46 protein-coding genes, 2 pseudogenes and 1 riboswitch (1 of these 49 running past the window's edge) are annotated in these 57,671 nt (G+C 56.6%); of the genes and pseudogenes, 16 read left to right on the forward strand and 32 right to left on the reverse strand.

The window, feature by feature from the left end; translation table 11 throughout:
- The 4 genes and pseudogenes from KR51_RS11470 to KR51_RS11485 all read right to left on the reverse strand — a co-directional run.
- Positions 1–277, reverse strand: a pseudogene (locus KR51_RS11470) (IS21-like element ISAcma26 family transposase); the annotation flags it as partial.
- Between the two features lie 699 nt (positions 278–976).
- Positions 977–1,969 carry an L-histidine N(alpha)-methyltransferase gene (gene egtD / locus KR51_RS11475; protein WP_022607904.1) on the reverse strand — a complete coding sequence of 331 codons (993 nt, stop codon included), beginning with the start codon at positions 1,967–1,969 and terminating at the stop codon, positions 977–979.
- 231 nt (positions 1,970–2,200) lie between these two features.
- Positions 2,201–3,211, reverse strand: coding sequence for a tyrosine-type recombinase/integrase (locus tag KR51_RS11480; RefSeq protein WP_022607906.1), 1,011 nt, complete (start codon positions 3,209–3,211; stop codon positions 2,201–2,203).
- Positions 3,212–3,294: 83 nt separating this feature from the next.
- Positions 3,295–4,287: a hypothetical protein gene (locus KR51_RS11485; protein ID WP_040656048.1), complete on the reverse strand. Its 993-nt coding sequence runs from the start codon at positions 4,285–4,287 to the stop codon at positions 3,295–3,297.
- Between the two features lie 629 nt (positions 4,288–4,916).
- On the opposite strand from KR51_RS11485, the gene KR51_RS11495 reads away from it, so the two are divergent.
- Positions 4,917–7,253: a ribonuclease R family protein gene (locus KR51_RS11495; RefSeq protein WP_022607910.1), complete on the forward strand. Its 2,337-nt coding sequence runs from the start codon at positions 4,917–4,919 to the stop codon at positions 7,251–7,253.
- A gap of 25 nt (positions 7,254–7,278) precedes the next feature.
- Here the strand turns inward: KR51_RS11495 and KR51_RS11500 are convergent, their stop codons facing one another.
- The 3 genes and pseudogenes from KR51_RS11500 to KR51_RS20990 form a co-directional block, all read right to left on the reverse strand.
- On the reverse strand, positions 7,279–9,522 hold the full coding sequence (locus tag KR51_RS11500) for a putative PEP-binding protein (RefSeq protein ID WP_022607912.1): 2,244 nt from the start codon (positions 9,520–9,522) through the stop codon (positions 7,279–7,281).
- A gap of 123 nt (positions 9,523–9,645) precedes the next feature.
- Positions 9,646–11,085, reverse strand: a pseudogene (locus KR51_RS11505) (protein adenylyltransferase SelO).
- Positions 11,082–11,216: a hypothetical protein gene (locus KR51_RS20990; RefSeq protein ID WP_022607917.1), complete on the reverse strand. Its 135-nt coding sequence runs from the start codon at positions 11,214–11,216 to the stop codon at positions 11,082–11,084. Before KR51_RS20990 ends, KR51_RS11505 begins: the two are co-directional and overlap by 4 nt.
- Positions 11,217–11,297: 81 nt before the next feature.
- Here KR51_RS20990 and KR51_RS11510 point away from each other — a divergent pair, with 81 nt between their 5' ends.
- The 3 genes from KR51_RS11510 (at position 11,298) to KR51_RS11520 (ending at position 15,346) form a co-directional block, all read left to right on the forward strand.
- Entirely contained in the window at positions 11,298–12,263 is a 966-nt protein-coding gene (locus KR51_RS11510) for a sulfurtransferase (RefSeq protein ID WP_022607919.1), read from the forward strand.
- A 576-nt stretch (positions 12,264–12,839) separates the two neighbouring features.
- Complete coding sequence (locus KR51_RS11515) at positions 12,840–14,546, forward strand: GH3 auxin-responsive promoter family protein (protein ID WP_022607921.1); 1,707 nt, start codon at positions 12,840–12,842, stop codon at positions 14,544–14,546.
- Positions 14,547–14,614: 68 nt separating this feature from the next.
- Entirely contained in the window at positions 14,615–15,346 is a 732-nt protein-coding gene (locus KR51_RS11520) for an aspartyl/asparaginyl beta-hydroxylase domain-containing protein (RefSeq protein WP_022607923.1), read from the forward strand.
- A gap of 445 nt (positions 15,347–15,791) precedes the next feature.
- On the opposite strand, the gene KR51_RS11525 is transcribed toward KR51_RS11520, so the two are convergent.
- The 3 genes from KR51_RS11525 to KR51_RS20995 form a co-directional block, all read right to left on the reverse strand.
- On the reverse strand, positions 15,792–16,835 hold the full coding sequence (locus KR51_RS11525) for a CIA30 family protein (RefSeq protein WP_022607925.1): 1,044 nt from the start codon (positions 16,833–16,835) through the stop codon (positions 15,792–15,794).
- Between the two features lie 41 nt (positions 16,836–16,876).
- Positions 16,877–18,970: a potassium channel family protein gene (locus tag KR51_RS11530; protein WP_022607927.1), complete on the reverse strand. Its 2,094-nt coding sequence runs from the start codon at positions 18,968–18,970 to the stop codon at positions 16,877–16,879.
- 449 nt (positions 18,971–19,419) lie between these two features.
- Positions 19,420–19,545 carry a hypothetical protein gene (locus KR51_RS20995; RefSeq protein WP_269634910.1) on the reverse strand — a complete coding sequence of 42 codons (126 nt, stop codon included), beginning with the start codon at positions 19,543–19,545 and terminating at the stop codon, positions 19,420–19,422.
- A 662-nt stretch (positions 19,546–20,207) separates the two neighbouring features.
- Between KR51_RS20995 and KR51_RS11540 the strand changes: the two genes are divergently transcribed.
- Both KR51_RS11540 and KR51_RS19760 read left to right on the forward strand, forming a co-directional pair.
- Positions 20,208–20,729, forward strand: coding sequence for a dihydrofolate reductase family protein (locus KR51_RS11540; protein ID WP_022607928.1), 522 nt, complete (start codon positions 20,208–20,210; stop codon positions 20,727–20,729).
- A gap of 95 nt (positions 20,730–20,824) precedes the next feature.
- The gene (locus tag KR51_RS19760; RefSeq protein WP_022607930.1) at positions 20,825–21,112 is read left to right on the forward strand and encodes a hypothetical protein; all 288 of its coding nucleotides are present in this window, start codon (positions 20,825–20,827) and stop codon (positions 21,110–21,112) included.
- Positions 21,113–21,476: 364 nt separating this feature from the next.
- Here the strand turns inward: KR51_RS19760 and KR51_RS18350 are convergent, their stop codons facing one another.
- Positions 21,477–21,671, reverse strand: a complete 195-nt coding sequence (locus KR51_RS18350; protein WP_156915093.1) for a thermonuclease family protein — start codon at positions 21,669–21,671, stop codon at positions 21,477–21,479.
- A gap of 926 nt (positions 21,672–22,597) precedes the next feature.
- Between KR51_RS18350 and KR51_RS11545 the strand changes: the two genes are divergently transcribed.
- The 3 genes from KR51_RS11545 to KR51_RS11555 all read left to right on the forward strand — a co-directional run bounded on the left by KR51_RS11545 (position 22,598) and on the right by KR51_RS11555 (position 27,540).
- Complete coding sequence (locus KR51_RS11545; protein WP_198016765.1) at positions 22,598–23,926, forward strand: calcium-binding protein; 1,329 nt, start codon at positions 22,598–22,600, stop codon at positions 23,924–23,926.
- Between the two features lie 849 nt (positions 23,927–24,775).
- Positions 24,776–25,690, forward strand: coding sequence for a calcium-binding protein (locus tag KR51_RS17590; protein ID WP_022607935.1), 915 nt, complete (start codon positions 24,776–24,778; stop codon positions 25,688–25,690).
- An 884-nt stretch (positions 25,691–26,574) separates the two neighbouring features.
- On the forward strand, positions 26,575–27,540 hold the full coding sequence (locus tag KR51_RS11555; protein ID WP_022607940.1) for a calcium-binding protein: 966 nt from the start codon (positions 26,575–26,577) through the stop codon (positions 27,538–27,540).
- A 316-nt stretch (positions 27,541–27,856) separates the two neighbouring features.
- Here KR51_RS11555 and KR51_RS11560 read toward each other — a convergent pair whose 3' ends face one another.
- The 10 genes from KR51_RS11560 to KR51_RS21000 all read right to left on the reverse strand — a co-directional run bounded on the left by KR51_RS11560 (position 27,857) and on the right by KR51_RS21000 (position 35,739).
- Positions 27,857–28,111 (reverse strand): hypothetical protein, encoded by a 255-nt coding sequence (locus KR51_RS11560; protein ID WP_022607942.1) that lies wholly within the window; start codon positions 28,109–28,111, stop codon positions 27,857–27,859.
- A 155-nt stretch (positions 28,112–28,266) separates the two neighbouring features.
- On the reverse strand, positions 28,267–28,551 hold the full coding sequence (locus KR51_RS11565) for a DUF7219 family protein (RefSeq protein WP_022607944.1): 285 nt from the start codon (positions 28,549–28,551) through the stop codon (positions 28,267–28,269).
- Between the two features lie 842 nt (positions 28,552–29,393).
- On the reverse strand, positions 29,394–29,597 hold the full coding sequence (locus KR51_RS11570; protein ID WP_022607946.1) for a hypothetical protein: 204 nt from the start codon (positions 29,595–29,597) through the stop codon (positions 29,394–29,396).
- Positions 29,598–29,709: 112 nt separating this feature from the next.
- On the reverse strand, positions 29,710–30,678 hold the full coding sequence (locus tag KR51_RS11575; protein WP_022607948.1) for a HEAT repeat domain-containing protein: 969 nt from the start codon (positions 30,676–30,678) through the stop codon (positions 29,710–29,712).
- 413 nt (positions 30,679–31,091) lie between these two features.
- On the reverse strand, positions 31,092–31,991 hold the full coding sequence (gene prmC / locus KR51_RS11585) for a peptide chain release factor N(5)-glutamine methyltransferase (RefSeq protein ID WP_022607950.1): 900 nt from the start codon (positions 31,989–31,991) through the stop codon (positions 31,092–31,094).
- Between the two features lie 8 nt (positions 31,992–31,999).
- Positions 32,000–32,743: a Tic22 family protein gene (locus tag KR51_RS11590; RefSeq protein ID WP_022607951.1), complete on the reverse strand. Its 744-nt coding sequence runs from the start codon at positions 32,741–32,743 to the stop codon at positions 32,000–32,002.
- 169 nt (positions 32,744–32,912) lie between these two features.
- Positions 32,913–33,599: a DUF4340 domain-containing protein gene (locus KR51_RS17595; RefSeq protein ID WP_022607954.1), complete on the reverse strand. Its 687-nt coding sequence runs from the start codon at positions 33,597–33,599 to the stop codon at positions 32,913–32,915.
- Between the two features lie 223 nt (positions 33,600–33,822).
- Positions 33,823–34,413, reverse strand: coding sequence for a DUF4126 domain-containing protein (locus tag KR51_RS11600; RefSeq protein WP_022607955.1), 591 nt, complete (start codon positions 34,411–34,413; stop codon positions 33,823–33,825).
- 87 nt (positions 34,414–34,500) lie between these two features.
- The gene (locus KR51_RS11605; protein WP_022607958.1) at positions 34,501–35,307 is read right to left on the reverse strand and encodes an HAD family hydrolase; all 807 of its coding nucleotides are present in this window, start codon (positions 35,305–35,307) and stop codon (positions 34,501–34,503) included.
- Between the two features lie 300 nt (positions 35,308–35,607).
- Positions 35,608–35,739 carry a helix-turn-helix domain-containing protein gene (locus KR51_RS21000; RefSeq protein ID WP_269634911.1) on the reverse strand — a complete coding sequence of 44 codons (132 nt, stop codon included), beginning with the start codon at positions 35,737–35,739 and terminating at the stop codon, positions 35,608–35,610.
- A gap of 655 nt (positions 35,740–36,394) precedes the next feature.
- Between KR51_RS21000 and KR51_RS11610 the strand changes: the two genes are divergently transcribed.
- Positions 36,395–37,633, forward strand: coding sequence for an LL-diaminopimelate aminotransferase (locus tag KR51_RS11610; RefSeq protein ID WP_022607961.1), 1,239 nt, complete (start codon positions 36,395–36,397; stop codon positions 37,631–37,633).
- 298 nt (positions 37,634–37,931) lie between these two features.
- Positions 37,932–38,267: an IS1 family transposase gene (locus KR51_RS21310; protein WP_071783287.1), complete on the forward strand. Its 336-nt coding sequence runs from the start codon at positions 37,932–37,934 to the stop codon at positions 38,265–38,267.
- Positions 38,268–38,304: 37 nt separating this feature from the next.
- Here KR51_RS21310 and KR51_RS11615 read toward each other — a convergent pair whose 3' ends face one another.
- The 4 genes from KR51_RS11615 to KR51_RS11625 all read right to left on the reverse strand — a co-directional run bounded on the left by KR51_RS11615 (position 38,305) and on the right by KR51_RS11625 (position 42,008).
- A complete protein-coding gene (locus KR51_RS11615; protein ID WP_040656057.1) occupies positions 38,305–39,012 on the reverse strand; it encodes a RibD family protein in 708 nt (235 codons plus the stop codon).
- A 94-nt stretch (positions 39,013–39,106) separates the two neighbouring features.
- Positions 39,107–40,315, reverse strand: a complete 1,209-nt coding sequence (gene lptC, locus KR51_RS11620; RefSeq protein ID WP_156915094.1) for an LPS export ABC transporter periplasmic protein LptC — start codon at positions 40,313–40,315, stop codon at positions 39,107–39,109.
- A complete protein-coding gene (locus tag KR51_RS19765; RefSeq protein ID WP_156915095.1) occupies positions 40,312–40,482 on the reverse strand; it encodes a hypothetical protein in 171 nt (56 codons plus the stop codon). Before KR51_RS19765 ends, lptC begins: the two co-directional genes overlap by 4 nt.
- A gap of 32 nt (positions 40,483–40,514) precedes the next feature.
- Positions 40,515–42,008 (reverse strand): UDP-N-acetylmuramoyl-L-alanyl-D-glutamate--2,6-diaminopimelate ligase, encoded by a 1,494-nt coding sequence (locus KR51_RS11625; RefSeq protein WP_022607967.1) that lies wholly within the window; start codon positions 42,006–42,008, stop codon positions 40,515–40,517.
- A 298-nt stretch (positions 42,009–42,306) separates the two neighbouring features.
- Here KR51_RS11625 and KR51_RS11630 point away from each other — a divergent pair, with 298 nt between their 5' ends.
- Positions 42,307–43,602 (forward strand): MFS transporter, encoded by a 1,296-nt coding sequence (locus KR51_RS11630; RefSeq protein WP_022607968.1) that lies wholly within the window; start codon positions 42,307–42,309, stop codon positions 43,600–43,602.
- Positions 43,603–44,251: 649 nt separating this feature from the next.
- Positions 44,252–44,644, forward strand: coding sequence for a hypothetical protein (locus KR51_RS11635; protein ID WP_040656077.1), 393 nt, complete (start codon positions 44,252–44,254; stop codon positions 44,642–44,644).
- Between the two features lie 63 nt (positions 44,645–44,707).
- Here KR51_RS11635 and KR51_RS11640 read toward each other — a convergent pair whose 3' ends face one another.
- The 5 genes from KR51_RS11640 to KR51_RS11660 form a co-directional block, all read right to left on the reverse strand.
- Entirely contained in the window at positions 44,708–45,037 is a 330-nt protein-coding gene (locus KR51_RS11640; RefSeq protein ID WP_156915096.1) for a hypothetical protein, read from the reverse strand.
- A 221-nt stretch (positions 45,038–45,258) separates the two neighbouring features.
- On the reverse strand, positions 45,259–46,035 hold the full coding sequence (gene pstB / locus KR51_RS11645) for a phosphate ABC transporter ATP-binding protein PstB (protein WP_022607971.1): 777 nt from the start codon (positions 46,033–46,035) through the stop codon (positions 45,259–45,261).
- A gap of 69 nt (positions 46,036–46,104) precedes the next feature.
- Positions 46,105–47,034, reverse strand: a complete 930-nt coding sequence (gene pstA / locus KR51_RS11650) for a phosphate ABC transporter permease PstA (RefSeq protein WP_022607972.1) — start codon at positions 47,032–47,034, stop codon at positions 46,105–46,107.
- A complete protein-coding gene (gene pstC / locus KR51_RS11655) occupies positions 47,031–48,029 on the reverse strand; it encodes a phosphate ABC transporter permease subunit PstC (RefSeq protein ID WP_022607973.1) in 999 nt (332 codons plus the stop codon). The genes pstA and pstC overlap by 4 nt, the downstream gene beginning before the upstream one ends.
- A 99-nt stretch (positions 48,030–48,128) precedes the next feature.
- A complete protein-coding gene (locus KR51_RS11660; protein ID WP_232214600.1) occupies positions 48,129–49,217 on the reverse strand; it encodes a PstS family phosphate ABC transporter substrate-binding protein in 1,089 nt (362 codons plus the stop codon).
- 806 nt (positions 49,218–50,023) lie between these two features.
- On the opposite strand from KR51_RS11660, the gene rplS reads away from it, so the two are divergent.
- From rplS to hpnH, 3 genes are all read left to right on the forward strand, one after another.
- Entirely contained in the window at positions 50,024–50,380 is a 357-nt protein-coding gene (rplS, locus tag KR51_RS11665) for a 50S ribosomal protein L19 (protein ID WP_022607975.1), read from the forward strand.
- Between the two features lie 1,024 nt (positions 50,381–51,404).
- Positions 51,405–51,508: riboswitch (TPP riboswitch) on the forward strand.
- Between the two features lie 7 nt (positions 51,509–51,515).
- Positions 51,516–52,898, forward strand: coding sequence for a phosphomethylpyrimidine synthase (gene thiC / locus KR51_RS11670; protein ID WP_022607976.1), 1,383 nt, complete (start codon positions 51,516–51,518; stop codon positions 52,896–52,898).
- Positions 52,899–53,247: 349 nt separating this feature from the next.
- Positions 53,248–54,264 (forward strand): adenosyl-hopene transferase HpnH, encoded by a 1,017-nt coding sequence (gene hpnH / locus KR51_RS11675; RefSeq protein ID WP_022607977.1) that lies wholly within the window; start codon positions 53,248–53,250, stop codon positions 54,262–54,264.
- A gap of 71 nt (positions 54,265–54,335) precedes the next feature.
- Here hpnH and KR51_RS11680 read toward each other — a convergent pair whose 3' ends face one another.
- A complete protein-coding gene (locus KR51_RS11680) occupies positions 54,336–56,858 on the reverse strand; it encodes a DUF3536 domain-containing protein (protein ID WP_156915098.1) in 2,523 nt (840 codons plus the stop codon).
- Between the two features lie 709 nt (positions 56,859–57,567).
- Positions 57,568–57,671 carry the 3' end of a DUF3143 domain-containing protein gene (locus tag KR51_RS11685; RefSeq protein WP_022607980.1) on the reverse strand. The gene runs 169 nt beyond the window's last position, so 104 of the gene's 273 nt are visible here — the last part of the coding sequence; its start codon lies off the right edge, out of view — the gene reads right to left on this strand; its stop codon occupies positions 57,568–57,570.

Here is a 57,671-nt window from a genome sequence, read left to right on the forward strand (position 1 = left end):
TTTGCAGGGTTCGCAACACCTGACCGTATCGACCGGGATATTTGTCCTGCAGGTACTCGTAAAGGGTCGTGGCTTTGAGCCGCGGTTCCCGACGCAGCATCGGTTCGAGCTCGTCTTCCCACAGCCCATTAAGTGGGTCTCTGGGATTGACCTGCTGGGGCGGTGCGCCTCGATTGGGCTGATGGGTGCCGGCTTCAATGCGCTGCCCGGTGCGTTCCGAGATGTCAGCGATGAAAGCAGCATCTGCCTGCCCGAGACCTAGTGTCCTGGCATTCATATAAGCTCGCTTCTGGTAAGAATGGATGGCTCTTCCTGACACTAGGCCGCCTCGGATGAAGGGATGCTCTAGTGTCTGGAGTTGTCCGGGCTTCGTTTCCGCTTACCGAGCCAGTGCCTCCCCGGACGACAGGTCTGTCCTTTGACCCGCCAATGTCATTGGCGTTTGATAGTCGTCCACCGGACAAGCTAATTGTCGTCTAACACGTGATGCAGGTCGATGGAGCGGGAGCACTGCTAGTGCCAGAGAACGTAATATTGCTGTTTCAGCCGGCTTACAGTCCCCAGGTGAATCCAATCGAGCGGTGCTGGGAATGTTTAAATAGCGGACTGAAGTGGCTGACCTATGTTGACTGGAGGAACTCCGAGAGCAGGTCAAAAAGCGGCTGCAGCAAGCGGGGCGGGACCTCATCACTTCGCTGACGGGGTGGAGGTGGACAATAGACCAGTTATCCGTATCAGAACTTTCGGGGATTGGTATCAGTCAATGCCGTGCTGTTTTCACAGGTCAACTTCCCTTCGCTGTCGAGCTAGCTGGTACATTCGAAATCGCCCCAGGAGGCTGCAAGATCGCGCGATGCGGACTGCGTCAATAGCAACGGAAGGGACTATTCGGATAATTCTCAGAGTGGAAGTCCTGATACACAGTTGTTTCAGCCTAGAAGTGTCCGAACCAGGTCATCAGCTTCTATGTCTGGCGCTAGTGCTTTTGGCACAACAGCAGCGCAAACCACCCACGCGAGTCAGCGAACGTCCGGATAACCGGCAATGAGTGCTCATCAAGACAGGACTGCATCTGCTGGAGGTCGAACTTACGCGCGATCTCGGTGAGCATTGTTTCGCCAACAGCAAAATCGACTGTCAGGTCAAGGGTAGCCAGACGCACCTGATGGGCAACTTTGGCGCGCAAATAGGTTTCGATCTGACAGGCATCAGCGTTATAGAACGTCCAATGTTCGAAGCGATCGCGTTGGAAGTCCCCATCGAAGCGGCGATTGAGGTGGTCGAGCATGTTGAAGTTGAACTCGGCCGTCACGCCTTGGCTGTCGTTGTAGGCGGCTTCCATAACGGCAACGACTTTTTGCAAATCGATGCCGACCAAGAAGTATTCACCTGTCGTCAGAGTTTCGGCAACGAGTGAAAAAAAGGTATCGCTTTCTGCTTCCGAGAAATTGCCGAGCGAGCTACCGATGAACGTCACCATCCGCGTCGGCAACGATGCCGGCGGCAGTTGCTGCAAGCCTTGCTCGTAAGTACCGACCAAGGAATGAATTTCGATGCCGGGATAGTCTTTAGCGAGCTGCTCGGCGCTTTCGACCAGGATGCCCGCACTGATATCAATGGGGATGTAGTGCAGCGGTAAGTCCGCGCGCGCGTAAGCATCCAACAACAGACGCGTTTTCGTCGAGCTGCCGCTGCCGAGTTCGACTAAGTCGCACGCACCAGTTGCAGCAGCAATGTCATCGGCATATTGGCGGAAGATTGCTGTTTCCGCGCGCGTGAGGTAGTACTCCGGTAAGTCACAAATCTGCTCGAACAGTTGCGAGCCGCGATCGTCATAAAAAAAACGCGCGGGCAATGCCTTTTGCGCTTGCGTCAGTCCCGCGATCGCGTCGCTGCCGTCATCTTTGAGGGCTGTGTCTCCTGCCAGCACCGTCACGGTCGGACGCTGGGATTGCAAAAAGCTCGTCATCACTCTTCCTCTTGCCTGCTCGTGCCCGTTTACAGTCGAGGTCCGACGGCTGGCGATCGCGCTTGATGGCAAGCCGCAGCCGCAGCCGTTCCTGACTCACCCTAGCCCAAAAGAGTAGTCATTGCTACAGACTTGCGGCAGGTCAATTGGGGGCTCGGCTGGACGTGCCAGAGGAAGATTGCAGAGGGAGTGGTTCCGAACAAAATCCATTCTGCCCGAGCGGCAATCGCCTCACCGCAGCGGGACGTCTACGTGCCTGGCCGGATTGTTCTGCCAGCGATCGGCAACGTGGGCGTAAGTTGCTGTTGTGCGCGGGTCGGCGTGACCGAGCAAATCCTGCACCTGACGCAAATCAGCTCCGGCTTGCAAGGACAAGGTGCCGGCCGTGTGGCGCAGGCTGTGCGTGGAGAGCGTGCGCCCATCGCGGTGCTTGAGCCCCGCTTGCTGCAAATAGCCGTCGACGACTTGACGAATGCCCCGCCGCGTCAGGCGCTTCCCTCCGGCGCGATTGCCGACTGCTGCAAAGAGCGGACTGCTGGCAACAAGGCGATCGCCTTGCGCTTCGCGACTAGTTAGATAGTGCTGGAGCAGGGCTGCGATGTCATCGGTGAGCGGCACGATGCGTATGCTGCGCTTCCCTTCAACGCGAATGCCACAGCGACGGCCTTGTCGCTGCCAATCGGCGAGGTTGGCGCGGTGCATCTCCACCGTGCGCGGTCCTTCCAACGCCATGATCGCGATCAGGGCGCGATCGCGCAGGGCCTTCAACGAGTTGTCGTCGGGGATTGCGGCCAACAATTCAACCAGTTCGTCGCGTTCGAGATAAGTGATGCGCTCGGCAGGGTCGCGCTTTTCGCGCGGGGCACGGATGCCCAGGGCGGGATTTACCGACAGTAGCTCGCGCTCGATCAAGGCATCGTAAAAGCGCCGCAACACCGACAGCTTCAGCGCGACGGTTGCGGGTTTGTAGCTGCGGGACTCCACCAACCAGCGACGATAGCGCTTGATTTCCCGCTGCGTCACGTCCAGCGGATGCCGGTCGGATCGATCGCACCACTGCAAAAACTGTTGGAGCTGGGCGCTATAGGTGCGAATCGTGTCTGCGGCAGCATCACCTGCCCCGACGTCGACGTGCAGGAAGTCAGCAAAAGCGGTCAGCAACTCCGCTCGGTCGCGTAACGGTTGCTGCGCGATTGCCTCGAAATCGGCGGGCACGATCGCGGACGGAGGGCACTCAGACACGGACACCTCGCGGAGCAACAGTAGGCACCTTCAAGCATACGCCACGGTCAACGAGCGTCCGACTGGTCGGCATGCGGCTCGGGCTAGCGCGGCGTCGGCTGGGCTTCCAGGTAAGTTAAGAATTCCAGCAGCTCGGTTTCGTCTAGGAGCTGACGCGATCGCTTGCCGTAAGTTTCCTCAAGGAACTGGCGTCCTTGTTCGCTGTTCCAGCGCAAGCGCTTCAGCTCGACATTGGTGCGCGCGATGATGTCGGAATAGTCAATGGGCGAGTTTTCAGGTTCGCCCTTGGCTGCTGCCTTCGCCGTCCCCTTAGATGTCGCGCTCTTAGATCTAGTCGATTTCTTCTTAGGAGCGGGCAGCGGCTCTCTCTGCGGTTCGGGCGAGATCGCCGCAGAAGGAGGGGGTTCGGTTGAGTAGGGCTCTGGCGTCAGCGGGTGCGGGGCTGTTTTGTCGTCCCACCAGTTTGGCTGCGTACCGGCAGCAGCCGGCGTCGATACGGGCATCGACCCTGTAGGGGATGGCGCAAAACTCGACCAGTCGGTCGAGCCGGGACTCGACTCGGGACTCAATGCCTCCCCAACCTCAGAGCGGACATTGGGCTCGGGCTCGGATACGACCTCTGATGGTGCGGCAGCATACGGTGGTTCGGGCTCGGGCAGGAACAACCCAGTCGGCGAGTCCGCCAAATCCGCTGGGGTCGATGACGCTACTGGCGGCGTTAGTGGGGTAGCGACGGGCAGAACATCCAATGCGATCGCGTCGAGAGCGCGCTGGCGAGCGGCATTTTCTGCCTCCTCAACTGTATCGCCAGCGGCCAGAGCCGTTGCCAAGATCGTGTTGCCGTCTCGAACTGACACGCGTACGATGTACTGTCCGCGGTCGAGCTGAATCAAATCACCGGCGATTCCGCCACCAGGAAAGCGCGCTCGAAACTCTCGAAGCGTTGCCATTGTCTCTTCGCCTATTCTCCCGTTGCCTGCAACCCCAGTTCCAACGACCGCTGCCTCCCGACCGCTGTCGAAGTCCGTCCCCCCGGGCGACCCATCTGCCTTCCCGTGCGTAAAGGAGATCCCCAACGGTGAACGATCGCGTTGATAAAGTCGCCTACAAATGTAGCACGTTTGTTCTGGTAGCAATGCTCAATCGCGTCCGGAGGCGGCGAGCAGTCAAACTAAGATAAACTAGACTCCGATCGTTTGACGCGGCTCACCTTGTGCCCGATATGCCGGGTTCTCCCCACCGCTCGTTTGTGCCAGGTGCTGGAGATGCGCTCTCGCTAAGAGAATTGCACTGCGATTTGCACTGCTGCAGCGGAACGCGGATACGAGGGCAACCGTCGGCGCGCTTCAGCAGTTACGTCGCGTTTAGCAGTCTATACTGCACGCTGCGGTCGCGGATTCGTAGTGCTTGCCTCCGAGGTATTCGTCCTAGGAGGGGAGTTTTACCCGACGGCGTCATCAGCACGGATCGAGGTTGGTTGCGGAAAAGGCAATCGCGGCGCGGACGCCAAGGCATTTGCAGGCGTTTGCTCTTCGATCCAAATTCAGCACTGGCTTAAAATTGGCGCGGCAACTGGAGCAGGTGTTGAACGCTCTCCGAGTTCGCTCGCCGACTCCGTGCGGGCAGTGGCAAAGCTTTCATAGACCCCTGCACGCACTCAATCATCACTCTCCAGCCATTCGAGGAATTTCGAGGACACGCGCGCATGGAATTTTCGATCGCGACGCTGCTGTCGCATCTCAGCGAAGACAAGCTCATTGCTCCCAAGGTTCTAGAAAAGAAGCTCGACTGCCAGGACTTCACCACGCTGGAACGACTGCAAATTGCTCTCGACGCGCTCGAACGTATCGGCATCGTAGATAAGGAGCGCGGGAAGTACCGACGCTTGCCTCATGAAGACACCGTAGAAGCCCGCTTGCGCTGTTCGAGCAAAGGCTTTTGTTTCGCCATCCAAGACGCAGAAAGTGCCGAAGATATTTACGTGCGCGAAAGCTATCTCGGCAGCGCGTGGAATGGCGATCGCGTCTTAGTCCGCGTAACCAAGGAAGGCAGCCGCCGCCGTTCGCCCGAGGGCGAAGTGCAAGTGATTCTCGAGCGAGCCAATCCGGCAGTTTTGGCGCAGGTCAAGCAAACCGATACCGGTTTCCGTGCTGTGCCCCTCGACGATCGCCTGTTATTCGAGTTGGGATTGGTGTGCGGCGAGGATGAGGATGATATCGATCCTGCCACAGCAGTCGGCAAGCTCGTTCACGTCGAGGTGATGCGCTATCCGCTCGGCGATGCCCCGCCGAAGGGACGCATTCTCCGCATTCTCGGCAGCGATGCCGAAGAAGCAGCCGATACCGATATTGTCTGCTGCAAGCACTACCTCCGTCGCCAGTTCCCTGCCGCTGTCGAACAGGCACTCGATGACATGCCCGACGGCTTCGATCCTGCGGAACTCGGGGGGCGTCGAGATTTGCGCGAGTTGCTAACCCTGGCATTCGCCGATCTCTCCGAGACCGAACGCGTCCCAGCGGCCATCGAAACTGCTTATTCCTTGGAGCCAGTCGATAACGAGCTGTGGCGGTTAGGCATTCACATGGCCGATGTGGCTTCGTGGGTGCCGCTGGACGGAGCGATTGCTGCCGAAGCTCGCTTGCGCGGTACGGCGACTTTCCTCGGCGACTTGGTCTTGCCGCTGTTCCCCGAAGCAGTTGCCGAGCGCTACTCTTTGGAGCCGGAAAGCGATCGCCTGGCAACGAGCCTATTTTTGACCCTCGATGCTATGGGTGCGGTCGTATCGTTCGAGTTGGTCCAAAGCGTCGTGTGCGTCGATCGGTTGCTCGACTATCGCGAAGCACAGTCGCTGCTCGGCCGCCAGGACGCAGTTGCTGCCGACCTCGCCCCGGTTGTGGCCGTGCTGGACGATTTGTTTTTCAAACTCAGCCCACTGGTGAAAGCACAGCGCCAGCAAGACGGGGCATTCGAGCTAGAACTACCGGAGCGGCTGTCGCTGTTCCCCGACGAAGGACGCACTGGTGCTTTGGTGACCTCGCCGGCCCTGCCCGTGCGAGCGTTGTTGGGCGAGCTGGCGCTACCGGCTGGCCGCGCGCTCTCCCGACATTTTCAGGCGTTGGAATTGCCGGGCATTTACCGCACCCAAGTTGCACCAGACAGTAGCGACCTCGAAGATGCGATCGCGTTCGGCAACAATTCGGGCTTGACATTGGCTCTGGAGTCGGAAACAGAAGTTAAACCGCAAGACTACCAAAACTTTTCCCAACAACTCTCCAAGTCCTCCGCACCTCAGGTCCTGGCATTTCTGCTTGAGAAAACCTTGCCGCTACCCAAGTACAGCTATAAACCCGGCTCGCACTTCGGGCTGGCCTGCTCGGACGGGTACATGTCCTGTCTCGCGCCCGGACAGCGCTACGCCGACTTTTACGTACAGCACGTCCTCAAAGCCTTGCTCGAGCAGGGTCGCGATCGCCGCCACAGCCGCGCTAAGGAAGGTGTGGATTTGGGCAGCAGCGACAGCCACGGCAAAATCAACTGGAATGTTTTACCGACCCAACTCGGTGCCGACCTTGAAGTCGGTTTGTCGGGTTTGGTTTCGGATCTCAACAACAGTGAGAAGATTGCCGAGGACGCCGAGACCGATTTGATCGGGCTCAAGAAAGCCGAGCAGATGAAGGAGCGGACGGGCCAGGTCTTCGACGGTTGGATCGTAGGCGTGCAAACTTATGGCTTCTTCGTCGAGATCGAGGAACTTTTGGTGGAGGGGCTCGTTCACGTCAGCTCGCTGAAAGACGATTGGTATGAATACCGCGCGCGGCATACGTGTCTGGTCGGTCGCAAGAATCGCATTGCGTACCGCCTCGGTTCTCGGGTTAAGGTCCGCGTCAAGAGCGTAGACTATTACCGCCAGCAGATCGATTTGGTGACGGTGAACGACGGCAGCCAAGAAACCATGACCGACTTGCTCGACGACGACGGCAACGGTCGCGACTTCGATCCCAACCGCGATGCACCTAGTGGCGGAACGGGCGAGGAAGAATAGGTCGGTGCAGGCGGTCTCTATCCTGCTAGGTGGCGTGGCGTCGCGCTGCCTCCAGGAGCAGGTGCCGCTCGGCACGCAGAATGACCTTGTGGCTGAGAGCGATCGCGTCCGGTTCTACAGAAATTGCCGTAACGCCCCAATGCACGAGCTGTTCGACGGTCTCTGGTTCTGCCGCTAGCGGACCGCAGACCGCACAGGGCAGGTTTGCCGCCCGCGCTTGCCCCACGAGCTGCTGCAGCACTGCTAGCAACGTCGGACGATACTCCGCCCAGCGGGCCTCCGGGTCGTCGCGATCGATGCCCAGTGCAAGCTGCGCTAGGTCGCTCGTACCGATCGCGATGCCGCTTGCACCAACGCGGGCATACTCCGGCAATAGCACCCCCACCGACGGCACCTCGGCCATGATCCACAGCGGCATCCCGCCTAAGCCCGCCGCGATCGTCTGCTGCCGGCAAAACTCGAATTCCGCAACGCTGCGCACGTACGGCAAGATCAACCGCACGTTCTTCGCACCGCGCGCGCGCGCCACTGCCAGCGCTGCTAACTCGACCTCAAACGCTCGCGCGTCCAGTCGATAGCCCGCAGTACCCCGTTGCGGGGACAGCGCGCGGAACCCAGGCACCCCGGGCGGCCAATCCAGCGAGCGATAGTGGACGGGTCGCGGTGCAAACGCCCGGGCAAACGCCAACACTAACTTGCCGAGGCGATCGCGCAGCTCTTCCGGACGATCGCGCAGCCACGCCTCCAGCGGGCGCTCCCCGGTCAGATCGAGCAATATCATCTCCGCTCGCAGCAACCCTACACCCGTTACCGGCATCGCTGCCACTTTTGCCAGCAAGTCAATTTGGCTGCAGCTGACCCACAAATGCGTTGCAGGAAGGTTTTGTTCGGCAGCTGCCAGCAACTGGGGAACCGTTGGTTTCGGGGCTGACTGCTTGCCCGGCAAGCGCACCTCACCGCGCGTGCCATCGAGTTCGACCACGTCGCCATCGCGCAGGCGTCGCGTCGCGTCGCGCGCGCTGACTACAGCCGGAATCCCCAATTCTCTCGCCAAAATGGCTGCGTGGCTGGTAATTCCGCCCTGCTCGGCGATCGCCCCTGCTGCTCGCTTGAGCAGTGGCAGCCAGTCCGGTTCCACGGCTCGCGCTACTAAGATCGCCCCCTCGGGGAAAGCATGCAGCGGTGCGGGAGTTATCTCGGGCATGACCCAGATCTTGGCTGTGGCTGTCCCTGGTGCCGCCGCGATCCCGCGCATCATGGGCGCTCTCGCGTCTGAAGCCATTTTCGCTAGTTCCCTGCACGGCTGAAGCAGCGTGGCAGCCGGCTGATAGCGGTCGAACTGCACCAGCCAAATCTGCTCGGTTGCTGACGCGTCGGTTGCTGACCCGGCTGCAAGCGCCCATTCCAAATGAAACTCAGCTGCAACTTCGTCCGCCAGCTGCGCGATCGTGGTCAATAACTGTTCCAAGCAAGCGGCGCTCAGCGCGCATGCTCGCCGGGTTGCGGACTGTTGGCGCGACTGCATCAGCAGCTCGCCTTCCGGCGCGAGATGATAGGTTACGGGTTTGGTTCCGATGTGCCGGGAGACGATCGTGCCGTCCGGCCGGATCTGGTAAAAGTCGGGTTCTGCCTCGCCGCGCGCGAGGGCGTGACCGAGACCCCGCACCGCCCGCAACTCCCACTTCTGAGTATCGGTGGTTACCGAGCCGGCCGCGATCGCGTTAGTCAGCGGCTGCACCAGCAGTGCCAGACTCAGTGCCTCTAGCTCCACCGCCGAACGCTGCCAGTAGAACAAGCTGCGCGCCGAGAACAGTTCTGCCCACACCCGCTTGCACGCCATCGCGATCGCCTCCGGTCGATTGCGGCAAACGCGCGAGGGCAGCAATCCCGGCACCTGTTGCTGGTACGGCGGCGGCACGACGAGCGAAGGTCTGACGATAACGGCCGGTGCCTCCAGCTCGATGCTCGCGATCGCGTCGACTGCGGCTGTTGGCAATTCAGCTGCCAATAGCGAGCGCTTGGCCTGTTGGGCGATTTGCTGTAAGGCCCGCGTGTCGTTGGCGTTGAAATGCAAGGCTGCATCGGGCCAATCTGCCAATAGGATGTCTGTCTGCCCGAGCTGCGCCAGCACCTCTGGGAGCGCCGACCCGGCAATGGCGTAACCTGGCACGACAGGATAGCCCAGTTGCAGTAACTGGGCGAGGGCAGACGCTTTACTTCCGAAAAGTGCCGTATTACCCGGATCGAGGCAGTCCAACCGGTGGAGCATCTTCACGCAAACACGACAGCCGCGGGCTGCCGGTTGAGGTTGGGGGGGCTGAGGCTTTTGTTAACCAAATATTAAAGGATCGTGAAGCTTCTCAGGACTGACCGCCGTATCGCGGCTTGCGCGTCAGGCATGCACGCGCAATGTCCGCAGCAATGCATAAAACGGCTCCCAATCGTCGCGCTCGGCAATTGGCTCCCATACTGCCTCGATCGCCGGTCGCAGCAGAGCCGTTTGTGGATTCCGCGCTTGTATTTGCTGGGCTACTGTCTCCAGGTCCGCAGGAGAGAGGGCAGTCAGTGCTGCTCGGTAAAGCTGTTGCCACTGCGACCACAACCCCAGACGGGTTTGCAATTGCGGCAAGTCGGCATTCTCCAGTACCAAGTCGGCGCGATCGCGCCAGCTGGCGTTAAACCCAGCCGCGAGTGCTGCGAAGAACCCGTGGTAAGGCACCTGAGAATCTTGCAGCAGATGCACCGTTGCCTGCACCAAGCGATCGCCTCCCGGCAGGTCGCGCGATCCACCGGCAGAGAACCCGAGTCGCGCCAGCATCAGTTGGCGATAGTTAAGGGCATAACAGTCGTCGAAGCGGGCAAGCCCGGTTTCGAGATCGCTAAGCGCAGCGGCAGCTGACAGCGGCTGTTGGAGTAACTCTAGGTTCAAACGACAGATTGCCGGCTGCGCGCCGTAGCAGTACCGGCGGAAGTGATCGAAATAGGCTGCTGTGAAGTTCGGGTTATAGGTCGGTATAAAGGCGTAGGGACCGTAGTCGAAGCTCTCGCCTGCAACCGACATATTGTCGGTGTTGAGCACGCCGTGGCAAAATCCTGCCGCCATCCACTGTGCTGCCAACTCCGCCGTTCGCTCGACTAATTCTGCGTAGAACCGCGCCGCACAATCGGGCTCGCCCTGTAGGTGTGGGTAGTACCACGCGATCGCGCCGTCGACGAGTTTCCGGATGAGATCGGGACGCTGTAGGTAGTGCAGGCGCTCGAATGTCCCAAAGCGCAAATGCGTGCGGCTCAAGCGCACCATCACGGCCGCCCTGGCTGGCGACGGCTCGTCCGTCCGCCACAGCAACTCGCCGGTCTCAATTAGGCTCAGGCACCGCGAGGTTCGCACGCCTAACTGGTACAGCGCTTCTGCAGCGAGGACTTCGCGGACGCCGCCCTTGAGCGTCAGCCGTCCGTCCGCACCGCGGGAGTAGGGCGTTTGCCCGGACCCTTTTGTTCCCAAGTCGTAGAGCCAGCCGTCCGTCCCGCGCACTTGCCCGTACAGAAAGCCGCGCCCATCCCCGAGAAACGGGTTGTACTCGCCGAACTAATAGCCGTGGTAGCGCAGTGCTAAGAACGGCCCGCGCCCCTGAAATTTCCCAAAGGCTTCAATCCAGTGGTTATCTGCGACAGCAGTTGGGTCTATCCCCAACAGCGTCAGCAGCTCGTCGTTGCGAAACCGCAGCAGGTGGCGTGGAAAATCGGCAGCAAATACCGGGTCGTAGTAGTCGTCACCCACACTCTGCAGCGCGGGGGCATATTCGAGCTGGAGAAACGGATTTATTGCACTCAACGTTCTTGCACGCGATCGGTCTCGGCGATCGCCGCCGGGTAGCTTCCATTCTGAGTATCAGTCTTTTCGCGATCGCTGCGGTGCAGATGGCTCCGAACCATCGCGCGCGCCAGAATGGAGTCGAACAGCATTGCCGCCCGCGCCTTGAGTCTGAAATCCCCTTACTCGCCCCAGACCCAACCTGCGCGTTCAGTCTATCTCAACTCTAAGCGATGTCTAGGCCCCGCCCGCTAGCAACATTCCTCGCGCTTGCTGCCGTTTTCAGCATTGGTGCAGGGGCAGCGTTGTGGCCGCAAGTGACCCCAAGGTCCAAGGTTGCCAATTTCTCCATCGCGGCGCGCGGCGCAACAGTAATGGAGGGCGATCGCTGGATCGTGTCGCCCCCTGATGCGGCCCGGCTAGTCGCAGAAGGCGCGATCGTGCTGGATGCCCGCCCATCGGGGTTGTTCGTACGACGCGAGATCGCCAATGCCGTTCCCTTCGATTGGACGGAGTTCGCGCGAACGGACTTTCCCCATCAAGGGCAGCTCTTAGCGGATGACACCCTACTAGCGCAGAAACTGCAAGCCCTCGGCATCGATCGCGGCCGACCGGCGATCGTCGTCGGCGATGCGACCGCTGGCTGGGGGCAAGACGGGCGCGCGGTCTGGATGCTGCGAACGCTGGGCCACGAGCATGCGGTAATGGTCGATGGCGGCTATGACGCTCTGGTTGCAGCTGGCGTTACGGCGGCTGCGATGCCGCCGGCAATCGGCAACTTCACAGTGCAGCGGCGATCGCAATGGACGATCGAGCGCGATACATTACAAGCTCGCTTTGACAGCGCCGATGTCGTGGTATTGGATGCGCGAACCTCCGCCGAATATTCTGGGGCCACACCGCACCGCGAACGCCTCGGCGGCCATGTGCCGGGCGCGCGATCGCTACACTACCGGGAGTTCTTGACTGAGTCCGGTAAGCTTGTGCCGGAGGCAGAGATCCGCGAGCGCCTCGAAGAGGTGGGGATCGTGCCATCGACGCCCATTGCGACGTATTGTACGGGCGGCGTGCGATCGGCGTGGCTGACCGTCGTGCTGGCCGACCTTGGCTACACCGTGCAGAATTACGCGGGGTCGATGTGGGAATGGTCGGCGGCACCGGCTGCTGAATATCCCCTCGTGCGCGGCAAGGACGAATAGAGAAAACATGTGTGGATGGTGTTTGCAAAAAATCTCGCCAGGCACATTTTCATTCCAGTTTCTAATGCCAACTCTAGGAAGTGATGCGAAGAATAGCTGATAGGGAAGCCTTATTACTAGGAGGCACCTCGATAAATTCGCTCAAGACCTAAGGTCGACACGACAGCGGGGACACTTCAGTCGCTGGTATGCCCCAAACCGGTAAATTTTTGAGGTGCCCTTTAGGATCTCAAAAATCCTGAAAGGAGGCAGGCAGCTTAGGGGGAAATACTACCTTTGCGTAGCCATCCTTAACCATACATCAGCATAAACTGCGCTATTTACACCTAGATTTCGTCCTTGAAGAATTCTTCCAAATGCGACTGGATCGACCACTTCTATGCAGTGGTTTTGGATGCGATTGCGAGATAAGACTTCATTGCTCGACGCTCTATCTGTCGCGGAAAATCTTTGATTTTATATCGCCTGCGCTCCAAGTTGCAGATCGCATGGTAGAGGCGCTAATCTGACGGGGACGCTAGCCTGCGTAGGCAAACATTATTCCAGGCGTTTCGTTGACGCAAATTGTTACGGCACATGCAAACACTGGTTGCTGCGGGACTATCAACCCTATTTGCTCCTCTCAAAGCTTCGTTTATCGCTAAGACTCACCGCGTTGCTAGTGCTCAAGAAGAATTCCTTCTGCGGTTACTGCGCGTTCAACAGGACACTCAGCTCGGTCGGGATTATCAACTGTCGGCGATCGCATCCGTCCGTGAATTCCGACACCGCATTCCGGTCCTGCCTTATAGCAGCTTTGCACCCTATGTCGAGCGCGTGGCAGGTGGTGAAGCGAACGTCATGACGCCCGACCCGGTCATTTACATGAATATGACCAGCGGTTCGACCGGCAAGCAAAAGCTTATTCCCGTGACGCGGCGATCGCGTCGCTTCCGCCACCGAGCCAGCCAAGTCAGCCTGGCCTTTCTGCTATCCCTCATGCAGCAGCAGCGGCGATCGTTCGGGCAAATTTTGCTGACGAGTTCGGTTGAGTTGCTTGGCAAGACCAGTGGCGGGATCGACTACGGTCCCGTCAGCGTTGGCGACCTGCGCTTGCAAAACCCGATCGTTCGCAATGCTTTGTTATCGCAGCCGTTTGCAACGCTCGAAGCAACGGATAGCGCGGCCCGCCACTACGTGTCGTTGCTGTTTGCGCTGAATAACCCGAACGCGCGGATTGTTGCGGCCAATTTCCCAATTTTGGCCCTGATTTTGTGCGAGTACTTGGAGCGCTACGCGGATCGCCTGCTCGACGATTTGGAACGCGGTACGATTACGTCCGAACTCATGCTCGAGCCGGAGTTGCGAGCGCGTCTGGAGCGACAATTGCACCCCATGCCTCAGCGCGTCGCACGGTTGCGTTCGGTACTGAAAGCAGAAGGAACGCTGACCCCGCAACTGGCATGGCCGGACTTGAGCTTGATCATCACGGCACGCGGAGGCAACTCCGATTTCTACTTCCAGCGCTTTCCAGACTATTTCGGCGATACACCAGTTTTTGGCGGCACTTACTCGACAGCGGAAACGGTCTTTGGAATTTGTCCCGCGATCGATCGGGACGGAGCAATGCTCGCGCTCGATAGCGGTTTTTATGAATTCATACCGGCTGAAGAATGGGACAGCTCGCAGCCGCGAACGTTGCTGCCCGAAGAAGTCGAAGTCGGACAAACGTACCGCATTCTCGTTACGAACTACAACGGCTTCTATCGCTATGACCTCGGGGATGTTGTTGAGGTGTTGGGCTTCTACGCGCGCAACCCGATCGTTGTCTTCCGGCATCGTCGCGGCGGGTTGCTGTCTTCAACCACGGAGAAGACCACCGAATATCACGCAGCACAGGTTATGAACGCGCTCCAACAAGAGTTCGACCTGACCCTCGAAGATTTTTGCATAACGCTCGCTGCAGCCGAAACGCCGCCACCCTATTTAGTCAACATCGAGCTTGCTGCCCCGGAGGCGATCGCCGATCCCCACGCGTTCCTGCGCCAGTTCGATCGGCGTCTCAAGGAAGTTCATACGTCTTACGCCGTGAAGCGCCGCCGCCAAGTACCGCCGCCGTGCCTGCGCGTCTTGCCGCGCGGCAGTTTCCATAAAGTACGCCAGCGACTGCTTGCCAATGGCATACCGGAGCACCATCTCAAGTTTCCCCACATCAGCGAGGACCGACAGTTTCTCAAAGATATTCCGGTGGAGCTAGAAGTTTGCCTGCTAGACGATCGCGTCACGGGTCAGCATACAAGTTGACGATCGGTGGGAACGCCGCTGGCAGCACGCTAGAATGAGCCGCGAGAATGGGTGAGGAGCGAACGAACATGACAGATTGGGTTAAGGCGATCGCGACCAGTCCGGCCGTCCGAGCGCTTGAAAAAGCGATTCCGGACTACTCCTTAGTGGGCGATCGCACCTTTTTTACGACCGATCAATTTCCGTGGTCGGAGCGTTTGGAAGCGAATTGGTTGACGATCCGCCAGGAGTTGGAAGGAGTGCTCGATCGCGTCGGCGAGTTGCCGAATTTCCAGGACATCATGCCCCGACAGCAGCGCATCACGCAAGATAATGGTTGGAAAACCTTTTATTTCTATGCGTTTGGGTTTGTCGCGCAAGGGAACTGCGATCGCTGCCCGCAAACGTGGAAGCTACTGCAGAACATTCCGGGGTTAAAAGTCGCGTTTTTCTCGATTCTCAGTCCGGGCAAGCACATTCCCGAGCACTACGGAAAGCATAAAGGGTTGATTCGCTATCATCTGGGGTTGATAGTTCCCGAGCCGCGATCGGCGTGTCGCATTCGCGTAGGCGAAGAGATTGCCACCTGGGAGGAAGGTAAAAGTTTGATCTTCGACGATACGTTTCCTCACGAGGTTTGGAACGACACCGATGGCTATCGCGCTGTGCTGTTTTTAGATATCGCCCGTCCGCTCCGGTTTCCACTATCGTTGGTCAATTGGATTGTGTCGCAGATTTTGCGGTTCTCGCCGTTGGCTCGGGAGGCGAAGAACAATTACCTCGCCTGGGAACGACGGTTTGAAACTTCAAGTTCATCCTAGAGCTAAGGGCAGGCTATGCTGTTGTGTCTTCAGAAGGATCGGCACCTACTAGCAGTGGAGTAGCTTAACTGCAGTTTGGAGATTGCAGAGGACTGCCGCTCATGAAATTGACGAGAATCCGCTGCAGCTCTTCTAACGCCTGACTGCCTTTGATTTAAACCGTACGCGGAACTCGCGGATTCGCTTTCACGAACTCATTCAGTTGCCAGCTCGGCTGATGTCGCATCCAGAACGTAAACGAGGCTAAGAACGCGATCGCCTCCCCTCCAATTCGGCAACAAATTGCCGATAGGCGTCCGATTTCAACCCTTGCTGCAACTCCGCCAACACCCGTGCCTTATCTCCTGCAGGCGATGGTCAATGTACAAAAGTCTGGGAAACAGCGTGCGTCAGATCGCCCCTCTCTCTTGTGCAATGGTAAGGGCTGCGTAGTAAACTCGCACGGCTAAGCCATCTGCCCCCGCCAGAACTGCGCGCACTGATGCGCGATCGCTTCGGGCGTCCCGCCCGCCGCTGCCGCCCAGTGCAGCGATTGTTCTGCCAACACTGCCTGTAAATCCGCCCCCGGCTCGAGTACCACCACTTGCGGCACCGGAAAATCGCGGTAAGCCGAAATCGCTGCAATCTCCAAGGCAAAACGGCCGGGCTGAAACTTTGGATTTAACGCTTTATCGTACTCGAACTTACTAAGCATCAACTGCAGCGCACAGGTCCGTTCGGGCGCAAATGGCGGCGCGTCTACGACCTTCGCCCGGAATACTGGCACGAACTCGGCAAACGGTAGCCGCACTGTCTGCCAATCCTCAGCACCTCCGGTTGCAACTGTGTCGAACGACATAGCGTAGCCGATGCCGTCCCAGCGGTTCTCCCCGCGCAAAATGCACTTATAGCGCTGGCCGTCGCCCTTAACCACCAACTCCAGACCGGCACAACCGCTCAAATCTAGCGGTGGCTCAAAATTACGCGTCCGCACCGACGCAAACCCACCGTTGTTCGCTGTCGAGACCTCACCCGCAAACCGCGCGCGATCGCCCGCTATCTGCAAGCCGCTTTGGCTGACGCCGCCCATCACAACGTCATCCACCGCACCCCACCAGCCCCGCACGCTCGCATCCGCCCGTCGAAAATCGAACACCGGCAACAAGGTTGGTGGGGGTAGCTCTCTGGCCGCCAGCGCGATCGCTGCGGGCGTTGCATCCGCCAGGATCGCCGCCCGCACGCCGGCAAACTGCTCTACTCGCAGCGATGCGGACGAAGTTACCACTGGCTCGAACCCGCGATCGCGCAAGGCCACTGCCAGCAGTTCTGCATCGTTAGCGGTCACAACCAGCACGCGGCCAAGACCCGAGCGGGGTGCCGTGCCGGTTGGAGAATCGTCGCCGAGAATCATTTGCTTCAGCCAGTCGAGGTCTTTCAGGACGGGAACGGTGTCAAAAAAAGTCAGGGTGCGCGCAAAGCGAACGAGATCCCAAGCTTGGCGTTGACTCATGGTGGATGACTCCGTATCGCGCGATCGCCCTCGCAACAGCCCTATCCTCGCATTTCCGGCTGCGATTGCGACCTAGCTGGCTTGGGCACGCACGCAGCCGTTGCGCGCACGCGAACTCTGCTCAATTCGCGGATCAGTCGCTTTGCTTGATGTTTGTACAGCCGGCCGTTCAGGGTTCGCGGAAGAGTTCCCATTACGTCTCGAGCCAGCGCCATGCTACACCCAGTCACTCGGACCAGTGTATTTCCGCCCTCAAATACAGCTTCCGGCCCGATCGCGCGTTCGATGCGGACCTGCCAGCACCGATCGCTCGTGTTGCGCTGTCCGAGTTCGATCCGCTGCAGCCCGTCGATGGTTGCCAGCACCACCATGCGATCGCCGACTGCTAAGAGGGCGTCATCCGACGGCATCAATTTTTCGGTCCGCCCGGATCTGGCATGCAACAGCGGTACGACCGCATAACCGTATGCCACCTCCGCGAGCAGCAGTCCTTCTAGGGTGTCGCCGCTCTCGACGGTATATTCTGTCACCAGGACGGTGCGATCGTCGAGCTGGAACAAGCTCAAAATGTTCTCGCCGAAGGCTGCACCGGCAAATGCCTCGGCCACGATCGCGTAAGCGTTCAACACCCTCGCCTCCGGCAGCAGCCGCGCCAGGTTTTCGCTCAAGCGCTGCCCGTAGGTACGGATCGCGAGCTGACAGGCTGGATTCAATTTTTGGATCGTCAGACCCAGCTCAAGATTGAGTAACTCGTCCTCCGTACCGACAATGACGCTCTTCGCCGTCTTGAGATTCGCCCGCGCCAGTGCTTCATCCGACGGACCGGCGATCGCCGGCATATTCGGCAACAGCATCGGGTCGAAGTCCGGATCGAGTGGAATCCCGACGACCGGCTGCTTGAGGTCGAGCAGCAGCGACACGACCCGTTTTCCCACCCGCCGAATGCCGATAATAATCGCGTGGTCGCGTTCGGGAACCGGCGGGCGGCGGGGCGTCAACTGGAACTTGGACGACAGCAACGTCTCGGTTAGTAGCGCATAGAGCACGCCGACAAAGACCGTTCCCGCTAGGGTTAAACCCAAACTTAATAATCGCAGCCACCACTCCGCAGGACCCTCGCTCGGGCCCACGTCCCCAAACAAATCGGCATAGCCGCCCAACAGCAACACGACCGTCGCGAACAATGCCGAACTTAGAGTCGTGTCGGGGTGAAGATACAAGAGCAGCGACGTCCCAAACACGAGCAACCCGACTACCATTACTCCGCAAATGAATGCCAGCCGCCGCACGGGCGATTGCCAGACGAGCGCCAACATCTGCCGCCTTCGCTGCAGCCATGGCGCGATCGCCAGCATCTGCCGCAACTGTCTCTGTTTGTGCGGTAAACTACGTGTCGGCGTCGGGACAATGTGTTCGGCAGCGAAGTGCAACTCGGTCTCCACGTAAACAAGCGTGTCGCCGGGTTTCAGCGTAGCATCTGGCTCCCAACTGTAGAACGCGCCAGGTTTGCCGCGATCCCCTTGACGAATATGTGCCAGCACTCGCCGTGTCAAGGAATTTAACTCCAGCAGTGTTCGCCGCTGGCACAGGGGATCGCCGGCCGGAATCGGACGCTTCACCACTCGCATGGTTTGGTTGCCAAGCCGAAGTAAGCCGATTGTCTCCGTACCCAACGCCGCCAGCACGAACGCGTCTGCTGCCAACCGAGTCGGCTCAAAAGCAACGAAATTTCCCAGGCGATCGCCCAACACGCGATTGAGATTCGTTTGTGAGGAGCGCACGATCAAGCGTGCCGTCGGATTGAGCGCGCGGACCGCCAGAGCGGTCTCAGCATTGACTCGTTCGTTACTGGTAACGATGAGTGCCGCACGGCATTGCGTCACCTGCGCTGATTGTAAGACCCTGTTCTGCCGGCAGTCGCCCACCACGAAGTCCACCAGCAGTTCGGATAGGTTGGCGATTTCCAGATTGCTCGGTTGTTGAAGATCGATCGCGATCGTATCGACGCCGAACCGCGAGAGAGCAGCCGCGCAGTGTTGTCCCAGGGCTCCTTGCCCGCAGATCAAAAACAGCCCCGACGTCACGCCGGCGGCGTTGCTGCTCGCTGCTGTCTCGAGGGCTGCTGTCTCGACCACCGCGTACCTCGACGTTCGCTCGTCCCCCAATTACAAGCTTAGTCGCATTGATGCGCTCGATTCTCCGCTCGCTCTTAACCCAGCAACCGGCTCATGCAGCGATCGCACCTCAAAGTACAGGCTCAGTCGTTCGCCAGCGCGCGGCGGCAAGATGAGCCTGGATCCCCCCGGTCGCTTCACCGAAAAGTGCTGCAAGCGATCGCAACCTAAGGCGTTGCACACTCAGGAGACGATCGACCTGGATTTGGCACTGTCTATAAACGCAAATAATGCAACAGGAGCCTGACTGATAGCGTCGGCGTCTCCTCAGATTTGGAATAGCAAAGAGTTTTGCGCTTCAGAGGCTGTTGGAAAAGTTTAGGGCGGTATCAAATTACGCCAGCCGTCTGACCATTAGGCAGATCGTCACAATCTGAATCATTACTTCCGAAAAACTCCGTCTGATACTCCTAGTACACATCCACCCAAACCAGGCAAATCCGCCACACGCTCTCCCCGAGCCGCTGCAGCCGCTGCAGCACTTGCTTGCCGCCCTGGCGCTCCGGAACCCTCGCTGCTGTAACCGCCTCGTTCATCAACAATCTGAGGGTGTCCTCCACAGCATGACGCCTGCTCCCCTTCGTTTGCTTCGCTTTGACGTAGCCGACAGCGCACGCCACCATCGGCGTAGTGGCAGGCTCTGGTTGTCGAGCAACAACTCCGACGGGGTCGGGTCGCGACTGTCAGCAACACGGGTGCGGTCGCGCATCCAGTCGTGCAAGCACTGCCAAGTGCCATCGAGAGGTTTTGTTACGGACGTCGGTGTAAAGGGTTCCAGCAGGGGAAAATCGCTCGGGAGACTTTCCACTAGCAGCCTTGGACAACCAGGTAGAAGATGCGTTAAGGACGGCGTTAAGGCAGGTGCGGCGGGGGCGACCGCAGAATTTGGCAGCTGGGAGCAAAGGCGCGACGAGCGGGACTGGTCGGGAGAAAGATTGGTGCTGTCGTCTTTGGACATGGCTCACACGGAGCTGTCGTTTCAGTGTCAACAATGAAGACGGCGTGAGTTTTCTTACATGGGATGAGGACTTTTCAAATACCTCTTAATGCCAGGCGTATTCCGAGCGTACTACCTACCCAAAACACCGAACTGACTCTTCGCTATATTTAAGACATATTTAGGAGTTGTGTGGCAGCGGGTTATTTAGCGATCGTTTTGCGGATTATTTAACGATCGATATGCGTCTCTGGTCAACTGATGAAAACGATTTACTACGTTGCCATGAGCCTGGACGGATTCATCGCAGACGCTGATGAAAGTGTTGATTGGCTCGAACAGGTCAGTATTGACCCTGAGGCATCGGATTATGACTCATTCTTTGCCGGCGTTGACGGACTCTTGATGGGACGTAAAACCTTCGACTTTGTCTACAACTATGGGCAATGGCCCTATGGAGACAAGCCTACCTGGGTCTGCAGCAACCGGGAGGTGCCATCTATAAAAGGGTGCAACCTTCAAAGCCAGCATGGACCTCTGGCTGCTATGCAGCAAGCCAAACAGAAAGGCATCTCAACACTATGGGTTGTTGGCGGGGGGCAGTTGGCGAGCGTATTACTCGAAACCGGTCAACTTACCCATCTCAGTATCTCCGTAATGCCCATATTGCTGGGTGGTGGAACTCCGCTTGTGAAGTTCCTACCCAAGCACGTCTACCTAAGTCAAATGAAATCGACGCCGATGTCGGGGTTCACGCAGATCGAATATCAAGTTTTCGCATAACATCTCGTTCCACCCGACCGCCAAATCACTTTGTCGAGTGGTACAATCAATGGGCGGCAGGAGAAATCAGTCGTTTTATCGAATAGGAATAACTCATGAGTGCGAGTGCAATTATTGGCTGCATTTTAGGAATATTAGGAGGCATTATAGGAACCTATTTAAGCATCAAAAATGCAATGAGTCCAACGGAAAGATCCTTTATAGTAAAAGCAACTATCGTGACATGGATTGCAGTCATATTTTTCACGATCTTGATGTTCTTGTTGCCAAATCCATATAGATACATGTTGTGGATTCCCTACGGAATACTCCTACCTTGGGGGATCGTAAAAATGAATAAAACAATCGCAAGAATTCGCGAAGCAAATCGCAAGAATTTATGAAGCCGAACTTGTCACAGAAGGAGTGTATGTAGCCAGACGGACTCGCGGCTAGCCGCAGATGTTTAGCTTTTGCAGTCCAAGCTCGTTAGGCATGCCTTCATCAGGGAAGAGAGCGAATCCCATGCAGCTTAGACGCTGTTGAAGCCAGCTAGGACAGAACAATCAATTTTTGGGTCGATTTGCTCATGTTCCTTATGAGGGAATCTAGGAGGCGATCGCACCGAAACACAACTCGCGCAACCATCGGTTTTTTTGGGATTGGGAGGCGCGATCGCACTACCGCCAACCCTCCCACTGTGGCACGTTCACACCTGCAAACACAACGAGTCCTTGCAATCGCGCATTTGTCTCTGCTTCAACAATCTCAGCTCGGCTGGGGCAGTTTCCCGAATAGCTCTTGATAATGCCACGCCATTCCGACGCGCACGATCTCATCATCGATCGATTCATTCCCCAAGAAAACCTCAGAGACAGTCCGCTCGTAGCGAGCTTGCTCGATCTGCGCCATCGCTGCCTCCGTTCCGTCCAGGAAAAGCGATCGCAGGTAAGTCCGCCACACACTTAAACGGTCTGGCCCTTATCGTGCGCGTCAATCCCACAGAAAAGGATCTTCTGCTCCTGCGCGATCCGTTCGCGACTAGTATCGTGTCGCCGTCATATAAAATGCCGGACTTGACCAGCCAAACCTATCGCGATCGCACTGCCAGGAAAACGGCGATCGCATTCGGCTTGCGATCGGGTAGTCTCGTGCTCTATTGGCTCGCGATGGATAAAAGAGCAGCGGCGATCGCTCCGGAACATAATCATGAGCACCCAATGTTTAACCCTCATCAGGTACCCCCCACTGTACGGGACAGTTAACCTCCGTTTGCCGACGAGACTCGTCTAGCGCGGCGATCGAAGTTGGGACTAGCCGATTAGCCCTTCACATTTCCCGAGATGCCAATGAAAAGCCACTTAATTCACGTAGCCGAAGGGGAAAGGGAATAAAAAGTGGCGAAATCTTAATAAAAAGATGAGGTTCGAAATGATTCTTAACTTGTTTCGATACAAAATCTGCTCTAAACTCCAGTTGAACTCAAGAAATTAAATCTTTCTAGAGTTTAACTGGAGGCACTTTTGCTTGCCGCGTACGTACCTGTTGGAATTAGGAAGCCAGATGAGTACGGGCGCGATTCAAGGGCATTTCATTGATTAAGCCGCCTTCAACCTTCGATTGCATAATCGCAGGTTATTAGTGACCTCTGTCACTATATCACGGCTTAGCTTTGATGTTGCTGCAAGCTGTTGTGATGTCAAGAACTGCATTTTTTTTGGTTCCCGATACACATTGCTTTGTCGGTCGATCGCCTGGCAAGAGTCCTCCGGTTGTTGCGACTGAGTCCGCACGCGCTCGAGGTTCGCATTTCATCTGTGGTGAAGTGATGAGTTCACGTGCGCGCTCGAATGCTGACGCGTAATTCAATCAACGTAGGAGAGTTTGACGTGGCTACTATCTTTGGTACGGCAGGCAACGATTTGTTGTTCGACAATCTGTTTCAAGCTGACATTATCGTGGCTTTTGGGGGTAACGACACGATCTTTCTGAGCAATGATGGTTTGGGCGACACGGTATTCGCTGGAGCTGGCAGCGATACCATCTCAATTAGCGACCGTACCGGCAGCAATGCGATCGATGGCGGAGCCGGAATCGACACGGTTGATTATTCCACTCTCGGTGAATCCATCACGCTGCAGCCCTTAGGAACAATCGCCAAGGCAAGTGGCGGTTTCGACGTTATTCAGTCGGTAGAAGTCATAATTGGCGCGACTGGCGCCGGGATCGTTAACACCATCGATGGTTCCCCGATTCCAGGCTTCAACAATGGGGTCTCCTTTGACATCGATCTCGCCAGCGACTCCTTGATTCTCAATGGACTCCCCGGTGGTCCTATAGGCTTCACCGTCCAAAACTTCGCCAATGTCATTGGCACTCAAAATGACGATGTTATTAGGGGTGACAACGGTATAAACGTCTTCAATGGCGGCGAAGGGGATGACGTCCTCTTCGGGGGAGCAGGGAATGACGTCCTCTTTGGTGAGGGAGGGGATGACCTCCTCTTCGGTAATGCAGGGAATGACGTCCTCTTCGGTGGCGTAGGGAATGACGTCCTTTTCGGTAATGCAGGGAATGACGTCCTCTTTGGTGAGGGAGGGAATGACCTCCTCTTCGGTAATGCAGGGAATGACGTCCTCTTCGGTGGCGCAGGGAATGACTTCCTCTTCGGAGGGGCAGGGAATGACATCCTCAACGGTGGCAGCGGTTCAAACATCATCATTCAAGCAACGAGTAATTTAACCCTCGTCGCTGAAGTGCCTGCTGTGGACTTCCTCGCCGGTGTTGAGGGCAGAGTCAAGACCGATCCCCTGACAGGCGACTCTGTATTCGACTTTGGTTCCTCAGGCACAAACCCCGGCCGAGGTGAGATTGACGAGCTAAACGGTGATTCGGGTTCCGACGTGTTCATCCTTGGCGACGCCAATAGCGGTCCCTTCTACGTAGGTGGTGGCAATGCTGACTTTGCCTCAATCTCCGACTTCGATCCGGACTTAGACAAGTTCATCCTCGACCCTTTCACACCTGTTATCTCAATTCCTGGGGCGTTGGGAGATGTTGAGGCCTTCTGGGATCTCAACTTTAACGGTATCCTCGATAAAGCTGACGATCTGTTTGCCGTGGTGAATTTCTCCGACACTTTGGAGGGCTCCATTCCGGATGTCACTGGCCTCTTCGCCAACGCTGAATTTGCAGGCAGCCTCCCTCCCATCGCCTAGCATCTAGTTGCTCGAGGGGACGCTAATATTGCCGTCTCCCGATCGCAAGGGGTCTGAGGTCGCTCGACCGAAGGCCCCTGAACCGATTGGTGATTGCTTTTCGCTAGACAGCCGAGACTAGAAGAACTTTCCTCGCAAATTCAATGTTCGGTTACCCAAAGGAAAGATCAAAACAATATCCAGGCAACCATCGCTAAATCTTCGGGCACTCCCACCAAACGCAACACGCTCACCATCGCTTCCCGCTGCTCCTTCTTTGCAAACCAAGTAGTGCTTAACCGAGCGATCGCCTACTAATGCCGAGGCGCTAATGTCACGCGGATTGGCATTTATCTTACCCGAGGCGTTCGGCACCAGAAACAGTGGGTTCTAAACAAAAGGACAAACCTCGAAAACATTCTTAACTTGCCTTGGAATAAAAACTGCCATAGACTTCTACTGAGCTGCAGAAAGTAGAAGGTTTCTTCAGTTCTCGGAGGTATTTTTGCTGGTCGCGTACGTACCTTTTGGAATTAGGAAGCCAGATGAGTACGAGCGCGGCTGGAGGCGTGCAGCTAAGGAGATCGCCAGCCACCTTCGATTGCATTATCGCAGGCTTTTTGGTGTCTTCCGTCACAATAGCATAGCTCGGACTTGATGTTGTGGCCGGCTGTTAAGATCGGGAACTGCAAACTCTTTTAGCTCCCGATACGGACTGCTTCGTCAGTCTATCGCCTAGGAAGAGTCCTCCACTGTTGAAACTGAATTCGCGCGTGATAATGGTTGGCATTTCATTTGTGTGAAGTGTCGAGGCTTATTACGCGCGCACAGATGCTGACTCGTAACTCATTCAACATAGGAGAGTTTGACGTGGCTATTATTCTTGACACGGTCGGCGGCAATATCTTGTTGGACAATGCGTTTGAAGATGACTTTATCTACGCTTTTGGAGGTGACGACACGATCGTTCTGAGCGATGATGGTTTGGGCGACACGGTATTCGCTGGAACGGGTGATGACACCATCGAAATCAGCGACCGCACCGGCAGCAATACGATCGCTGGTGGAGAAGGTGTCGACACTGTTGATTATTCCAATCTCGGTGAATCCATCACTCTAAATTCCCTAGGAGTCGCCAAGGAAAGTGGCGGGTTCGACTTTATCGATTCGGTCGAAGTTTTTATTGGCGCGACTGGCGCTGGGATTGTCAACACCATCGATGGCTCTTCTATTGGAATTGTTGCCAACACAGCTTTCCTCAACGTCGATCTCGCCAGTGAATCCCTGATTCTCGATGGACTCCCCGATGGTCCTCTGAGCGTCACAGTCCAGAACTTCGACAATGTCATTGGCACTCAAAACGACGACATAATTAGGGGTGACAGCGGCACAAACGAATTCTCTGGTGACGAAGGGGATGATGCCCTCTTTGGTGACGGAGGTGATGACACCCTCGATGGTGGTGGCGGGAATGATACCCTCCGTGGTGCCGATAATGGCCAAGGCGAGGTTGACGAGCTAACCGGAGGTTCAGGCTCAGACGAGTTCATCCTTGGCGATGCCATTAGCGGTCCCCTTTACGTTGGCGGTGGCGATACTGACTTTGCCCGTATCACCGACTTCGAGTCTGTTGACACTTTAGCCTTCGACCCTAACACGCCTTTTATCGATATTCCTGGGACGTTGGGGTTGGGGCTGGGCGATCGTGAGTACTACTGGGATCTCAACGCCAACGGTATCCTCGATGGGGTCGACGATCTGTTTGCCGTTGTAGATTTCGCCTAACTGCCTGGCACAAGTGCCTCAAACCAGGCAAGCTCGTGGTGAGATTGCAGGGGTTTCAGGAGATGTGGTTAATTAGCCAGGGATTTTGCTCCAATCCCAGGGGTCTTAGGTCGCTCGACCGAAGACCCCGAATCGATTGGTAATTGTGTTTCGCTAGATAGCTGAAACGAGAAAAGTTCACCCAGCAAATTCAATGTCCGGCTACCCAGAGGTGAAGACACCCCCAACCATCGCTTCTCACTAGCCACCCACTCAACAGTTCACAAACGTTTGCCGCTGTTCCTCCCCTAGCTCCGCGAAAGAAGTTGGACTTAACCGAGCGATCGCTCACAATTGCTGAGCTGCCAAGGTCACGCGGCTTCGCAAACACTCCCTATGGCAATCGGGGACAGAAACAGCACGATCTAAATAAAAAGACAAGACTCGAAGGAATTCTTAACTTGTCTCAATATAAAAATGCTTTATACTTCAGTTCAACTGCTGAAAATTTCTTATTTCTGCAGTTCGATCGTAAGCACTTTTGCTTGCCGCCTACTTACCTATTGGTACTAGGCAGCCAGGTGAGTAAGGGGTCAGCATGGTGGCGTGCAGCTATGAATATCGCCAACTACCTTTGATTGCCTTATCACAGGCTTTTGGTATCTTCAGTCACATTGGCATAGCTAGGACTTGATGTTTTAGCAAGCTATTGATGACAGAAACTGTAAACTCTTTGAGTTCTAGAAAGGACTATTTTGTCGGTCGATCGCCTAGCAAAAGTCCTTCGATTGTTGCAACCGAATCTGCAGGCGCTAAAGGTTGGCATTTCTTTTGTGTGAATTGTCTAAGACTTGCGCGCGATCGGATGCTGAGGCGTAATTCAATCAACATTAGGAGAGTATGACGTGAGTGATAATTTGATTCTTGGTGGACCAGGTGATGATGTCTTGCCCGACACTCTGCTCCACGTCGACGTTATAGTGGCTCTTGAAGGTAACGACACGATCTTTCTGGGCGATGATGGTTTGGACGACCTGGTATTTGCTGGAGCTGGCGATGACACCATCGAAATCAGCGATCGCACCGGCAGCAATACGATCGTTGGTGGAACCGGTGTCGACACCACTGATTATTCCACTCTCGGTGAATCCATCACGCTGAATCCCCTAGGAACAATCGCCAAAGCAAGTGGCGGTGTCGACCTTATCGAGTCGGTCGAAGTCATTATTGGTGCGACTGGTGCAGGGATTGTTAACATCATCGATGGCTCCCCTATTGGAGGCTCCACCAACGCGGTCTCCCTCGACGTTGACCTCTCTAGCGACTCCTTGATTGTCAATAACATCCCAGGTGGTCCTCTTAGCTCCACCGTCCAAAACTTCTCCCATGTCATTGGCACTCAAAATAACGACGTTATAAGAGGCGACAATGGTACGAACGTCCTCATCGGTGGCGCCGGGGATGACATCATCTTCGGTGAAGGGTTTAGCTTTGCCGATATTGACACCCTCGCAGGGGTTGAGGGCACCTTCGAAGTCGATTCCCTGACAGGCAACTTTATATTCGACTTTGGTCCCTTTGGTAGTAACCCCGGCCAAGGCGAGCTTGACCAGCTAATCGGTGGTTCCAGCCCCGACGATTTCATTCTTGGCGACCCCAATAGCGGTCCTTTTTACGTGGGTGGTGGCAATACTGACTTTGCCTTTATCTCCGACTTCGATCCGACTCAAGACTTGCTCATCTTCGACCCTCTCACACCTTTTATCGAAATTCCTGGGGCGTTTAGCGATCGCGAGCTTTACTGGGATCTCAACTTCAACGGCATCCTCGATGCCGCGGACGATCTGTTTGCGGTTGTGGATTTCTTGTAAATCTTTCTTTCCTACACAGTGGTGGAGTCCATTGCGGATGGCAGTGGACTCCGTTGCGGATGGCAATAGTCTCTTCGCCACCGCAATAACACCGACATTTTCGGCAGCCGCCCTCCCACGCCTACCATCTAAGGGCACGAGGGGACGCCAATATTGCCGCTTTCTAATCAACAGGTGTCTAAGGTCGAACAAACGTAGACCCCTAAATAGATTGGGGGCTTGCGTTTCACAATACAGCAGAGATGAGAAAAGCTCTCCCCGCAAATTCAGTATACGGATTACCAGAGGTAGGGACAAAACATAACTCCGCTAACCATTAATTCATCTTGGATACTCCCACCAAACGCGATAGGGTGACCTCTGCTTGCTGCTGCTCCAGCTCTGCGATCGCAGCCTGCAGCTCTCTGGCGGCTTGCCAACGTTTCAGTATCTGTACCCTGTCACCACTGCCGGAGTGGTAGTCCAGCTCGACCAGGCGTATCTGTTGCTGAGTTTCCAGGCGATCGCTCGCAAACTCCCCCCGCCGCCGATCGGCACGTACGCTAGCACCCTTGCCGTGCTCCCTTTGCACATGCGATCGCGCAGGGACTCGTCTCGGCGCTCCAGGTCCGCACGGCGAAGTTACAGCTCCGCGATCTGGAAGCGATCGCGCCATTGGCAAAAAATAAATTTCGTCCCAGTCTGTGCTGTTACCTGAGGCCTGCACTCGGTTAAAGCTAGAGATCCCTAGGTCCCCTGACTCCCATCTCCCTCATTGGGCGGAGTAGCTTCAATCCCGAGTTTTTTGTACGAGAATTTGAGCTGCTTCCAGAAGGACTTGATCTGCCGGTAAGCATCCTCCGATGACAACTTTCCGCCCGTTTCCAAATTGCAGATGTAGCTTACTCGCTGGGCAAATTCTTGCAAATTGGCATTGAAGACCAAGTTCTCGGGCTTGACCTTGCCGTGATAGGGGTGGCGAGGATATAAGAAACGTTCCTTACTTGGGTTGGGTCCGTTAGAATCGCTCATCTCGCACCGTCGTTCGGGTTATGGTAACAGAACACTTCAATTGCTTGCTGCTGCTTTAGATCCAGGTCCGGACAAAACCGGGACAGATCGGCCTCGAAAATGGCGACGATAGCTTCGCCTAGTTGCCGTTCGACAGGGGGCGGTGGGTGCTCTCCCAACGTGTCAGACGGATTGCAACGCCAGACGATTTCCTGCAGACCAAGGAAGTGGCGATCGCGTCGGGGGACGGTTCTTCCCTTAACCTAATCTTAACCCGAGCTTAACTATAGCCTCTTTAACACTCCAGCAGCAGACGTCCATAGAGACGGTGTGGCGGGTCGCAATCCAAGCAAATCGAGCCTTTGAGCGGCATTATTTTTTTACGGCGCCACCTGTCCGTACTCCCAGATTTGCTTCGGAAGGTGTTGTCGACGATCGAAACATAACTGCCTTCCAGCAGTCCGCGCATGGAACCATGCCAGTCAGCCCGCTCAGTTCGTGTCGCAGCCACAAAACATGCTTCAAATGCATTTAAACGGATAGACCTTAAGATCTAGCCTGCGCAGTCCAACATCACTAGCGCGTCGATCGCCCAACGCCAGTTTCAATATGACTGCCAGCTCCTCAATGCGTCGGTCGGTCGCCATCTGTGCGATCGCTTCCCATCCGGCACACTGGGAGCGATCGCGTTAAGCCATTCATACCGCACCAACTCGACGACAAACTCGCGCAACAGTTCTGCGCCGCCCCCCTCAAAGCCTGGGTCGCGCTCTAATTAGCTTCGACGTCTTCGAAGAGACCCGCCAGGTCTATATCTTTTTCGTCCCGGTTTCCACCGCCGCAGATTTGCCGGCGGTGCTGGCTTATTCGGTCGCATCGGTACCGTGCCCAGTGCCCTCGAAGTCTTCCACATCGCTCCAGTCAAGTCCGTTCGGTGCAGTGTCGGAGTCGTTGCTTGGTTGCCGCTCTATGTTCTCGTCCGTTGTGACCGCTATGTGCGCCCAGTCGGTCCGATCGAGGGAGGCGGCGATCGCCCGGTTGGCAGGCAGCTTAATTGCGAATGCCATCGATGGTCTTGGCAAGGCGGATTGAAGAAAATCACCATAGCGGCAGCCTAGTGGAAGAGTTCGCCCAGATCGCACCTATTTCATCGTGCTGGTGCCGGTGGGGTATTCGCCGCTAACGTCTGTGTCGCTCGGAAAGGGTATCCGGATGGAGACCGCGTGCGGCCAGGAGCGTGCAGATTTGCTGCCACAGCTCGGCGTTCGGTCGCAAAAGCTCGAGTGCTGCCGCTGCCCCTCTCAGTTCGGATTCGGCGCTCTCGGCCAAGAAAGCAAGCAGAAAATCCACAGACGCCTTGGAGCGGAGCATGGAGATCGCCAGCAAAGCCGTGCTTCGCAGGTTGGGTTCGAAGGTGCGCTCCCACCATGCCCGGAGTAGCTCGAATGCCTCCGGAAGCCTCGACTCGCCTAGCACGAGAGCCGCGGCTTCTCGGACCTCGGGCTCGCTCGCATCGAGGTGACCTGCGACCAAACTTAAGGAGTCATGCGGGGCCAACGATAGTAACGCCGTAAAGCAATCGGCCAGGACCGTCGGCGTATCTCCCACCCGAATCCGCAACCGCAATAGAGGCACCCCGCGTTCTCGGTTTTCGCTGTAAGCGATCGCTTGCGCGGCAGCAGTCCGAGCGGGGGCTTCGGGGTCGGCTAGGAGGTCCGCCAGCTCTACAAAAACATCTTCATAGTTTGCGCGGACGAGCCCAAGGGCACAGATACTCCTAAGCTTGGGAGCCGTGTCTTGCCGGCCGCCAAAGACGGGTTCGAGTTGGAAATGGCGAATGCCGCTAAGAAATAATTCAATCTCCCGACAGTCCATGCGGTAAAGGGCATCGGCAATGCTGGCTTTTGCCAAGCAATTGGGGTCGCGCGCGATCGGATCGATTAAAAACGGATCGAAGGCTGCCATCAACGCTGGAGCGAGTTGCCTCAGGTTGTGCTTGGCGACCAGTTTTGCCCCTCGCGCCACAGCAACGGCTTGCTTGCTTGCGATCGCGCGTCGCAGATCGGCGACAGCGGCGTCGGCTGGCAACGTTGCTTGCACTCGGTCTAAGAGCTGCTGCAAATCGGCGAGTTTCCGGGATTTTGCCATTGGCTATTGTGGAAGCGAGCAACACTTAGCAGTATATAGGAACTATCTTTTCTCTGTTTTCGAAAGATACATTCCAAAATTATCCATTGAAACCTCTATAATTTCGTGCCTAGGTACCACTTTGCCACGAAATTCTGGCTCGATAAACCAGCCTTTCGATCTGAAAAAAGAGAGCACAAACTTGCTCTTTAACTTGCCTCTTTGTCTTCCACCAATGCTTACTTCCTGCGCTCGATTCACAGAATATTCTTCTCTTTTGCTAATAGGGTTGCACCCCTGACTGCCAACCCGGTAGCAGTCCGCGCCCGGGAAGTTTGCCTTCATGCAGGAAAGAACTGAATCCTCTTAAGCTATCGGTCGCGCGACGACGCACCTGCCCGAACCAATATACGACGCAACACTCGGACGGACGGTCAACGCCTCGTTGCAAGTACGACACGCTCGATACCGGCAAGGTCGTAAGCGCTGCGAGTATCGTTATAGCTGCCATTAGCAACCAGCAGCTGCAAGACTGTAGGGGCTTGTCCGGCCATTAACTCGCAGAGCCAAACTCCACCCGCATGTAAGTAAGAGGGTGCTGTGGCGATCGCGTGGCGAACGCAATCGAGACCGTCGACACCGCCGTCGAGAGCGCGACGCGGTTCGTGCCGTGCGACTTCGGGTTGCAAGCAGTCGATCTCGTGGCTGGGAATGTAGGGCGGGTTGCTGACGCAGCCGCTCAAGCGGCCGCGCAGGTGGGCGAGGGGCTCGTACCACGAACCGCAGTAAAACCGGACGCGATCGCCGACCCCGGCTGTGCTTGCATTCGCGCGCGCGACTTTAAGGGCGTCAGCTTCGATGTCCGTAGCGTGAATCGTTGCTGACGGCAGTGCTGCTGCCAGTGCAATCGCGATCGCACCGCTGCCCGTTCCTAAATCTGCCCAGTGACCGCGGGCCAGGTCCGGACGCCCGCAGGTGGTGGCGATCGCCAGCTCGACAAGTTCTTCGGTTTCCGGGCGCGGAATTAGCACGGCTGGCGAAACGTGCAGCGTGAAATCTCGCCAGGGCGTCTGACCGATTAAATACTGTACGGGGACTCGTTCGGAAACCCGCCGCTGCCACAGGCGATCGAGTTCTGCGAGCGGGCGCTCTAACAACACTTGCGGCCGGGACGCGAACGTACCCAGTCGCAGTGTCAGAGTGTCGAGCCCCGCCCCTTCTCGTAATAGCCAATCGACCTCCGTCGGATCGATGCCAGCCGCCATTGCCTGCTGCCGAGCGCGGGTTCGCCAGCAGGCGAGGTCGGAACCGGAGACAGCCGGTAAGCGGTCCAAGAGCAGTGCTAGTTACCGCCTTGTTGTTGCTGGCGCAACAGCTGCAGCGATTCCGTCGTCGGTACGATCACGATGTTGCGCAGTTCTTCCTCGTTGCCCTCACGCAGAGCGCCGATCAGATTTTGCAGCGGAACAACATCGATATTCACCGTACTAGCGAGGTCCGGCTGCTCTTGACCGAAGCGATCGATCACTTGGTCGATCTGCTCTTTCTCAAAGAAAACCGGGATGATCCGCTCCCCGTCGCGCTCGATCGTCAGGTAGCCTTGTTCTTCGCCCCCGCGCGCGACGAACATCGGGACGCCGGGAAAGCCTTGGAGGTTTTGCCCCTGCGCCTGCAATACCGACAGAGCCGACTGCACCTGTTCGTCGGTCGGAATATAGGCGAAACTCGGGGCTTCAGCGTTGCTAGCGTTTTCTTGTTCCAACTTATACACTTCTGCCATCGACACCGGACGAATGCTTACCTGGCTGGCAAGCTCGGGATTGGCACTGCGGAGTTCTCCGAGCTTCTGTTCGGCAGAACCGCGGTCGATGAAGATCGGGATGAGCGTTTCCTGGGTCTCGGTATTTGATGCTGGAAGCGGGATACCTTCTGCGTTGACGATGGTGTACACCGGCACCGACTGCAATTTCTCGACGATTTCTTCCTCTGGCAATGCAATGGCGGACTGGGGAACGATAGAAACCCCACCCAACGTTGCTCCTAGTGCCAAGCCCAGCGCAGCTCCCCAACGAATCAAAGCTTTCATGGCATTTCTCCAGCAGCTAGCGTCATTGACCCACGGCGAAACTGCATTTTAGCCTAACGCGTCGGTCGGTCCGACGACACATGCGCTCGGACATTTTGCAAACCGCACCGGGCGATCGCTATGCCCGTGGGGACTGCACGATGCCGTTGTTGGTTCCCAAATTGGCGAATTACTCGACCGGTACGGCGTCGGACCCCGTTGGGAGTTCGGGAGCGACATCGGGGGCGGTTGCCGGAGCCGATTCGCCTAAATCCGGTGCTTGCGGCAATTGCTGCCACTCTGCAAGCGGGCGCTGGACGGCGTAGAACAAGTCAATCGGCAATAACAACACGTCGACCTCAGGAGCATCGGCAGGCGGATCGACCAGTGCGTAAATGCCCCGACCGTCAAAGCTCATATCGCCGAGGTACGCGGTATGGGTCGTCCCGTTCGCCAGCCCGATCTCGACGGCGATCGCGGGCTGGCTCAAGCCGTATTCGTCTAACGCATCGGTTGCTGTCGGGAAGACACGATCGCCGCGACTGCGCCGGAGGGCGTCCAGCAAGTAGGCTACCGCAGCATCTGAGGCAGGACCGGCTTCGGGCTGTTGCAACGACCAGACGGTTGATGCGCTGTCGGTTTTCTCGCTGTCAGTTTCTTCGCTGTCGAGTTCGGTCTGGGTGCGGACAAATTCCAGATCGGTCGTTTCCGTCTCGATCGCGATCGTCCGCACGTGTGGTGCAGCAAAGTCCAGCAGCTGCGTACTTTCGGTGCTATTTAACGTTGCCGCCTCGCGGGCATCGCGCTTGCGCCCTAGGTAGATGACGCCGACTAGGGCGATCGCCACGACGAAAAGCAGTGCAGTGGTGCGATTCATAACGGTCGATGGCAGACGGTGGGTAAGGGTGGTCAGATCGGCGATCGCGTGCCAGTCGTGCCAAGAGTCGGAACTCTATTGCTTTATAAACTTACCCCAGGTTCCGGCCGCGCCGCATCGCACAGCTGCTCGTGCAATTGTTGAGGGGCAATCGTAGGGCGATCGCTGGTGCAGGTGCGGCGATTGCTATCAGCGGTTCCCTTGCAAATGCTAATGCGCGCTGCTAGCTCGGAATGGCTGGGGGACGATCGTGCCGACGCCGGAAAATTTTGCGCAGGTACCGGATGCTCAGAACCAACGCGACGATTAGCGTGATTACTGCTAGCACGGGCACCAACAATGCTAGTAGAGACAGCACTAGTGCGCTCAATAACTCCAGGGTTGACACGACCGGATTGGCCAGTCCGCCCGTCAGTCCGGTGGACGCTGCTCGCGTTGCCACTGTTGCGCCTTCTACGATGCCTGCTGTACCGCCCCCCGCGACAATTGCCGCACCCCACTGCAAGGCTGGATGTAAATCGCCCAGTACCGAAGCCGATACTAGCGTTCCCGCAATTATTGCCGCCGGAGCTTCCAAAACGCCGAGCAAGTTATCGATGACAGGAATGTAAAAGCCCAGCACCTCGGCAGTCGTGGCGATCGCCAGCACAATTGTCGCTGGCTCGCCACTCAACCAATCCAGTCCCGGCGCAACTCCGACCTCGCCAAAGCGCGCCACCAAGTTCAGCACCAGCAAGGGCAGAAACACGCGGAATCCGCATGCTGCGCTCATGCCAATCCCCAAGCAAACCGCGACCAATGTTTCCATACCCATGAGAGTTATCGATTCAATATCGGCTCAATGTCGGCATCGTGCCTGCTGAGCCAGTCCTTAAGACTCTATCGACGCGATCGCCTCCAGTTAGGAGGGCAGCCAATCCGCCCAGTCGGCAGCGAACTGCTCTAAGTTCAGCAACTGCAAGCGATCGCTGCGGCGGGCGCGCTCGAGTTGAGCGTCAGTCGTGTATCCCCAGCTTGCCAAAAACAATCGCGCACCGTCGAGGTTGGACCGTTCGGTAACGGCTTCAAGGGCTTTGAGGCGGTCTTCGACAAACCAAAGGCGATCGCTCGGCGTTCCAGTTGTGGCGAGAAGTTTTTCCAGCGTATCGGGCTTGGGCTGGCGAATTTCCTTACCGATGACGCGATCGCGGGGCAACTCTACGCCCGCTCGAGCCAGCAGCTGGTTGGTAAAGCGTCCTTCTTTGGTGGTGATGATATAGACGAGCAAGTCGTCCTGTCGAGTTCGTGCTTGCAGGCTGGCGGCAACACCGGGGTAGAACCGATGCAGATCCAGCCACTCGGATAAGTTGGTGGCGATCCACTCATCGCGAACGCCATCCAGGCAACGCGCGACTTTGCTACGCTCGAGCTCAGCAGCCTCTAAGGCACGCGCCACCAATGCCGACCAGTCATTCCAAATTTCGGATTCGGGCGTATCCTGCAACAGTACATGCAGCAGTACGGGCATCTCCCAGCCCGTTTCGATAATCGGGCGCAGGCGGAAAAAGCCATCTTGCAATCCCTCTGGCGGTTGCGAGATGGCAGGTTGCCAAAGCTGGCGATAGGTGCGCCAGCTGGTCTGAAAGTACTCGTGCCGGCCGTCGCAGATGACGCCGTCGAAGTCGAGTGCGAGTAGTGCAGGAGCGCTCGTGGGCAAAGCAAACCTCATGTAGGCAAGTTTCTTGGCGCGGTTCGCAACGCCCGCGCGCGCGGGACATCAGGCAATTGCTGCATTTCGGTTAGAAATAGTGCCGCCGGCAACCGATGTCGCACATCTGCAGCCGCGAAGCCACCTTGTCAGAAGTTGGTGTAGCGTGGTGATAAAGTGTCCACCGCGATATAGTGACCCGTCAGAAGATTGCATCCGGATTCGCGTGTCACCCCGATAGCAGTCGTTGTTGCTTGTCTTCCTGCGAAATAGTTTGGTAGGCGGCCGGTCGAATACCATAGCTGATGGAATATTCAGAATTTACCGCAGCTGAGCTAGATCCTCAGAACTCGCACCGAAGCGTCCGCTCTCGATGTCGCGAATCCAGCTTAGGCTTTTGCCCAGGCGATCGGCTAGCAGGCTCTGGATGGGCTTGAGATATTGACGTGCCATCTCGATCGCAACGCTCGTTAGAGATTCGCTGCCATGAGTTGCAGGGGTTCACAAACGTTGACGTTGGGCTTTTTTCGCTGGCGAGGGTCTGCTGCATTTCCTACTAGAGTTCGAACCCCAGCAAACGTGCGTTGAGCCGGCGCTGCTATTGATCCTGAAGGACTTAATCCGACAGTCCGAAAGCGCGACTGGCATCGGCAATGAAATAATTCACTGTGCGACCGGGGTTTTGACGTAGGCGTCCGATTAGCAAGTGGATTTCCAGAAGAGTCAAGATTTGCCCAACCAAACGAGCGGGCTCGAGTTTAACCCGCAGTTGCAGCCGTCCCGTTTCTAGTATTCTCCCAAGAGGAGTTTTTAGCGTAAGGGGTTTTCAGTTTCGAGCGAGCGTCCCCTTGGAACTGCCAATCTACCCCACGTTGACTGCCGAGAGTCATGATGATGCTCTCCTTTCACGGCTTCACTCCTTAGCCTCAAGAACTGACATGCTGCTGGAGTAGTGCAGTATGCTGGTTCACTGGAACCTGGTTGGCAAGAGTACAAACAGGTTAGCTCTATCGATCGCGCGGCGGTAGCGGACTTCAAGATTTCCCTAGCGCAACTTGCTCGGAGCGAGAGCAGATTTTAGCAATTACGAGAGACTCTTGGAACAGCGATGGTACGCATTAACGAAAACTACCTCAAGCTCAAAGCCGGTTATCTGTTTCCAGAAATCGCCCGACGAGTGAAAGCCTTTACCGATGTCAATCCCGATGCGCCAATTATCAAACTCGGCATCGGCGACGTAACCGAACCGCTCCCTGCTGCCTGCCGCGAGGCAATGCAACAGGCGATTGTTGAACTCGGCGATCGCTCGACGTTCCGGGGATACGGTCCCGAGCAAGGCTATGCATGGTTGCGGGAGAAGATCGCCCGCTACGACTTCCAAATGCGCGGCTGCGAGATCGACGCCAGCGAGGTGTTCGTTTCGGATGGGTCTAAGTGCGATACGGGGAACATCCTCGATATCTTCGGCAAAGACAACGCGATCGCCGTATTCGATCCGGTGTATCCGGTTTACGTGGATACCAACGTCATGGCCGGGCACACGGGCATAGCGGATGAGGGGGGCAAATATGGGGGATTGATCTACATACCGATTACCGCCGAGAACGACTTCACTGCGACGATTCCAGAGCGCAAAGTGGACTTGATTTACCTCTGCTTCCCGAATAATCCAACAGGAGCAGTCGCGACCAAAGAGCACTTACGGGCATGGGTCGACTACGCTCGCACTAACGATGCGTTGATTCTGTTCGACTCGGCATACGAAGCTTTTATCTCCGATGACAGTCTGCCCCACTCGATCTACGAAATTCCCGGCGCGCGGCACTGCGCGATCGAGTTTCGGTCGTTTTCGAAGAACGCCGGCTTCACCGGTGTGCGCTGTGCGTACGCGATCGTTCCGAAGTCCCTGAAGGCAAAAGTATCGGACGGCACGGACGTTAAAATCTGGGCACTGTGGAACCGCCGCCAATCGACGAAGTTCAACGGCGTGTCGTATGTGGTGCAGCGCGGCGCGGAAGCGGCATACTCGGAGGCAGGACGACAGCAGATTCAGGCGCTTGTCGGATTCTATTTAGAAAATGCGCGCATCGTGCGCGAGCAGCTCGCGGCAGCGGGTTTGAGCGTGTACGGCGGGGTGCACGCACCCTACATTTGGATTAAGACTCCTGACGGTATGACAAGTTGGGACTTTTTCGACAAGCTCCTGAACAAAGCGTATGTTGTCGGGACCCCGGGTTCCGGGTTCGGCGCTGCTGGCGAGGGCTACTTCCGGATCTCGGCCTTCAACAGCCGAGAGAACGTAGAAACAGCAATGCAGCGCGTTACCGAGATGTTCCGAGTGGGCTAGCCATGCGGGCAGGCGATCGCGTTCCTGGCAAATTGAGAGGCGTTCGCCTGGCATACCCTGAAATACCTGATGTAGAGAAGTGTCAACCGCCACTGACACGTCTTGCTAGTCGACCTAGGACGCTGCGAGCTTGTATCCCAGGCGAATTTCCGAGTTCTATCGAGGGCTCAGGCGACCCAAGCTTCACTAAGGTCCACAGGGCACCTCGATAAATCGCTTGTCCCCAAGAACCGCTACGGCAGCACGAGCGTTTCAGCACCTGGTCGAGCGCGATCGGGCAATCGATCGCGGTGCACTAGTGTATGAACGAGGTTTTGACGGTCTGCCACCCCGCCCAAGATACAAGGGATGGGATTGCTTCTGGTGTGCGATCGGCAGCTACGGGGTCAACAAGAAGTGCATCGATGCGTTAAGCCACGTAGTAAGCAAGACGTACATGATGCGGGTGGAACGAGAGAATACGAGGCCGAGGCACATCCTGGCGAGGCTAAAACGCAAGCGCCCGTGCTACTCGAAATCGGAGGGAAATGCTGAGGTTGCCGGTAAGATTGGAGCCGCGCTATTTTCGCCACCGCGAGTTGCCGAACTGAGGGAAACCGTGCCCTGCTCGTGCAATGCCGAGAACCAATTTTGATGGGCAAAAAGGAGGATTTTGGGTGTCGCAGGAGCAGCTAGCGATCGCTGCCATCCCGGTCGGACCGGACGCGGTAGTGCAAGAACACTTCCCCGTCGCAAGGTTCGACGCTTAATAAATCGAGCTGCGCGGCCATCGCTTCGATGCGCCCGACCCCCGCGATCGCGGTGGGTGCGGTTGCACCGCCAAGCAGCAGCGGGCAGATCGTCAGCCACAGTTCGGCGATCGCGTCGCAAGCTAACAATTCTGCTAGCAACTCACCTCCTCCAATCGCAGCAATGCGGTGCAATCCCAGGTCTGCGAGGGCGGTTAGCGCGCGACACCAGTCAATACCAGTGCCGTCAGCCCTAGGAACGGCCAGCACGCGTTCGAACGCGGTGGAGCGATCGCGCCAGACAGCAGCACCGGAAACTGTCGTCAGTAGCCACCGGGGCACGGGTTGCTGAAAGAAATGCAAGTCGGGTGCTAAGTCAGCGCTACGGGAGCACGCGATCTGAACCGGTTGCAAGGGTTTACCCAAGCGTTCGCGCTCGCGCAAGAGCTGTGGTGTCCGGACGGGAAGCGTCGTCCCGTGGGCGCGCAAGGTGCCCGCACCGAAAAGGACGCCATCAGCAGCGGCGATTTGGCGTTCGAGGTGCGCGCGGTCCGCTGGCGAAGAAAAACGTGCGGGCGCACGCTCGCGATCGGCAATCTTGCCATCGGCTGATACCGCGATAACTGCTGTGATGTAAGGATATTGAGGCAAGTGTTCGAGTAGAGTAGCGAAGTGCGACACCAGAATCAGCAGCGTCCCGAGGGTGCACGCGACTAAAGCTGCAATCGGGGAGAACCATTGCCCATCAGGGCATGAATTCCGTTACTACAGGGGCAGCGTTGCCGCTGCGCACAACCACGGTTGATTTGGCGAGGTTGCCGACGGCCGTTTCACCGGCTGTCGTAACGGGCGGATCGGACTGTTCGTAGATGACATTGCCCGTGGCTTCTACGCGCTCGCCGGGAATGTCCCACTCCAAGCGATCGGCAAATAGTCGGGCGTCGTCGCGGTTAGTGCCTTCGACACGGCCCTCGAGCGTTGCAACCTCATTTTCGAGGTCGAATTCACCGCGGTCTCCAGTAACAATGGTGTTGTTGTCGCGACGATCCGCGCGCACGGGCTCCTCAGCCAAAACAAGGCGAGCATCCACCAGCCAAAGGATCGCGTTACTCACAATCTGCATGGGTGGTTCTGTCGACCGCAGCGTCACGTTTTCGTTGAGGCGCACCTCGCGAGTCGCCAGATCTACCGCCGCGCGATCGGCATCGACGCGATCGGTAATGACATCCTCCTGGTAGCGCTCGATCGCGATCGGATCCTCGCTGGTTACCAGCTCGTTGGGCAGCGACCAGAAGAGGCGCTCGGCCTGGAGGCGCAAAGGCGGATCTTCCGAAAGTCCCAAGACTTCGCCTCGCAATTCCAGGCGTTCGTTGAGGGTTTGGTAGTGCCCTTCGCGGGCAGCGATCTCAAATCGCGAATGCGTCCCGCGCAAGTTTTGGCGAACGATCAGCAGGTCGCGCTCGGGAAACCACTCGGCAATCTCCGCGTGGAGCGACAATTCGTTGCGCACGTCGGTGGCAATGACTTCCCCTTCTAATCGCACCAACTCGCCAGCATCGACAATGCGGCCGCGCTCGGAAACAATCTGCAGCGCGATCTCGCCGTCCTCGTAAAGATTACCCGTTAAATTTTCTAGATCTGCGTCCCGGCGGTCGGGGCTGTATGTAACGAGGTCGGCGTGGATGCGCCACAGCGGTTCTCCGTTATCGTCCGCTTGATTGAGGGTGGCATTCTGCAATACCAGTTGTTTTTCGAGCTCGAACGCCTCGGTGTTGTCGGTCCCCTCACCGGCAGATGAGGCTTCTGGCGGACCGGACCGACAAGCCGCAAGCGCGATCGCCAATAGTACGCTCAGCGTCCGCGCGCCATGCCATTTGCGTCGTTTCATACCCGTTAGTCCGGCGCTCTTGCGGCGGGCGAGTGCTTTGAGTAGGTTCATGTTCAGAATAGTCACTGCAGCCAAGAATACGCTGCCGCACAGGCCGGTTGGCAAAGCGATCGCGCCAACTGCCCGCTGGGTCCCAGTCGAGAATTCAAGCGGTTAGGCGGCGCTGCGGATTGTGACGACGCGATCGGGTAGTTGAGTAATGGTTTGGATTGATGCACGGTCGAGGCAGCCACGCGCGCGCCTTGGCAGGACTGACGAAATCCAGCTATTCAACCTTATGGGCGAGGCGATCGCGCAGGGCCGCGCGCGCTTGCTCGCGATCGTCGAAGTGAACTTTCTCGGTGCCGAGAATTTGATAGTCCTCGTGACCTTTTCCAGCAATTAGCACGCTATCGCCCGATCGGGCCATAGCGATCGCCCGACGGATCGCGGCAGCGCGATCGACTTCGACGATCGGCTCGACACCGTCAGGAACACCCGCCAACACGTCCGCCAAGATCCGCTGCGGGTCTTCCGTACGCGGATTGTCTGACGTGACCACGACCACATCGGCCAGCTCTGCTGCGATTTTGCCCATCAACGGGCGTTTGGTGCGATCGCGATCGCCGCCGCAGCCGAACACGCAGATTGCCCGACCGGGCACGAACGGCCGCGCGGCACGCAAGAGGTTTTCCAAGCTATCTGGAGTGTGGGCGTAATCGACTATCGCGCCGATATCTTGTGCGGGGGACACCCGTACCCGTTCCATCCGACCGGGAACGCCAGGAAAATCCGGCAGCTGTGCTGCCATGGCCTCCACGTCGAGCCCCAGCGCTGCCCCGGCCGCGATCGCTGCCAATACATTCGCAAGGTTGAATTGTCCGACCAATGGCGAGTGCAGTGCTGCGGATCCGAGCGGCGTTACGAGCGTGCCGCTGACACCGTCAGGTCGGTAGGTCAAGTCACGAGCGTGGAAATCGGCCGTTGCATCGGTAGAGCTATAACTCCAGGTCTGGGCGCAATCGGCAAGCAAGCGACGTCCGTAAGGATCGTCGGCATTCACGATCGCGCGTCCCCGCAGGTAGTCGCTGTTGAACAGTTGCGCCTTGGCTTGGAAGTAGGTTTCGAGGTCGTGGTGGTAATCGAGATGGTCCTGGGTCAGATTGGTGAACACCGCGGCATCAAAAGCACAACCGCGGACGCGCCCTTGATCTAGGGCGTGGGAACTGACTTCCAGCACTGCCGTATCGCACCCGGCATCGCGGGCAAACGCCAACGTACGCTGTAGGTCTGCTGCAAACGGCGTGGTAAAGGCTGCTGTCTCGCTGTGACCTGCCCAACGCGCGTAAAGCGTACCAAACAGGGCCGGTTGGCGGTGCGATCGCGCCAAGAAAAACTCGATCAGATGCGTGGTGGTCGTTTTGCCGTTCGTACCCGTGACCCCAACGAGCTGCAGGTGTTGGGCGGGGTTACCGTAGAATGCCGTTGCCACATCGGCACAAGCGCGGGCGACATCGTCAACAACCGCTACGCAATCGCCCGGACTCGGCGGCGACTGCGCGGCAGCGGCCGGCGAGATCATCGCGGCTGACGCCCCTGAGGCGATCGCGCCCGACCAAAAGTTGCCGCCGTCTACCCGCGTCCCCGGCATTCCAATGAAGAGGTCCCCCGACCGGCAGGCGTGGGAATTCGTGCAGATCCCCTCAATCTCGCGGTCGAGATCGACACTATCCGGTAACCTTACCGTCGGAACTCGAGCTAGCAGTGCGCGCAATTGCATGGGATTCACTCCTGTTTGCTCCCGTTTGCTTCCACACCGTATTGACAAGCTCCGACCGCGTGCGAGTTCGGTTGCAAGAGTGTGGGAAGCATGAATTGAGGATTTATCCTATCCGACTGGGTGGACTAACGCGATCGCCGATTTGTTGCATTGACCGCAGCAGTCCTTTCCCTTCGAAAAAACGCACGCTGCTGCTGGGTTAGTCCGCCAGGGAGTCGAAACAATCCTGCGTTTGCGTGCCTAAGGCGAGCGCCATTCTGCATAATGTAACGAGATTATTAAGAAATGACTTTTACACATGTCCGTTTCCCTACTGAATGACCCCGACCAGTTGAGCGCAACCGGTATTGCTGGACGCGCTCCGAGTCACGATCCGACGGATGATGACAGTAAGGCAACCGGCTTGCAAATCGCGATCGCTGCTTTGGCGTTTGCGTTGGTCGGGGTTGGCGACGGCACGGTTGGTATCTTGCTACCCGAGCTCAGTGCCTCCTATGGTGTCGTTCGCACCACCGTGGGCATGCTGTTGTTGAGCAACGCGATCGGTTATCTCTTGACGGCAGCTGCTGGTGGCTGGCTGGCCAGCCGCCTCGGCCGGCCGCGCTACTTGCTATTGGGGACAGCCAGCTTCTTGAGTGCCAGCACGATGATGGCGTTACAACCACCCCTGTGGGGACTCCTGACGCTGCCGCTTTTGGTCGGAAGCGGTACGGCAGTTTTAGAGACGGGACTGACTGCCTTTGCCGCACGACGGTCGAGCAATCCGGCATTGCTGAATTATTTGCACGCGTTGTTTGGCATCGGTGCGTTCGTAGGTCCGCTGGCGGCGTCGGCACTGCTGCATGCGGGATTTAACTGGAGCAGCATTTATTGGATGCAAGCGGGCGGGGCATTACTGCTACTCGTCAGTTTCGGCGCGACTTACCGGCACTGGCGTTTAGAACTTGCAGCGGTTTCGCTTGCGGTAGGCAATCCGGTGGCAGCGGCGCTGCGCCTGCGTCTCGTATGGTGCATGTCCTTGTTTTTCCTGTTCTACGTTGGAGCAGAAATTTCTCTAGGTCATTGGAGTTTCAGTTACCTCAGTGAGGAGCGCCACATCCGCGCGGCGCTTGCAGGTGGATTGACCAGCGGATATTGGCTAGGGCTGGCGCTCGGACGCTTGAGCCTAGCCCAATTAGCAGCATTAGTCGATGCCCGCCGTCTGATTCACGGCTGTTTGCTTGGTGTGGTGCTGGGCGTGGTGCTGTATTGGTCGGGGCTATCGCGGCTGACGACCGGACTCGGGTTGGTGCTGACGGGTTTCAGCTTGGGTCCGATCTTGCCTACAGCTATATCTCTGATGGCCGAGCGACTTCCCGCGCGTTTGGTCCTAAGCGCAGTAAGCTTGTGCGCGAGCTTCGGCAGCTTGGGGAAGGCAATTTTCCCGTGGCTGGCAGGGAACGTGACGGCACTTTGGGGACTGACAGCATTTCTACCTTACGTGTCGGGTTTGGTCTTGCTGACCGTAGGATGCTGGTTGGCGATCGCCATCTTGTCGCGCGCGCGCTTGCCGGAGTGGTGTGATGCCGAAGTATCTTCATCGAGTGGAGCTTGAGATTTAGTCTCGAGCGAATGCTCCCTTCCTGCCCGACCCACACTTAAGTACGCGGTCATAACAGAAGCAGCCATGACAACTGGCTATGTAGGGTCTGCTGAAAAAGTCCACAAAACGAATTTAGGAGGCAGAGAGCTTATGGAATCAGGCGTTTACCATCTAGCCCCAGCTTTTTGCCTCGGATTCTCGTCCCAATTGCAAGGGTTATGAGGCTCTGGTGCCTATAACCTTGCACTTTTCTGGCATAGAAAACGCTGAGATCCTTTCATTGCGAACATTCCAGCCTTTTTCAGCAAGCCCTATGTAGTTCTGAATAAGAGACAGACCCCAGCATAAGCCGATTGACCGATGCCTCTCTGGAGCCTGCTTTCAGGACGGAAAATGTAACGATTGCCCCGCAGTGTTCGATGTGTGGCAAGTAAGGGCACTTCGCTCGTGCTCCAACCACTACTTTAGAACGCTAACAACGGTTAAGCGAACGCATCACCCTTTCCAGCGGGCGTGGGACCCTCTGGGAACTCGGCGATCGGTTTAAGATAAGGGAAACGCCCGGGCTCGAGCGAAATCCTTGGTTGCAGAGAGCTGCGTGTTATGGTGCGTCGCGATGTCATGCTCGCGCGTGCACTACTTCTCAAAAAAGATTGCCGTGTTGCCCAACTCTTCTCGTCCAAACGAACTCAGCGCAAGCGTATCCGGTTTTGGTTGCTGGCTCGTTCTAGCACTGTTCGTCCTGCTCCTGAGTGCAGCAGGGTTGGGTTGGTTAGCCAAAGGCGTGCTCGTCGTCGTTGGCTTGATGCTTCTCCTACCGGCATTGCTTTTCGCCGGCATCCAGTTTTGGCTGCGTCGTCAGTTTGTCCGCGATCGCTGCCCGGTTTGCACGACAGAGATTGTTGCATGGCGAAATGGAACGAATCGTTGCCCCAACTGTGGCGAGTCCGTTTGCATCGGCTCTGACAACCGCTTCCAGCACGCAACTCCACCTGACACAGTGGATGTAAGTGCTGTGGAAGTCGAGCCGCGTCAACTCGACGAGGGATTTTAATGTCTTAGTTTGATGTCTTAGAAAGTGTTATAACACTTCAGTGAAAATAGGCTGGATTTCTTCCTAACGCTGTTGGGAAATTGAGAGCCGGTAGGGGTTATTCGCACCATCAATATCGCCGACATAGATCTTGTACTCGCCTGGCAGCCACACGCCGGATAGCTCGGGAGCACTGCCGGATATCCGATCGGCAATCGCGCAGAAGCGTCCGTCCGGTCCTTCTACCAACAAGGTTGGGTTGCCACCCCCAGGCACGTCGAGACTCAAGCGCATGTAATTGATACGCTCGGCAATCTGTAAAACTTGACTCGGGGCGGTTGGGACGAGCCCACAATCTTGGCTATCTACAGATCCGCCTGTCTGACCGCGCAACGAGACAGGGTCGGGCTGCATGCCGGCCTCGATGCGCAACGTCTCTGCACTGGCTGTACTTGTACAGAGAAGCATCGCACTTACTATTGCTGTTAAAGAGATCTTATGCAAGGTTCCTCCATTAGAGGTCGTTGCTACTTCCGATCTCTATTGTCGGGTCTTGAGAAAAACCGCTGCGGGTATGCGTACACTTACTTGACTGTCCACAACCGCATGCCGACCGGTCGTAGATACTTCTCTCTCTAGCCAAAGCGCCCGCTAACATACTCTTTCGTCGATTGTTCGCGAGGGCTTTGAAAGATACTATCAGTCGTGTCGTACTCCACCAAATATCCGACTTTACCGCCTTTTGGTGTTGGTTCTGCGTTGAAAAACGCCGTGCGATCGGAAATGCGAGATGCTTGCTGCATGTTATGCGTCACGATCACGATCGTGAAGCGCTCCTTTAATTCGCGCAGCAGCTCCTCGATCCGTAACGTCGAAATTGGGTCCAGTGCCGAGCAGGGCTCGTCCATTAGGATGATTTCTGGTTGGATGGCGATCGCGCGCGCGATACACAGCCGCTGCTGCTGACCGCCAGAAAGCGACAGCCCGCTCTCCTTGAGTTTGTCCTTCACCTCGTCCCACAATGCCGCCTGCTGGATCGACTGTTCGACAAGCTCGTCCATGTTGCCACGGTAGCCGTTGACCCGCGCGCCGAAAGCGATGTTATCGTAAATCGACTTTGGAAACGGATTCGGTTTTTGAAAAACCATGCCGATGCGGCGGCGAACTTCCACCGGGTCCATGACCTTGGCATATAGGTCGCTGCCTTGGAAAGTCACCAATCCTTCCACGCGCGCGCTTGGAATGAGGTCGTTGAGGCGATTGAAACACCGTAAGATCGTGCTCTTTCCACACCCTGAGGGACCGATGAAAGCCACGATCTGGTTTTTCGGGATATCGAGCGATACGTCTCTTACGGCCAGCGTCGAACCATAGTAAACGTTAACGGACTTAGCTGAGAGAATTGCAGTCATTGTTGGTTTCTTAGGGGGTGCACGCGATGAATTAGGGCATGCGAGTCGAGCGGTCGGAGCAGCGGTCGCTTAATCCAGCTTCTTCTGCAGCTTATTCCGAACCAGGATTGCCGTTGCATTCATCGACAACAACACGACCATCAAGATGATAATGCCAGTGGCTGCCAAGTCGTGAAAATCCTGCTGCGGCCTCGACACCCAGTTATAGATCTGAATGGGCATGACCGTAAACGGCGACCGCACGCCCTCCCAAATTGGATTCAGCGGCGGCAAGAACGCAATGTAAGTTAGCGCGCCAACCGTGATGAGCGATGCAGTATCGCCGATCGCCCGCGAAAGGGCCAGAATTGTCCCGGTCAGGATGCCCGGCATCGCTAACGGTAAGATTTGTTCGCGAACGACCTGCCAGCGCGTTGCACCAAGCGCCAGTCCGCCCTGCCGCAAACTGCCCGGAACGGCACGCAATGCCTCGCGCGTCGACACGATGATGATCGGCAAGATCAATAGCGACATCGTCAACGCTCCGGCCAGTACGGAGCGGCCGTTTGTGATCGCTTGCATGGTGCGCACGAAGGCTTGTAAGCCCAACAGTCCGTAAATAATCGAGGGAACGGCTGCCAGATTGCCAATATTGATCTCGATCGCCTTGGCAATAGCCGTATCGGCAGCAAACTCTTCGAGAAAGATGCCCGAACCTACCCCCACGACAAACGAGATCGATGCCGTCAGGACTAGCAGCCAAATGCTCCCAACCCACGCTGATAAGAACCCGGCTTGCTCGGGCTTACGCGACGGGAAGTTCGTCAGGAAATCCCAGCTGAGATATCGTGCGCCGTCAGAAACAACATCAGCGAGCAGAACAACTAGCACGACCAAACCGACGAATGTGGCGATCGCGCTTGTGTACATAAAGAGTCTGCCAATCAGATAGCGCTTGGGCAGATTGACCGCAAATGGCGACGCTGGCGAACTATCTGAAGTTGGTTCTGCAGTAGTCATTCGTATTTCTCCCGGAACTTACGCACGAACCAAAAACTGAACGTGTTTAATGTCAATGTGAGCAGGAATAGAGTTGTACCAACCGTATACAGCGTTTTATGAGCTAGCGAACCGTAAGGTGCGTCGCCCAAACTTACCTGCACGATGAACGCAGTCATTGTCTGAACGGGGACTAAGGGGCTGAGCGTTAGATTCGGGTTGGCACCTGCTGCCACGGTCACGATCATCGTCTCGCCAATTGCCCGCGAGACGGCAAGGATGAACGAAGCAACAATCCCCGACAGTGCCGCGGGAATCACGACGCCAAAAACGACTTCTCGCTTAGTGCTCCCCAACGCATAGGCTCCTTGACGTAGGCTTTGCGGTACCGCGTAAATTGCATCTTCGCTGAGAGAGGCCACCAGCGGGACAATCATAATGCCCATAACGATGCCAGCACTGAGCGCGTTGAAGCTCTCCAACCTCAAGTCAAATGGCGACAGCAACGGATTGAGGACTGACTGCAACAGCGGTGTGACAAACAGCAGTGCGAAGTAACCGAATACGACGGTTGGCACGCCTGCCAGCACTTCCAAGGCAGGTTTGACCCAAGCTCGCAACTCGATCGGGGCGTACTCGCTCAGATATATTGCTGAAAGCAGTCCGATCGGCAGTGCTACAGAGATCGCGATCGTGGCGACCATAAATGTAGCGCTGATCAACACGAAGATTCCGAACTGTGGGTTGACGAACAGTGGCGTCCACTCCGTAGCCGTCAGAAAATGCCAGAATGCTGGCTCGGGGCGCCCCAACTCAACTTGTAGTTTTGCTAGATCGATAAAAAACTGGAATGTCTCGATCAGAAGTGTCAGCAGAATCCCAATTGTGGTTGCAACCGAAATCAACGCAAACAGTCCGAACAATCCGATAACAAAACGTTCGCTCCATTTGCTGAGGGTGCGGTTGGGGTGCCACAAACTGGCATCCGGTTCAGTTGGTGGCTGGTTTGCGGTCATTCACTCAGGTCCCCTTTACGGACGAAACGCGTGACGGTTTCAGCGTAACCATTCGCGCGGATTGCAGATCTGCAGCGGCTAAACTGCCACTGTTCGTTATTACAGTACGTCAGTTAGCTTCACACCAACCGTCGAACCTTCCGGAAACGCCGTTCCAATTTTGCGTTCGTTCAAGCGTGCTCGTGTTTTCTCGTAAAGAGAATCGCCTATTGCCACATAACCAACCTCAGCTACAAGTCCGCGGTTCTGAGCATTCAAGTAGAACTCGACAAATGCCTGTACTTCAGGCTTTTCCTCCACGGCAGACTTCTTCACATAGATAAAAATCGGACGCGCTAGGGGTTGGTAGGTACCGTTTTCTACCGTAGCCGTACTCGGTTCTATACAGCCGTTGCCGTTAGCAGCGTCACCATCATCGATCCCCAGTGCTTTTACCCGACCCTGGTTCTCCTCGTAGTAAGCCAAACCAAAGTAACCGAGCCCGCCAACATCATTGGCAACACCTTGGACGATGACGTTGTCGTCCTCACTAGCGGTGTAATCTCCGCGACTGGCACCCTCATCGCCTACGATCGCATCGGTGAAATAATCGAACGTTCCCGAGTCCGTTCCAGGACCGTAGAGATTGAGTCCTTGGTCTGGGAACTCCGAGCGGACCTGATTCCAATTGCTGAGCTTGCCCTGAGCATCCGGGTGCCATGCCGTTGCCAATTCCTCGACCGTCAAGCAACCTACCCAGTGGTTGCTAGGGCTAACCACAACTGAAATGGCATCGTAAGCCACAGGTAGCTCTATGTATTCGATACCAGCTTCATCGCAAGCGATTCTTTCAGACTCCTTAATCGGCCGCGATGCATTCGAAATATCGGTTTCGCCATTGCAAAACTTTTTGAAGCCACCACCCGTTCCCGAAATGCCGACAGTCACGCGCACGTCGGGGTGACCTCCCTGGAATTCCTCAGCCATAGCCTCGGTGATTGGAAAAACCGTGCTGGATCCATCGATCGGGATCGTACCGCTCAGTTGTTCCTTAACTCCATCACTGGCACCTGCGGCCGACGCTTCTCCCGGAGGGGCTGCGGACGAATCGGTTGATTCGCCACTATTGCAGGCAGTCAAGCTAGTAACAACTACCGCAGTCAATAGCAGACGCACGAGGACGCGGGCGTCTTGCTTGGCAACCATCATTCCAGTCTCCCCGCATGCAGAATTCTACCTTGTGCTCAAAAACATAGCGCTTGTTTGTAAAGGTCAGGTTAACTCCTCCGAGACTGCGCGCGGCAGACATAAATCGTCTCAAATTACTCATTCAAGTAGCCAAGCCGATTCAGTTTCCCGCAAAAGCTGCGCCCGACTAGGCATTTCCATCAGTTCCAGCGATCTTCAATAATTTCCTCTTTGCCATTTCAACGATCGCTTGCGAGGTATTAGCGCACTTTCACGTTCAATTGGCGAGCGACTGCAGTGCACTAAACGCTTGATTCGACCCTTGACTGCAACCGAGCGGCAGGTTAAGCCGTGCATGTGCTAGCGCCACAGGTATAGCTAGCCACTCAGTAGGGGAACTCTATGTTTAGTTGGCCATCCAACCGATTTTCCCGGCTGCACGGGCAACCAACTCTGGCTCCGATCCGGTCCCCAACAGAGGGCAAACGAAAACTAGGTATCTCAGCCCCTTTTTCGCAATAAGCGGGGCTAGATCTGGACTTGTTGAGAACTAGAAAGCAAGTTCCAGCATACAGATCGCGGAAGGGCACCTCGAAAAATTCCCCGATCGGGGCGTACCAGCGGCTGAAATGCCTGTGCTGCTTTCCGATCTTTGGTTTTGGAGCTGCCGATCTTCGGTTTTGGAGAATTAATCGAGTTCCCCTGAAACCCTGATTTCGGTCGTGGCACAGAAATTTTTATGTGCTTGCTCCAGTCTGGGCAAGATCGAACTAGACAATGTATGCTTTTACGTCCTATACTGGTTTCTTGCGAGTTAGCAGAATACGATGAAAGCGCAAGAAATTATCCGCTCCTTCGAGCAGGAGCAGATGAAGGATGACTTGCCGACAATCCACATCGGCGACACCGTGCGCGTTGGCGTACGCATCCGTGAAGGCAGCAAAGAGCGCGTCCAACCCTTTGAGGGGACGGTAATCGCCAAGCGTCATGGCGGCATAAATGCCACGATGACAGTCCGGAAGGTGTTTCAAGGTGTTGGGGTCGAGCGTGTCTTTCTGCTCCACTCTCCCCGCATCGAGAAGATTAAGATCGTGCGCCGAGGCAAGGTTCGGCGGGCAAAACTTTATTATCTTCGGAATCGCGTCGGCAAAGCAACACGCGTAAAACAGCGTTTCGACCGCTAGCAATTGCTTCGGGTGCTGACCAACTGGTGCTGGCTAACTATAGAGTTAGGGCTGGAACTGAACTAGATTTAGGGAGTTTTAACCTAGGCGGTTGGTCGGTAAGCGTGCATTCTTAGATGAGTTGCTAGAACGCAAAACTCCAAGATAGTGCCTGCGTACTATTCATTTTCTTGCATCCCTCACACATTTGGAAAAACTGCAATGGTGATACAGAAACCGTTGCAGTTATTTAACTTAACTGTAAAAGCTCGTCTGACATCCGTATAAACGGACTTGCTTGCATATACCCACATACTGTTTTGTCAAAAATTGGGGATTTTTTATCCCCAAAACAGACAAAAACTCTTCTTATAATGCCCGGAACAGGTCTTTAGTACAGTCGTGGTTTTGGGGGCTGTGGGATGGCTATGGCGATAGTATAAAAGTTATTGATGGGCATGGGCAGTTCTTATTTCTTTGTAAGGGGCGTCGTTATATTTATCTTTTGCTTGGCGGACGCACCGACCAACGTACTGGCGGTGAAGAAAATCCCTTAAATCGTTGGTCGAGGAAAACCTAAATGCGGCTATAGACGTCATGGTTAATGAGTTGGTTCGTATCGCCTTTAGAAGGTTTATCAATCTAAATATCCACGTGTAACTCACTTTCTGGGTCGAAGTAGATATGGTCCGGGCCAAAAGGGTAGGGGGAATTCGGACGTTATAAACCGGTTTTTGGCTGGTAATTTTTATGTAAATTTATACAACGCCTAAGACAGATGAGGCAAGCAATCCTTAGGAGTGAAGCCTCCCGATCTGCCATCTCTGTCGCAGCACTTCCTAGAGTTGGTAATAGCCCTCATCAGCACTCCAGACAAAGAACGACTAAATTGACAGATCTCCGTTCGAGCCGTCCCGAACCTCTCGATGAAAGCAGCAGAAGAACAGAGCGACTTTTCAGGCTGCCTTTAAAGTAACTGAAGAGGAGTCGGGCCAAGATCCGCTACGAAAACGGTTGCGGTGCGATGTTGGTGCTAGGATGTCCGCAATATGGCTAGGGGTGCCCAAATCGTTGCGATGCGGGCTGAGATTACACCCTGAGAACCTGAGTCCGGTTAGTACCGGCGGAGGGAAGCTGTTCTTTGGAGACAACACACATGCGCAGCGAATGGATTGCACGGCGTCGCGGGCACGCGAACGTGACGCAAATGCACTACGCCCGTCAAGGCGTCGTCACCGAGGAAATGGAGTACGTTGCTAAGCGCGAGAATCTTCCGACGGACCTGATCCGCTCGGAAGTGGCGCGCGGACGCATGATTATCCCCGCAAACATTAATCACCCCAATCTGGAACCGATGGCGATCGGCATCGCTTCCAAGTGCAAGGTCAATGCCAATATCGGCGCGTCTCCTAACTCCTCCGACCTGGACGCTGAAGTTGCCAAATTGAACCTTGCGGTCAAGTACGGCGCAGATACGGTAATGGACCTTTCCACCGGCGGCGGCGACCTCGACAAAATTCGCACCGCAATCATCCAAGCTTCGCCCGTTCCGATCGGGACCGTGCCGGTGTATCAAGCACTAGAGCGCGTCCACGGTAGTGTCGAGAACCTGTCCGCTGATGATTTCCTGCACGTCATCGCGACTCACGCCCAGCAAGGCGTCGACTACATGACGATCCACGCGGGAATTCTCATCGAGCACCTGCCACTCGTGCGCGATCGCATCACGGGCATTGTCTCGCGCGGCGGTGGCATTCTGGCACGCTGGATGTTGCACCACCACAAGCAGAACCCGCTTTACACCCACTTCAACGACATCATCGAGATCTTCAAGAAGTGCGACGTGTCCTTCAGCTTGGGCGACTCTCTGCGGCCCGGCTGCCAGCACGATGCCTCCGACGACGCGCAGCTCGCGGAGCTGAAAACCCTCGGACAGCTAACCAGAAAAGCCTGGGAGCACGAAGTACAGGTGATGGTGGAAGGTCCGGGTCACGTGCCCATGGACCAGATCGAATTCAACGTTAAAAAACAGATGGAAGAGTGCTCGGAAGCGCCCTTCTACGTGCTCGGACCGCTGGTTACCGATATCGCGCCCGGTTACGATCACATTACCTCAGCGATCGGGGCAGCGCTGGCCGGCTGGCACGGTACGGCGATGCTCTGTTATGTGACGCCGAAGGAGCACCTCGGTTTGCCAGACGCTGAAGATGTGCGGAACGGCTTGATTGCTTACAAGATCGCCGCCCATGCTGCGGATATCGCGCGCCACCGCCCTGGCGCGCGCGATCGCGACGACGAACTGTCGGCCGCTCGGTACAACTTTGATTGGAACCGGCAATTCGAATTGGCTCTTGACCCCGAGCGCGCCCGCGAGTATCACGACGAAACGCTGCCAGCAGATATTTACAAGACTGCTGAGTTTTGCTCGATGTGCGGACCCAAGTTTTGTCCGATGCAAACTAAGGTTGATGCCGATGCTCTAACCGAACTGGAGAAGTTTTTGGCCAAGGACTCCCGCCAGGCAGTCGCTCAACTGTAATCGCTCCCGCGAAGCAAACCTCGCGTCGCAGAACCTCGACGGGTAGGGCAAACACTCTATACTTTGTTGTCTCGGGCGCCGGTCGCGATCGCTCGAGACAACACTAAAGGGTTGCTGGAAAGGGTCGTCCTGCGACCCTTCTATTTCCTAAGTTGGCGCAGACGATGTGTCGAGAAAAAGGATCTTCGAGTTGCTTCAAATCGCTCGCGATCGCACCCAACCTAAAACTTTCCCGCAGTATTCCACTATGCTGCTGTATCTACAGCTGTTGCTGTAAAGATACCTTAAACTGAAATCTGGTCCGTGCTAGCCATAGGTGCTAGACGACAGTCATTTGTGTGAGGGCAATATGTCCGTTCAATTACAGCAAGCGATCGCCGTTGGCAAGTACATCGTCGAGCAGCGCCTGCGCGGGCGCAAGCACTTCCCGCTGGTGCTGATGCTGGAGCCATTATTCCGGTGCAATCTTGCCTGCTCCGGTTGCGGGAAGATCCAACATCCAACCGAAATCCTCAAACAGAATCTCAGCCCCGAGGATTGTTTCAAGGCCGTTGAGGAATGCGGTGCGCCGGTCGTATCGATTCCGGGCGGTGAGCCGCTGCTGCACCCGCAGATCGACGCCATCGTTGCCGGGTTGGTCGCGCGCAAGAAATTTGTCTATCTCTGCACGAATGGCATCTTGTTGGCTAAAAGCCTACATAAGTTCCAGCCCTCTCCGCACTTGACCTTTAGCGTGCACTTAGATGGACTGCGCGAGCATCACGATAAGTGCGTGGATCGCGTCGGGGTGTTTGACAAGGCCATTGCCGCGATCCGCGAAGCGAAAGCGCAGGGGTTCCGCGTCACCACGAACACGACAATTTTCGATGGCGCCGACCCTCAGGAGATGCAGGAGTTCTTCGACTTCGTGTCGGAGTTGGGCGTGGACGGCATGATGGTGTCGCCCGGATACAGTTATGAGTGGGCACCGGACCAAGAGCACTTCCTCAAGAGCGAGCAGACCCGAGCCCTTTTCCGCCAGATCCTAGCGCCGTTTTATGCGGGTCAGAAACAGTGGGAATTCAACCACAACCCCCTATTTCTAGACTTCCTCATCGGCGAGAAGGATTACGAATGTACGCCGTGGGGCAGCCCGAGCTACAGCGTTCTCGGCTGGCAGAAACCCTGCTACCTTCTCAACGAGGGGCACTACAAGACGTTTCGGGAACTGATCGACAATACCGACTGGAGTCAATACGGTCGCAAGAGTGGTAATCCAAAGTGTGCCGACTGCATGGTGCATTGCGGTTTCGAGCCGACGGCGGCGACAGACGCACTCCAGCCTCAGAATATGGGTCGGGCCATCGGCGCGCTGTTCGGCGGTTAAGCCTTGCGGTCGGTTAAGTTCGGTCGAGCCTGCGAGCGATCGCCCGCAGGCTGGTGGTTATGGACAACGCATTAACCGATCGAGATCGCCATCTGCTGCCCCAGTTTCAGTAGGTTATGCAGTTCGCGATCGTGCGGATCGGTCTCTCGGCTGGTATTGCGACAATCGCGCCACCAGGCATAGAAGAGCTCTTGTGCCTGAGCGAGATCGATGCCGGCGTCGAGCGCGCGACCGAGCGCGAGCATCCGCTCGACTAGGGCGGTCAGCTCGGCGTGGTTTGGTTGCTCGCCGTGCAATAACTCCCAAAGCGTTCGCAGGATCAACCGCTCCAGGATGTCTCGTGCCTCGGGCACGTCAAGGGTGCAGCGCAGGTGGTGGGCTTCGGTCGCGATCGCGTCGAGCTCGGTTAGGTGATTGGCGCGGTGGGTCGGCTCGGCGATCGACTGCTCGAGCGCGCGGGCAGCCAGCGTCGCTCGGTGGGCGATCGCGATTTCGGCCGCCACCTGCAGCTCGCGCGAGACCGGCAGCTCGTCGCGGTGGAACGCGGCCAAGATGCTGTAGTTGTCGCGGTAGACCTGGGTGTAGAGTTGGTCGAGGCGGCGCTGGGTCGCTGCTGCAAGTTGTTGCATCAGTCGGTGGCGCTCCTCGGTGAAGAGAGTTTCCAACCCCAGCGACTGGGTGCCGAAATGTTCGGTCATGGTTGAAATCGTCCGCGCGGCGCTAGCGTGACGCAAGCTATCGAACAAGTGCGAACGCAGCTGCGCGTATTCGCGGCGGCCGGTGAAGGGCTGGATGCAGCAGTGAAAGTCCCATCCACCTAAGTGCAGTACGGCAAAAATGAGGTGCTCGCTTTCGCGGGTGATTTGCGAAGTTAGCTCTAACTGTCCGACTGCCAAGGTTAGGGTGCCGAGGTGCTGGCGTTGGTAATCGAGTTGCTGGACGTCGTAGCAGTAGGCGCGGCGGGTAAGCGGGAGCGCGGCAAACAGCGAGCCGATCGCGCAGTGAGCGGCAACCTGTTCGATCGTCACGCGGGCGGGTTCGACCAACTGCCGGTAGACGTCCTCGCCATCAACGAAGCAGTCGACATTACTCGGTGCGTGGCGCAGACGGGCGCGGAACTCGGTTTCGAGCTGAATGCCGCAAGCATCGCCCCCTAACTCGATCGCCCGCGCGGCGTAGCGCAAGATCTGCGTGCCTTCCGGACGTGAAATCTCGTCAAAGAACCAACCGCAGCTGGTAAACATCAACATCGAGTGCCGCTGCATCTCTAGCAAGCGCCATGCGTCTACCTGCTCGTCGGCGCTCAGCGGATGGTGTTGGTGTTGCTCTAGAAACTCTGCCGCGTTAGCTGCCGAGCGATCGCGCACCACCTCCACATAGGCATCGCGGGCCGCCCAGGGGTCGCGCAGCAACTGGCTGCCGGCTTCGGTGAAGATCGTACCGAGGCGATCGCGCAACCAATTGAGCGCGTCGCGCAGAGGACGCCGCCACTTTTGGTTCCATTCACCGCCGCCGCCGCATCCGCAATCGTCTTGCCAGCGATCGACTCCGTGGCTGCAACTCCATGCCGTAACCGGTTTGAGTTCCACTTCCCAGGTTGGCGGGCACAGGCTCAGGTAATGGGCGTAGTTCGTCGTCGTCCAACCGCGTTGGGGGAATTCGTGGATGAACGCGTAAGCGACGCACTTTTCCGCGCCGCCCTTATGATGTCCGAACGTTTCTCCATCCGTGGCGATGTTGATCAATTGCGACTGACGGCGGTCGCCGCGCACGGCCTGCCCGAGCCGGCCGCCGAGGTGGTGCGAGCTATTCAGCACGTCGCCGAAGCCCATATCGCGAGAGATCGGACCGTCGTAGAAGAAAATATCGACGTACGGACGATCGCCCGTGGCATCGGGCGGGCCGACGTAGCAACGATAGGGACGCGTCGGATCGATTTGCGAGCCGCCGACGCCGTGCCAAGTGGGGTCGGGATCGTGCTCCGTCGGCCGCAAGCGACAGCGCTCGGCTTGGGAGGGTGCAAGGATGACAAAGCGAATGCCTTCGGCTGCCATTAGGGAGAGCGTCGGATAGTCGATTGCCGTCTCCGCCAACCACATGCCTTCGGGATCGCGACCGAAGCGACCGCGGAAGTCGGCAACACCCCAGCGGATTTGAGTGCGCTTGTCGCCCTCGTTAGCCAGCGGCAAGATGATGTGGTTGTACACCTGAGCGATCGCGTTGCCGTGACCGTTCAGGCGCTCGCAGCTTTTGCGATCGGCATCGAGGATGCGCTGATAAGTCTCGAGATCGTGGCGTTCCAACCACGACATCAGCGTCGGTCCGATGTTGAAGCTGAGGAACTCGAAGTTGTTAACGATATCGATAATTTGCTCGGATTCGTCGAGAATGCGCGCAAAGGCATTGGGGCGATAGCACTCGTGGAGGATGCGCTCGTTCCAGTCGTGAAACGGGTGGGCGCTTGGCTGGCGCTCGATCGCGTCGATGTAGGGATTCTCGCGCGGCGGTTGGTAAAAGTGACCGTGGACCGTCACGTAGACGCCCGTTGCGATCAGCAACGGGTCCGGCGCGATTGCGCTCGAAGTCACCGCCATGGGGGTATCTTTCGTCGCTTCGGCGGCCGCTGTAGGCTTTTCGGCGTCCATGATCTACTCATTGAGGGGGTGTGTTTCGGAGCAAGCTCGGGCGATCGCTCGCAGCGTATTGCCAACGGCACCTTAACAGTCCTAAATGTAATTAGTAACGCGATCCCCAAATGTATAAAGCTTTCTGTTGGGATACTTAATGACGAGAGTTGTAAAGGGACGGCAAGGAAAAGAAAAGGACCGCAACAATAGTTCATTTAATAGTGATTACCGCTCATTTTAGGGACCGAAATCTGGCTGGATTTCCATGCCAGCATCCCATTACGAAAATACCAATGAAGTTTTAAGCGGCATTCAAACGACCTCAAAAGATGTTGGCATGCAGTTATTTTGGCAGGCAGTTCAAGTCCGCCCGACCGCGATTGCAACTGAGTCGCAAAACCGTTGCAATGCCGGGGGGGGAGGAGTTTGGGGACGGAAATTAGATCGTCAGATTTGCTTTGAATTATTGGCGTGCGATCGCTCTGCTTCGCAGGGAGAACTAGCGGGCGATCGCAGAACGGATTGCAAGCAGGAGGTCGGGATTGCCTGCGGTCAAACTCCCCACAAGTCGCCGCATGATAGCCGCCGGCTGCCGGCGTCGATCGCCACTTTCAGTGCCATCGCACCGAGCTGGATTCGATTCTGGAAGAGTGCTGCGAGCAATCGAGCGCTTAGCTTATGGTCCGGAAAAGACGGCTTCTTCCACGTCGCCGCGACTGAGCGAGTAGCGAAACGAACGATTGACATCGGTGCCGTCTGCCCCGGCTTCGATGTAGCGCA

Source organism: Rubidibacter lacunae KORDI 51-2 (assembly GCF_000473895.1).
Taxonomy (GTDB): Bacteria; Cyanobacteriota; Cyanobacteriia; order Cyanobacteriales; family Rubidibacteraceae; genus Rubidibacter; species Rubidibacter lacunae.

Excerpts from the sequence above, each read along its gene's own strand:
- egtD (WP_022607904.1), bottom strand. The coding sequence starts at position 1,969 with ATGACGAGCTTTTTGCAATCCCAGCGTCCGACCGTGACGGTGCTGGCA.
- KR51_RS11495 (WP_022607910.1), top strand. The coding sequence starts at position 4,917 with ATGGAATTTTCGATCGCGACGCTGCTGTCGCATCTCAGCGAAGACAAG.
- KR51_RS11500 (WP_022607912.1), bottom strand. The coding sequence starts at position 9,522 with ATGCTCCACCGGTTGGACTGCCTCGATCCGGGTAATACGGCACTTTTC.
- KR51_RS20990 (WP_022607917.1), bottom strand. The coding sequence starts at position 11,216 with ATGCTGTTCGACTCCATTCTGGCGCGCGCGATGGTTCGGAGCCATCTG.
- KR51_RS11510 (WP_022607919.1), top strand. The coding sequence starts at position 11,298 with ATGTCTAGGCCCCGCCCGCTAGCAACATTCCTCGCGCTTGCTGCCGTT.
- KR51_RS11515 (WP_022607921.1), top strand. The coding sequence starts at position 12,840 with ATGCAAACACTGGTTGCTGCGGGACTATCAACCCTATTTGCTCCTCTC.
- KR51_RS11520 (WP_022607923.1), top strand. The coding sequence starts at position 14,615 with ATGACAGATTGGGTTAAGGCGATCGCGACCAGTCCGGCCGTCCGAGCG.
- KR51_RS11525 (WP_022607925.1), bottom strand. The coding sequence starts at position 16,835 with ATGAGTCAACGCCAAGCTTGGGATCTCGTTCGCTTTGCGCGCACCCTG.
- KR51_RS20995 (WP_269634910.1), bottom strand. The coding sequence starts at position 19,545 with ATGAACGAGGCGGTTACAGCAGCGAGGGTTCCGGAGCGCCAGGGCGGC.
- KR51_RS11540 (WP_022607928.1), top strand. The coding sequence starts at position 20,208 with ATGAAAACGATTTACTACGTTGCCATGAGCCTGGACGGATTCATCGCA.
- KR51_RS19760 (WP_022607930.1), top strand. The coding sequence starts at position 20,825 with ATGAGTGCGAGTGCAATTATTGGCTGCATTTTAGGAATATTAGGAGGC.
- KR51_RS11565 (WP_022607944.1), bottom strand. The coding sequence starts at position 28,551 with ATGAGCGATTCTAACGGACCCAACCCAAGTAAGGAACGTTTCTTATAT.
- KR51_RS11570 (WP_022607946.1), bottom strand. The coding sequence starts at position 29,597 with ATGGCATTCGCAATTAAGCTGCCTGCCAACCGGGCGATCGCCGCCTCC.
- KR51_RS11575 (WP_022607948.1), bottom strand. The coding sequence starts at position 30,678 with ATGGCAAAATCCCGGAAACTCGCCGATTTGCAGCAGCTCTTAGACCGA.
- KR51_RS11590 (WP_022607951.1), bottom strand. The coding sequence starts at position 32,743 with ATGAAAGCTTTGATTCGTTGGGGAGCTGCGCTGGGCTTGGCACTAGGA.
- KR51_RS17595 (WP_022607954.1), bottom strand. The coding sequence starts at position 33,599 with ATGAATCGCACCACTGCACTGCTTTTCGTCGTGGCGATCGCCCTAGTC.
- KR51_RS11600 (WP_022607955.1), bottom strand. The coding sequence starts at position 34,413 with ATGGGTATGGAAACATTGGTCGCGGTTTGCTTGGGGATTGGCATGAGC.
- KR51_RS11605 (WP_022607958.1), bottom strand. The coding sequence starts at position 35,307 with ATGAGGTTTGCTTTGCCCACGAGCGCTCCTGCACTACTCGCACTCGAC.
- KR51_RS21000 (WP_269634911.1), bottom strand. The coding sequence starts at position 35,739 with ATGGCACGTCAATATCTCAAGCCCATCCAGAGCCTGCTAGCCGATCGC.
- KR51_RS11610 (WP_022607961.1), top strand. The coding sequence starts at position 36,395 with ATGGTACGCATTAACGAAAACTACCTCAAGCTCAAAGCCGGTTATCTG.
- KR51_RS11625 (WP_022607967.1), bottom strand. The coding sequence starts at position 42,008 with ATGCAATTGCGCGCACTGCTAGCTCGAGTTCCGACGGTAAGGTTACCG.
- KR51_RS11630 (WP_022607968.1), top strand. The coding sequence starts at position 42,307 with ATGTCCGTTTCCCTACTGAATGACCCCGACCAGTTGAGCGCAACCGGT.
- KR51_RS11640 (WP_156915096.1), bottom strand. The coding sequence starts at position 45,037 with ATGCAGCCCGACCCTGTCTCGTTGCGCGGTCAGACAGGCGGATCTGTA.
- pstB (WP_022607971.1), bottom strand. The coding sequence starts at position 46,035 with ATGACTGCAATTCTCTCAGCTAAGTCCGTTAACGTTTACTATGGTTCG.
- pstA (WP_022607972.1), bottom strand. The coding sequence starts at position 47,034 with ATGACTACTGCAGAACCAACTTCAGATAGTTCGCCAGCGTCGCCATTT.
- pstC (WP_022607973.1), bottom strand. The coding sequence starts at position 48,029 with ATGACCGCAAACCAGCCACCAACTGAACCGGATGCCAGTTTGTGGCAC.
- KR51_RS11660 (WP_232214600.1), bottom strand. The coding sequence starts at position 49,217 with ATGATGGTTGCCAAGCAAGACGCCCGCGTCCTCGTGCGTCTGCTATTG.
- rplS (WP_022607975.1), top strand. The coding sequence starts at position 50,024 with ATGAAAGCGCAAGAAATTATCCGCTCCTTCGAGCAGGAGCAGATGAAG.
- thiC (WP_022607976.1), top strand. The coding sequence starts at position 51,516 with ATGCGCAGCGAATGGATTGCACGGCGTCGCGGGCACGCGAACGTGACG.
- hpnH (WP_022607977.1), top strand. The coding sequence starts at position 53,248 with ATGTCCGTTCAATTACAGCAAGCGATCGCCGTTGGCAAGTACATCGTC.
- KR51_RS11680 (WP_156915098.1), bottom strand. The coding sequence starts at position 56,858 with ATGGCGGTGACTTCGAGCGCAATCGCGCCGGACCCGTTGCTGATCGCA.